Source organism: Limosilactobacillus walteri (assembly GCF_014830205.1).
Lineage (GTDB): Bacteria > Bacillota > Bacilli > Lactobacillales > Lactobacillaceae > Limosilactobacillus > Limosilactobacillus walteri.
Genome location: NZ_QORN01000018.1, coordinates 1 through 56,217 on the forward strand (window position 1 = coordinate 1; position 56,217 = coordinate 56,217).

The window sequence follows — 56,217 nt, forward strand, 5'->3', positions numbered from 1 at the left end:
TACTTCTTGACGAAGAGCCTTTATTTATTAGGATTTGACTACTTAAGGGTAACAGTAGCACCAGCGGCTTCAAGCTTTTCCTTGATGTCGTTAGCTTCGTCTTCCTTAACGTCTTCCTTAACAGCTGATGGAGCACCATCAACAAGGTCCTTAGCGTCCTTAAGACCAAGACCAGTAATGTCCTTAACAGCCTTAATAACCTTAACCTTAGCTGAACCTGGTTCAGTTAATTCAACAGTGAAGCTGTCCTTAGCAGCAGCGTCGCCACCAGCAGCACCTGCAACTGCAACTGGAGCAGCAGCAGAAACGTCGAATTCTTCTTCGATTGCCTTAACTAAGTCGTTAAGGTCAGAGATTGATGCTTCCTTTAATGAAGCAATGATAGCATCCTTATCAAAAGCCATGTTTATTTCCTCCAATATTTAGGTAATTAATTTTGATTTTATATTGTATCGATATACGGCAATTATGCGGCTTCGTCTTCCTTGTCGGCAATAGCCTTGACTGCACGGGCAATCTTCCGCATAGGATCTTGCAATGCAGATGCAAGCATTGACAACAGTTCTTCGCGACCTGGCATGTTTGCGTATTCGTTGATTTCGTCAAGAGTCTTAACACTCTTTTCGATGAAACCACCCTTGATTTCAAGAGCGTCGTGGTCATCGGCAAACTTCTTTAAGATCTTAGCTGGAGCAATTGGATCCTCGTCTGAGAAGGCAACTGCAGTAGGTCCAACAAAAGTATCACGAAGATCTTCGTAATCAGTACCTTCAACGGCACGATCAAGAATCTTGTTCTTGATAACTGACATCTTAACACCGGCGTCACGAAGTTGCTTACGTAAATCAGTAACTTCCGCAACAGTTAAACCACGGTAGTCAACAACGATAGCAGTTTGGGCTGCGTTAAGCATATCAATTGTTTGCTTAACGATCTCAGCCTTTTTAGCAATAGCTGCTTCACTCATGAATTTTCACCTCCTGCAATGTATTTTTGATCGGATTTATAAAAAAATCCCTATGACCGCAGACATAGAGAAGGAACTTTCATTTCTTCCTCGGCAGGCAAGATAATTAAGGCATTCGCCACCTGAGTCTTAGGCAGAGTCATATTTAATCAACTTTTACAGTTTAACATACCAATAAAAGTTCTGTAAAGGGATTTTTCTAATTTATTTTGATTCAGCCCATGCAGCGATTGCCTCAAGGATACGTTCACTGGCATGACCATCCCCATATGGGTTATTGGCCGCACTCATCTGTTCATATTCCGCCTTGTCAGTCAAAAGCGCTGTTAATTCAGCAATCACTTGGGCGTAATTAGTACCAATTAGTTTTAAGGTTCCAGCCGCAACTCCTTCTGGTCGTTCGGTCGTATCACGTAACACAAGTACTGGCTTATGGAGGGCTGGAGCTTCTTCTTGTACGCCACCCGAATCACTCATTACCAGCATTGCCTTACTCATAATATTATGAAAATCAACCACATCTAAGGGAGCAATCAAATGGAAGTGCTCATCATTTCCTAAAATTTTATTAGCAACCGTTTGAACTTTAGGATTTAAATGCACTGGGTAAATCACATCAATATCATCGTATTGGTCAACGACCTTCCGGATTGCTTTAAATGTCTCTTCCATTGGCCGGCCCCAGTTTTCTCGCCGATGCATGGTCAAGAGGATTATCCGGTGATGTTGATCAATCTCTGCTAACACCTGGTGATGATAGTCTTGATTAATCGTATACCGCAAAGCATCAATGGCCGTATTACCAGTAACGGTAACTCCACGATGATGGTTTCCCTTTTGAAGGTTTGCCGCACTCGTTGTGGTCGGAGCAAAATATAAGTCAGCTAAATCATCAATCATCTGCCGATTCATCTCTTCTGGATACGGTGAATACTTATCCCATGTTCGTAGACCAGCTTCAACATGACCAATTGCGATCCGATTGTAAAAGGCCGTTAATGCCGCTGCATAAGCAGAACTTGTATCCCCATGAACAAGCATAAGATCTGGCTGTTCTCGCTGAATAATTGGCTCTAAACGGCTCATCGTTTCAATTGTAATCCCTGTTAGCGTTTGCTTCGGCTTCATAATTTTCAAATCATAATTAGGAACAATCGAAAATACATCTAATACCTGTTGAAGCATTTCAGCATGCTGTCCAGTCGAAACAACCACCGAAGTAAAGCGATCATCTTTTTCTAAGGCTTTCACAACCGGCCCCATTTTTATTCCTTCTGGTCGTGTCCCAAAGACTGACATTACTTTTATCTTTTTCATTCTTTCCCTCACCCATCTAATTTGCTAGTTTTAGCGAATTATGATTCTTTCTTGCCGTGTTCTGTTTTAATCCACGAATTTTCATGCAATCCCCACCGCCAAAAAGCCATAATAATACTAAAAAAGAGGATCACGTACATATATGAAATTCCTAATGGCAACATGATCAACTGCCGATAACTCAAGCGTGGTTCATGGTAATGGTAAAGGTCATAATAATAAAATATCCCAAAAACCACGCCCCAAAAAAGTGAAAAGCCGGCTAGTCCCGCTAGGACGACTAATAAAGTTAATGGGGGCAAGTTAGCATAGAGGGAATGCCAATGGGTTGCTGCAATAGTCGTCAGCACAATAATTGCCAGATCCGCCAGAAAATTTAGCCATGGCTGGATCAAGAAATAGTAGATGCCTAATTTTTGGGTGCGGCTTAAAATCTTGCTTTTAATAATTCTTGGTAAATATTGTAAGCAATTTAAGTCTCCTTGTACCCACCGACTACGCTGCCGGATAAACTTTTTAGGCGAAGTCAGGGCCTCTTGATAAACATATGTATCAGTCATATAATCCACCGATAATTGCCTTAGCATCATCTTAATTGTCAATTCATAATCATCCAAGAGCGCATTCCCCCACGGATGCTGACCAATTTTAGCTAAAATTGGTGCTAACCGAAAAAATTGACCATTACCACTCAATCCCACTGTTCTAGTATACATTCGCATAATCTGCGCCATGTGGTTAATGCTAAAAAATTCGATATCCTGTAAAATCTGTAATTCATTCTTAAAATGAGGATACATCTTCACCCGCATCTGAGTAATATTAGTCTGCGGTGAAGAAAAATAAGCATTCAACCGTTCTAACGCGTTATCAGCAAGACGGGCATCAGCGTCAATCACACCGACAATCGTTTTATTAAATGCGATCTTCTGCCTAATAATAATCTGACAGATGTAATTAAGGGCAAAATTCAAAACATCCCCTTTGCCGGTATGGGCATTAGGCACATAGCGGCGCAAGAGGTGTAACCGTGGACTATTCAACTGGCTGATTTGTGCGACCGAATCATCACTACTGGCATCATCAACAACTATAACTTCAAATTGGTCGAAATTTAATAGGTTTGTTAGTGTTTGCTTGATAACTCCAGCTTCATTAAAGCAAGGTACGATTACAAAATATCGTAAATCCTTATCAATCTCAGCTGGTTGCTGATTTCCAGCAAAACGGCAAAAATCACGGGGATATGAAATCGCCCGAAATAAGAGACTGATCAACGAATAGAATAGGAAAATAAAAAGCGCAATCCCCCAAATAAAAGTAAAGATCACCGCTAACATTAGTAATTACCCCTTTTTGATATTCTGGTGATAGAACAGCCAAAAGAGCAAACTACCAACAAAAGAGAGCCCAAACATAACCATTAAAGTAATAATAACCGAGGCAGCCACCCCTGCACTCGTAAAATCAATCAACGACATTATCAAAAACTCCTTTTCCCTTATTTTTGATAATGCTTAGCACTAATCATAATAATTAGCATGAAACCCGAATATTTAAAACTTTCAGCAATTAATACAATTATAATCAAAAATTGTTTGAAGTACAGGGGTGATTTTAAAGGAGCAAAATAAAAACCAAGTATAGTTTTAGATAGCCATACTTAGTCTCTTAAAACACTTTATTCAAAAGTAATTACAGGTTTTATAACCTTACCAGCCGTAAAGTCTTCAAAAGCTTTATCAATTTCATTAAACGAATAGAACTTCATCAACTTATCAATTGGAAACTTTCCTTTCTTAAAATATTTAACTAACTTAGGGATAAACAATTGAGGAATAGCATCTCCTTCAATTAACCCAATAATCTGTTTAGATTCACCCATAATGTCCATACCAGTTAAATCTAATTTTCCTGCAATGCCAATTAAGTATAATTTTCCATCAGTATCAAGAGCATGCAAAAGATCAGTAATTAGCGGACTATATCCGATTGAATCTACAGCATAGTTTAATCCTTCAGGAACAATACTCCTAATTGCCCCTTCAACATCATCAACATTAGCAGTATTAATTACATCAGTTGCTCCTAGCTCTTTTGCCATTGCCAGCTTATCGTCATGACGATCAATCACAATCAAATGATCTGGGTTATATAAGTTTGCTGCCATTACTGCTGCTAAGCCAACACCACCAGCTCCCGTAATAACAATATTACTAGCAAACTCTGGCTTAACTTCATTAAGAATTGTTCCAGCACCAGTTTGAAATCCACATCCTATAGAACCAAGATATTTCAAGTCCATTTCTGGATCAACTTTAACTACATTATGTTCATCGGCAATAATATAGGTAGCTAATGATGATTGACCGAAGAAGGTACTAATGTCCTTTCCGTCAACTGTATGAAGGCGATAACTGCCATCATAATTTTTACCGCCAAAACATAATTCATTTAAGTGAATACATTTTGCCGGATGACCAGAAAGGCAATTTTTACAATGACCGCAATAACTGAATGATACTACCACATGATCTCCAGGCTTTATATATTTAACCGTGCTACCGACCTTTTCTACTATGCCAGCACCTTCATGGCCTAAAGCAACAGGATATGGAGTCATCCCTAGGTCCCGCCCTGCAATGTCTGTATGACAAATACCAGTAGCAACTGTTTTTATCAAAATTTCATTAGGCTTAGGCTCATCTAAAATAACATCCTCAACTTTAATTGGTGCACCTTTTTTTTCCGCAATTGTTGCTTTAATTTTCATTTAATATTCCTCTTTTCAACCATAGTGACATAAACACTAACTTAAAATTAGTATAACATACACCAATAAAAATGGAGCTGTGACATAAGTCTCCTATATAGTTGAAAATGCTACAGCGCAGTACACAAAGGGACTCTAGCGTTCGGAAAATCCGAACACTAGAGTCCCCTTTGTGCTTGCGGGGGTTCGAAAACGAACTAGCAAGCTAGTTCTGTCTCACTCCCACTAGGATTTTATTAATGGCTGATTTATCCTATTTATTATTAACAGCGGCGGTTAAAGCTTCACCGAGACGCTTTAATCCGGCTTCAATCTGGTCTTCTTGCATATTTGAGTAGTTTAAGCGGAATGCGCCTGGCTGTGGTTCGCCAGCAAAGAATGGATCACCAGGAACAAAGGCAACGTTATGTTTAAGACAATCCTTAAACAATTCTACCGTATCATCAACCCCCGGTACCTCAACCCATAAGAACATGCCACCTTCAGGATCGGTATACTTAACGCCCGCTGGGAAGTACTTCTTAATTCCTTCGAGCATTAAGTTCTTACGTTTACCATAGAGGTCACTAATCTCTTTAACATGGGCGTCAACGTCATTGTCCGCAAAGAATTGGGCAACCGCAAATTGGGCTAAGTTATCAGTATGCAAGTCTGCGGATTGCTTAAGGACAGTTAACTTATTAACCACATCCTTGTCGGCCACTAGCCACCCTAACCGAAATCCTGGAGCTAAAGTCTTAGAGAAAGTACTCATGTAAAAGACATGACCAGACTTATCAAATGACTTAACTGCTGGCACATGTTCACCCGCAAAACGAATCTCACCATATGGATTATCTTCTAATACATAGACATCGTATTTTTCAGCTAATTCGGCGAGCTTTTTGCGGCGCTCGGCGGTCATCGTACGGCCAGTTGGATTTTGGAAATTAGGAACAGTATATACTAATTTAGTATCTGGATTGGCCTTTAGTGCTTCTTCTAAGGCATCCATCTTCATTCCCTCTTCATCCATCTCCACACCAACAAAGTTAGCACCATAAGAACGGAATACATCTAAGGCACAAAGGTATGTTGGCTGTTCAACTAAAACAGTGTCGCCAGGATCGACAAAGGCCTTTCCGACTAAGTCTAAGGCTTGTTCCGATCCTGTAGTTACTAAGACGTTATCTAATTCTGAATCGACATCTTCTTTTTCTTTAACATGTTGTTGAATGACCTCACGCAATGCTGTCACCCCTTTTGCGGCACCGTATTGCATTGCTTCTTGTCCATGCTCATCAAAGACTTTGTCGACTGCAGCTTTCATTTCTTTAACAGGAAACAATTCGGGTGCCGGCAATCCACCAGCAAACGAAATAATTTTAGGATCCGCCGCTGCTTGTAAAATTGCACCAACCGCATCCGTACCATCTGCTGGAACACGCTTTGAATATTTAAATTGTGTCATTGTCGTCACTCCTTAGTTATTTAACTTTTAATGATAAATTCTCATTATTTTTTAACATTTTTATCATTGGTTAATAATATAGCACAACAATGGATACTTGTGAAGTGGCTAATTAAAAATTTAGCAAAATCCCGCCTACCAGCTTGCAACTACTCATTCATCAAAAGGCACCCCCTCCTGAGTCACCACCAGCTCCGCCTGACGAGCCCCAATTTCCGAATGAACTATCAGTAGAGCTTCCGGTATCAGAAGAAGTAGTTAGGTTTTCGCTATTAAGAATTATGCCATTAGCAAAATTCTGGATTAGCCAGTCATTTGCAGAAAAGCCTTGCAATTGTTGGTCAAGATTCTCTTTTACTAATTTTGCTCCAAACTGCTTATTTAAGCCGTTGATAAACTCGCTTGTCTCACCGACTGCTGTTGCATAGACATAATATTCTCCCCACAAAATTTGGGCGGGGAGTTGTTTTTTATCAAAACGACCAATATCATGGATCATTTGCTTGAATTGCAAGATATCGACTAAGTCTTGATATTCTTTTTTACTATAAGAAGTATAGCGATAATCAATTAACATGTTCAGGGCTTGCAATCCTAACCCACATAGGAATGTTCCGGCAATCAAAGGTTGGGAAATCGTTTTAAAACTAAGCCCTAATATTTTAATTTCAGGCGCCACGTATGATAGGACAAAAATAAGCAGACAAGCGATTATTCCTAACCCATAAATATATAAGCAGTGGCTTATTTTAAAATTATATTTGCCAAAAATCCGCTGTTCTATTTTCTCAAACGGCCGCCAAACACTTAATCCCAAGCCAATTAATAGTATTACACCTACTCGGGTAATCGTCCGAATTAAGAGGGCGATGCTAAAGCCATTGGTAACTAGCCGAGCACATAAAAAGGCAACTACAACTGCCGCTAACAAATAAATACAGGAAAATTTGTCAAAAGCTGTTTTGGCTGAATTTGGCCTTTCACCAAAAGTCTGCCACTTTTCCTTCGTATTGAGCCACCGATGATAAAGAATATTTCCATCATCATTTTTTAATTTTGCTAATGATACTTGATTGTTTTTATCACCGTAATCATGCGTTAGAAAGTAGATAAATGGCGAGTCATCAGCAGTTCCTTTTACCCATTTGATTATTTTATCCCTTTTTATTTGCTTAACTTCAATATTTCCTGCTAATTGAAGCGCTGCTAAATCAGTTGCCAACGGAATCATACCGGTTTCTTCTTTTATATTAGCTTGATAAATTGAAGCAACCTGCATCGGTGGTAATGATGGAAGTTCAAACCGGTGAAGATGTTCGCTAGTATGATCGCGTTTAAGCAGATTTCGACGATCACAAACTAACCAATAAAGGCCATAAATACCAAACGGGATTATTAATCCAAGCGCGATAATCAAATAGTTTATTGGGCGGCGCATAATTAAGAATTGGGCAATAAGATCTATTCTGCGTTCCTGCCGTTGAACTATTGCAACCCGATTACTAGCATGTAGCGGGGCTTTAGCAATCGCATTCTTAGGAAAGAGCAGGTGAATTTCAAGATATTGGTCAACATTCTCCGCTGTCAGTTTAACAGTAGCAGTATGTTTTTGCCATACCTTATGTTCATATTTTGCACCATGAACCCATAAAGCCTGCTGTCCCTTAGTAGCCGGCATCTCAATTGTAATATTGACTTTCTGCAATTGCCGTTGCCAGCTTCGACCGACAATCTTCCAATTAATCTCCCCTGTATCAAGGTAGCGTTTAGCAACCGCGCTCAGTCGGTAATGGTATGTGATAACCTGTTTCTTTGCATCAGTCGGCACAGAAGTGACTATCCGATAATCGCCCTTAGTGTTCTCACCATCAGCATCCGTATTGGGTTGATAAAAGTAATCGTCATATTTTAAATAACTATTCAATGGTAACGTTTGATCATCCGGTCCCAGATTAGCTGCTCGACTAAAATATTCTTTTTGATCTTGAAGCAGCTGCTGAATTGGCAGATTCTCGTTAGCTATTTGAATCCGACTAATTTTCCCTAATCCTTTTGTATCCTGGACAATAAACACCCCTTGATATTCCCCATTAAATTGATAATGAACTTGTTGCGTTACGTCAGCACTACCATCACGATTAACTTTGACATAAATATCATTCTGCTTAATTTGATAATCCCGCTTATCGCTAGCAGCTGCCCTATTTAGGAAACTAAGTCCGAATAAAGCTGTCAATACTATTACTAGAATTATTGAGGTTTTGTTTTTCGTTAGTTTCATTACTCTCTCCCGATAAAAAATTTAAAAAGAAAAAGACCTCGGGCAAGAATTCCCCCGAAGTCTTTTTTCATATCATTTTAACTAAAATTAAAATGTAGTTAAATCAAGCGTAACACTTGGCCCAAATGTTGAAGAAATGGAAGCGTGCTTGATGTATGTTCCACGTACTGAAGCTGGACGAGCCTTAGCTACAATGTCTTCTAAAGTAGCCAAGTTTTCAACTAACTTATCAGTATCAAATGAAACCTTACCGAATGGTACAGCAACGTTACCATCACGGTCAGTCCGGTAAGTTACTTGACCAGCCTTGGCATCAGAAACAGCCTTAGCAACATCCATTGTAACTGTACCAGTCTTTGGGTTTGGCATTAAGCCCTTAGGTCCAAGAACCCGACCTAAACGACCAACCTTAGGCATCATGTTTGGTGTTGCGATTGCAACATCAAAGTCAAGCCAACCGTCTTGAATCTTGTCTACTAAGTCATCAGAACCAACAAAGTCAGCACCAGCGTCTTGCGCAGCCTTGGCGTTTTCACCTTCAGCAAATACAATAACAGTTTGGTCCTTACCAGTACCGTTTGGTAAAACAACGGCACCACGTAATTGTTGGTCAGCTTGCTTAGTGTCAACATTTAAGTTAAATGCAACTTCAACAGTTGAGTCAAAGTTAGCAAAGTCAATATCTTTTACTAATTGAACCGCGTCTTTAACAGCGTATTCTTTCTTGCTGTCAACTTTCTTGAGCGCGTCTTGGTACTTCTTACCACGTTTTTTAGCCATCTTGTGTTTTCCTCCTTGCAAATGTGGTCTAGCGGAGTTAATACCTCCCACGGGGATGCAGCACTTTCATGATGCATCCGGACTGCTAGTAATTAGTCTTCAACAGTGAAGCCCATGCTACGAGCAGTACCTTCAATCATGCGCATAGCTGCTTCTACATCAGCTGCGTTTAGATCTTGCATCTTAGTTTCAGCGATTTCCTTAACTTGATCCTTGGTTACAGAAGCAACCTTGTTTGTGTTAGGTTCACCGGAACCATGTTCAACACCAGCGGCCTTCTTTAGTAAGACAGCAGCAGGTGGCGTCTTAGTAATGAAGTCGAATGAACGGTCCTCATATACGGTAATAACAACTGGAATCAACATACCTTTTTGGTCTGCTGTCCGAGCGTTAAATTCCTTAGTGAAGCCCATAATGTTAATACCTGCTTGTCCAAGTGCAGGACCTACTGGTGGAGCTGGTGTAGCCGCACCGGCAGGGATTTGCAACTTGACAACGTTAGCTACTTTCTTTGCCACGAGACAAAACCTCCTTAGTCCGTGTTGTGGTCATGATGAGGCAGTAATTTTTACCTCTCCCACAGTATGTTAATAGCATACTATAGGAACATACCACATTTTTCGATCTTTTTCAACAACTTATATAATTTAAATTAAAATGTATCAATTTGGTCAAAGCCAAGTTCAGCCGCTGTCTCGCGCCCAAACATTTCAACGGTCGCTTTGATCTTTTGCTTTTCATGGTCAACTTCTGTGACTTTTGCGGTCATGTTTGCAAAGGAACCGGCAATAACTTTAACGGTATCGCCTTCCTTAACGTCAATGTCGCTAACCGTCTTTTCCGTGTCCATCCGGTTCATAATCCGATCAACTTCTTCGGGAAGTAATGGGGTCGGCTTTGATCCACCACCGTGAGATCCTAAGAAACCAGTTACGCCGGGGGTGTTCCGGGCAATATACCAAGCTTGGTCAGTCATTACCATTTCAACTAAAACATATCCTGGGAAGGTCTTTTCGATTGTTTCTTTTGCTTGACCATCCTTTACTTGGCGAACTTCTTCTTCAGGAACAACTACGCGGAAAATGTAGTCTTGCATTCCCATTGATTGTGCCCGTGATTCCAAATTACTTTTTACCCGGTTTTCGTAACCAGAGTAGGTATGAAGCACATACCAACGTTTTTCATGTGATTCCACGATGAATCCTCCTTAAAATTAAATTGATTATGTTAGCAAAATAAAAAACCTCGTATAGCTACGAAGTTCCTTAAGATTTAGTATAGCAAACTAATTTCTATTTGACTACTAATGTTAAACAAAGAGTTTCATCATTAACTGAATTAACCAATCAAACAGAGCAAAGAATAGTACGAAAAACAGCGTCAATGATACAACAATGGTCGTGTCACGACGGTTTTCTTTGGCTGTTGGCCATACAACTAGCTTCATTTCGTGGTTAACACTCTTAATAAATCGAATCAAGTGCATAATATCCTCCACTATCTGCTCTCGCGGTGGATCGTATATTCACCACAATGTTTGCAGAACTTGCGTAATTCTAATCGTTCTTGTCGTTGAGGGTTGGCGGTAATCGTATAATTGCGCGCACCGCACTTTGTACATTCCAATGCTACTTTTTTCTGGGACATACTTGTCACCTCCACACAGTACCTAGATTAGCACGAATCACAGTTTAAAAGCAACTGGCTGCCCTGATTTATTAAAACAGCCAGCCTTATTATTGATCTCGCGCAAAAAATCAGTAATTTGTTCATGGTCGATTCTTGTTATCATTGACGACCGAACCGAGACGGGATAAAAAATACTGCCCCCGCTGGAATGGCTAGCAACTGGCGGATCATTGATAACATCCCCGCAGTCATAGTTTTTGATGACTTTCCTTGGAATTTTGGCGGTAAAACAAAAGTCCTTGCCAGAAACCAATGATACTATTTCATGAAGCATTAACTTTTCAACATCTTTTACTTTTCTAATGGATGACGAGAATTAAATCCTTGGTAAATCAACAGACTAGCTGCAACACTCGCGTTTAAGCTTTGCACATGGCCAATCATCGGAATCGTCAACATCTCATCACATGTCTTCTTTAATAGTGATGAAATTCCCTTTCCTTCATTACCAATCACTAGCGCTACTGCACCATGAGCATCCCAAGTGCGGTAGTCTTTTCCTTTCATATCAGTACCAAACAGCCATACGCCCCGTTCTTGAAGCTCTTTAGCCGTCTGCACTAAATTGGTAACCCGCGCTACAGGTACGTGTTCAATCGCACCAGTTGACGTTTTAGCCACGACTGAAGTTAACCCGACTGCCCGGCGCCGTGGAATGATAATTCCATGAACGCCAGCCGCATCAGCAGTCCGCATAATTGAACCAAGGTTATGCGGATCTTCTAATTCATCTAAAATCAAGAAAAACGGATCTTCATTGTGCTTAGCTGCATTTTCAAACAAGTCATCAATAGTCGCATACTGATATGCTGCAACTGCTAATGCAACCCCTTGGTGATTCTGGTGGTCAGTCATTAGGTCAAGCTTATTTTTAGGAACGTTTGAGACAACTAAGCGCCGTTCTTTGGCTAACTTGATAATTTGTGAAATAGCATCAGCTTTTAAACCGGACTGAATAAAAACCTTATTAATCTCTTGGTCTGACTTTAGCGCCATTACTGCTGGATGACGGCCAATAATAAAATCTGTCTTTTCATTTTTCATGTGCTGTTCGCCCCGCTTCTACTTGTTCAATACACCATTGCGCTAACTCGGCTAACCGGTCCTGTTTACCAGCTAATTGAAGATAGCCCATTACTGCTTCAAAGCCTGTTGAAATCCGATAAGTCATAACTGATGTGTTCTTTGCATGGGTGTGACTATTGGCATTCCGTCCCCGCTTAAAGTATGACCATTCTTCTTCTGTTAACAGGTCATCTGCTTTCATTAGGTCAATGAGGGCCGCTTGGGCTTTAGCTGAAACATAGTGGGTGGCAATGTGCTGTAATTTGGTCGGCTTACTAATCCCCTTTGTCAAAAGATGTTGCCGAATATATACCTCATAAGCCGCATCCCCTAAATAAGCAAGGGCAATCCCATTAAGTTGACGATAATCTGACTGTACCATAAAAATCCTTTCTATTCTTTCTTATAGCGCGTTCCTTGTGGCGTATCTTCTAGAATAATTCCCTGTTTTTTGAGGTCATCTCTAATTTGATCACTGCGGGCAAAATCCTTATTTTTACGCGCTTCATTACGCTCGGCAATCAATTGTTTAATTTGTTCATCATTGATTTGATTATCACTGGCAACCAGCTTGACCCCAAAGATACTCATCAGTTCGGTTATTTCCTGTTTAAGCGTTTGTAGGGCAGTTAAACTGACTTGGCTTTGTTGCGCATAGATATTAGCATATTTAACCAACTCATAAACAGTCGCAATCCCGTTTTGAACATTAATATCATCATCCATCGCTTGGATAAACTGATCGCGGAATGCGGCGACTCTTGCTTGAACTTCTTGATCATCTTTTTTCTCCGCATCTTGTTCCCGATAAGTTAAGTTATCAAAAGCGGTCTGGATATGGTCTAAATTATTCTGTGCATCAGTTAAGTTTGCCTGACTATATTGAATTGGACGGCGATATTGCGTGGTGGCCATAAAGAAGCGCAAAACTTGCGGATCGACTTCTTTAATAATATCGTGGACCGTGATGAAATTGTGGAGGGACTTACTCATTTTTTCGTTGTCCTTACCAATCGTCACAAAACCATTATGCATCCAGTAGCGGACAAATTTCTTCCCCGTTTCTGCTTCACTCTGGGCAATTTCATTTTCATGATGCGGAAATTCCAAGTCTTGGCCCCCAGCATGAATATCGATCGTCTCCCCCAGATACTTAGTCGCCATAACTGAACATTCAATATGCCAACCTGGTCGTCCTTGTCCCCACGGGGAATGCCAGCTGATTTCACCAGGCTTGGCCGCTTTCCAAAGGGCAAAGTCCATCGGGTCTTCTTTTTTATTTACTTCATCTGCGCTGACATGCTCACTAGCACCAACTTCAAGATCATCAATTGATTGCCCAGAAAGCTGCCCGTAATCTTGAAATTTACGAGCCCGGTAATAGACATCACCATCTTTAGCGTAAGCATAGCCTTTTTCGATCAACCCCTGCACAAATTTAATAATGTCAGTAATGTTTTCAGTGGCACGGGGATGGAGAGTCGCCGGTTCAATATTGATTGCTGTTGTATCTGCCATAAAAGCATTAATATATTTTTCAGCGAGCTGCGGAACAGTAATCCCTTGCTCGGCAGCAGCTTTAATCATCTTGTCATCGACGTCGGTAAAATTCGAAACATAATTAACCTGATACCCTTTAAATTCAAGGTATCGCCGAACAGTATCAAAGGCAATCGCACTCCGCGCATTACCAATATGAATATAATTATAAACTGTCGGTCCACAGACATACATGTTAACAACGCCTGGATGTAGTGGCTTAAATTCTTCTTTTTTTCTTGTTAACGTATTGTAAATTGTTAGCATGTCTATCCGCTCCTTAAAATTCACTTATTAATTGAACTAAAAAATAAATTAAATTGCACAGTTAATCTTACCACATTCCGTATTAGAATAGCATTTACGATGATATTTATTTACCTTCAAGAATTCTTTTACACTTTAGTCATACTTTCTTCACATTCTACTGCTAATATAGTCAGTGTAGTAAAGATGAACTTTGCTACATCAATGAAACCTATTATTTTTCAATTACTCCTCCCAATAGTAACCGAAAAAAATATTTTCTTTTTACGAAATCTCCCCCAAGATTATCGTAATACTCCCTGAGAAGCAGCTTTTTCCCGAGCTGCTTCTTTTTTATTTAAAAACAGACCGCAAGCAAATGGACTTTGAAGGAACGGCTTCAATCCAGCTGTTTGCGGTTTATTTTTTATTCTTGATAATCTTCTAGCAATTAGGCAAAGGCGAAACTACTAATATTGGTATTTGCTCGTAAATACCCAACCATTGTTTGCCGTTGAATAGCAAGGCGTTGTTGCCAATTAGCTAAGAATCGTTGTTGAGAAATAATAAAGTTAATCTTCCACTGAGCTTTATGCTGTGCTTCCATTTGCTTTTGCTTCAAAGCAAGTGCATGTTGCTGGTTAGCAAGCCGAATCTGCCGAGCAGTCATGCATTGGTAACGTTGATAAGCCAGCGGGTGGCGAGTGATTAAGTTAACCGTATCTTTGATAAAGGTAATTCCTTGCCCAATTTTAGCAGTTAGTGTTGGGGCTGTTAAGATATTAACAAAATCTGTCGCAATTTTAAGTCCCGCTTGCGCATTTGCTTCCCGTTGTGCTTGCGAATATGGTTGAACATCATAATTGGTCATTGGTACCGCAGCAACTTCTGGATTTTCAATAGCGGTTGAGGCTTGCGCTTGGCTGCTTTGACTAGCCGCCGAACTAGCAGTCTGAGCAGTTGATGCGCTATTAGCCACATCACTTGCACTAGCTGGAGTTGATGATGGCGTTACTTCCTTCAGAGTTGCATTAACGGCTGCTTCATAATTGTCAGCCGCAGTAGCAGCTTGTTGTTCTCCACTCTTAGTGCTTGTACTTTGACTAGTTGCAGCAACCGTGTCACTAGTATTGCTTACTGCCGAAGCAGCAGCAACAGCTGAATTAACAGATGATGCACTATTTTGCATCGTGCTTGTAGCGGCGGAGTTTACATCAGTAGCTGATGTAGCAGCCGCTGTTTTAAGAACTTGAGCGCTATTATTTATCGTTTGATTGGCAGCTGTTGCAGAAATGTGTTCTGCATCATCAACAGGCTGGGTTGTCGTATCAGCATGAGCAGTTGTTGCACCGGCAAAAGCAAAGCCTAATAAGATGGACGAAACGCCAACAGTAAGTTTTTTAACTGCCTTACGTTGGTCATTAGCGACAGCAGCAGTGATTTGGCCGCTTTGATTATTTGAAGATAACAATTTTACTCCTCCTAAATTAACTCAAAAATCAGTTTATTAAAGCCTTTGTACAAATCCCTTTAACACTCAAAATCATACAATTAGCATTTTCACTTTTCAATATATAAATTTAAAAGTATTTTAAAAACCGCTATATATCAATGCTTTATTAATAATATTTTATTTAAAACAAATGATTTATTTTTCATACGTTCAGTCAGTGCATAGCGATTGATTAACATAATTCAAAAAATCGTTAATAAAAAAGAAGGCGTAAAGACAAAGTCATAAATAACTTCATCTTTACGCCCCCGCAGGCTAACTATCCTACTATTTGTTATTATCATCTTTATGGTCAGTGTGCTCATCAATTCCCCGCTGTGAATGGAGTGGCCGCGCAAAGATCATGCGCCCAGCATCTGTTTGCAAGGCGCTTGTAACCTCAACTTCAACCTGCTTATCCATAAAGTAGCGACCGTCTTCTACAACAACCATTGTTCCATCATCAAGGTAAGCAACCCCTTGCTGACGTTCAGTCCCTTTTTTAACAACGACAACCGTCATTGTTTCACCCGGAATTACCCGCGGGCGAAGGGATTTTGCTAGGTTATTGATATTTAATACCTGAACATTTTGAAATTGAATAACCTTGTTCAAATTATAGTCATTTGTAACAATTACCCCATCAACCTTCTTAGCAAGCGCAATCAGCTTACTGTCAACTTCTGGAATATCTTCAAAATCACCATCATACATCTCAATTGGAACAATATTTTCGTTTCGCAGTTTATTTAAGATATCTAGTCCCCGTCGTCCGCGCACCCGCTTAATACTTTCGCCTGAATCCGCAATATACTGTAATTCATATAGCACAAAGTTAGGTACTAATAGCGTTCCTTCAAGAAAACCCGTTTTAACTAAATCATAAATCCGACCATCAATTAAGATATTCGTATCTAAAATTTTATAGTGGTGATAATTAGCGTCTTGACGTTTAATTACACTGTTTCCATCATTTTTATTATTGCTTTTAACATGTGAAAATGCCTTCCGCCAATCATCTAACCGGGTTGTTCCAATGCGAAAACCAAAATAACTAAAAATAATCATCAATAGTATTGGCAAAATATTGTTAATTACCGGAATATTAGTCCGCCATAACGGAATTGAGATAAGAACTGCTAATACTAAACCGATAATTGTTAATAACGTTCCGAAAAAGAGATAGACCGGACTACGCTTGGTCAATTCTTTTTCAACTCGCTGAATCATCTTTTCTGTTACACCAACTAATGGGAGCGAAATAAGCCAAAATATAATTGCACCAATAATAATATCTAAGAAAACCAATAATGCCGGATTAAGTTTGATATTTATAACATCCCACAATAATGGTAGGTAGTAAAATCCCACTGCCGCGCCGACAAGAATATAGATGATAATAATCATTCTACGCCGCATTTGCTTCATCCTTTCTATTTAATTTAGCCCAGTGCTAGATACAAAGCCTCCTTGAGCGTTGAAACACCCACAACCTGAATTCCCGTTGATGGCGTCCAACCCTTAAGATTATTTTTGGGAATAAAAATACGTTTAAAGCCTAATTTCTCTGCTTCCGCAACTCGTTGTTCAATCCGGTTAACCCGCCGAATTTCACCAGTCAGCCCCACTTCACCTACAAAGGCATCTGTTGGTTGCGTTCCCTTATCACGATAGCTGGAAGCAATGCTTACCGCGATGGCAAGATCAATTGCTGGTTCATCTAATTTTACTCCGCCCGCTGCTTTTAAATAGGCGTCTTGGTTTTGGAGCATCAAATTTGCCCGTTTCTCTAACACTGCCATTATTAATGATACTCGATTTCGGCTCAAACCGGTAGCAGTACGCTGTGCATTCCCATAAACAGTTGGCGTCACTAATGCTTGAATTTCAACCAAAATCGGCCGTGTTCCTTCAAGCGAGACGACCACTGAAGACCCCGTTGCGTCTTGCAATCGTTCTTCCAAAAAAATTTCTGATGGGTTTTTGACTTCTGTGAGACCATTGGTATGCATCTCAAAAATTCCTAACTCATTTGTTGAACCAAAACGATTCTTAACTGATCGCAAAATCCGATAAGTGTGGTGAAGGTCTCCTTCAAAATAAAGGACCGTATCCACCATATGTTCAAGGATCTTCGGACCAGCCAGTGCCCCGCCTTTAGTCACATGACCAACAACAAAGATTGTAATGTTATTGCTTTTAGCAATTTGCATTAGTTGGGCAGTAACTTCGCGAATTTGGGAAACACTCCCAATTGCTGAACTGACATCCGTTGCTTGCATTGTCTGAACAGAATCAATCACAACATACTCTGGCTTCAGTTCCCTAATCGTGTCACGGATACTATCCATGTTGGTTTCAGGATAAACATAGAAGTCATCCCCTGCTACCTTTAACCGTTCTGCTCGCATTTTAATTTGCGAGCCGCTTTCTTCTCCGGAAACATAAAGAACCCGATGATGTTCATCACTCAGTTGACCCGAAACTTGAAGAAGCAACGTTGACTTACCAATTCCTGGATCTCCACCAATTAATATCAGTGATCCCGGGACGATTCCGCCACCAAGAACTCGGTTTAATTCATTTAATTTAGTCTTTACCCGTGGTGTCTGTTTGCTATCAATCTCATTAATCTTTTGCGGTTTAGCAACCAGCCCCGTTAAGGTTGTTGTTGCTTTCTTTGCCGGCGCACTATTGGTTTCCACTTGTTCTTCAACTAGTGTATTCCATTCGCCACAGTTTGGGCACCGGCCTAAGTACCGTGGCGAGTTATATCCACAGTTTTGGCAAACATATTGCGTCCGTACTTTCGCCATCTTTTCAATTCCTTTCTATAAAGTTATTCTTTTGTTGAGCCAAAGCCCCCGCTCCGTTTTACTGTCGGTTGTTGTTCGTCATCAGCAATCAAGTACGGCATAAAAATTCCCTGACCGATGCGTTCACCCTTTTTAATATGGTAATCACGAAGACCATAGTTAATTAATTGGAAGAAAATCTCCCCTTCATTACTATCATTATCATAGTAGTCCGCATCGACAATGCCAATCCCATTAGGCAAAATTAGGCGGCGTTTAAACGGACCGCTTGACCGGTTAGCCAGGAGCAAAAATTCATCTGCTTGCATATATGCCTTAATCCCAGTCGGAACCAGGTAGGGTTTTAAACAGTCATCAGCTGCCTTAAATTCTTCATCAGTCAGCTTCTTTTGTTGATGAAGCTGCCATAATGCCTTTAAAAAATTACCTTTCCAAATTGATGGAAGGACAAAATCTTCCGATGCTTCAAAATCATAACCAGCCGCACTTGTTGTTTGGCGTTGCGGTAAATGTAAATTTTGATCTATTTTGCTTGAAACAATTTTAAATCCGCGCTTCATCATGTTCACCTCATAGTGTTTTATTCTTAATAATTCCAGTATACTATTATATGCTAGATAATAAGTGATTGGTATTGCTTTAACTACTTGACTTTTAAAAGTAGTTTATCGAAAATTATTTATGAATGGATGTGTTTACATGCAATATCGAGTTGATGGTCAACGCATCGTTGCGTTTGATGACCAGGAGCCATTTGTTGGTGAGATTAGTTTTCCCAAAGTTCCTGACACAGATGACCGGGTGGTAGTCGAACGGGTCTTTGTTCAGCCTGCCTACCGCGGTCAAGGAATCGCTGCTGAATTAGTCCGTCGTTTTGTCGAGTACGCGACTGAACAGCACTATACGGTAAAATTGATGTGCCCTTATGCAGTAGCACAGTTTAAGCTACATCCAGAATACCAACAGTTGCTTCTAGCCACGGATCGTTTTAATTAGGAGGAATTACAAATATGGATCAAAATGCACTAAAAGAACAAACTGGAAAAGAATCAGTAAAGTACATTAAATCAGGTATGATTGTCGGACTTGGTACTGGGTCAACTGTTAAATACATGGTTGATGAACTCGGTAAACAAGTTCAAGAAGGTAAAATTAAGGACATTATCGGTGTTACTACTTCTAGTCGAACGGCTAAGCAAGCCACTGATCTTGGAATTACCATCAAAGATATCGATGATGTTGACCACATTGATTTGACAATTGACGGGGCCGATGAAATCAGTGACGATTTCCAAGGAATCAAAGGTGGCGGTGGCGCCCTCCTCTGGGAAAAGATCGTTGCAAATGCTTCTAATAAAGTAATGTGGATCGTCGATGAAAGCAAGCTCGTTCACAAACTTGGCGCCTTTCCGCTACCAGTTGAAGTAATTCCATTTGGAGCCCAACACGTCTTTAACCGGCTCGAAAAGAAAGGTTACAAACCAACTTGGCGGATGGACGGCGATCAAAAGTACCGGACTGATGAAAATAACTATATTATTGACCTCCACCTTGGGGAAATTAATGATCCAAAGGCCTTAGCAGACGAATTGATTCACATGGTAGGGGTGGTTGAGACCGGTCTCTTCTTAAACCGGGTTAATGATGTCATCGTTGGCACGCAAAATGGTCCTAAAGTATTGCACGCTCGTTAATCGCTAATCGACTTACTAACTAAATACAAAGGAGATTTTTTAAATGAGCTTTTCGATTAATAAAGAAGATATTGCTAATTTCCACCAAGACTACCGTAACCACCCTAACAGCAGCGTTTTAGAAAACACAGTTACTAAAAACGGGGTTCGCAACGCTAGTTTTAACTGGCACTCAATTGCTGATAATTCCCCTCATTTCTCAATTGATTTAAAAACCGGAGATGTTTCGGACCAAAAGCAATCAGGTCGTTGCTGGATGTTTGCCGCCCTCAACACAATGCGTCATGACATGCAGCAAAAGTTTAATTTGCCAGATAACTTTGAACTTTCGCAAGCCTACCAATTTTTCTGGGATAAGTTTGAAAAATCTAATTACTTCTACCAAAATGTTATCAAAACTGCTAAAAAGCCAACCGACAGCCGCAAAGTTTCTTGGTTGATGAATGAACCTCAAAATGATGGCGGTCAATGGGATATGCTTTGTGCTCTTATCAGTAAGTATGGGGTAATGCCAAAGTCAGCTATGCCAGAATCATTTAATTCATCAAACTCCCGTGGAATTGATGGCGTCTTAAATAATAAGCTCCGTCATGATGCTGTTATCTTACGGAAGATGATTAATGAAGATCATGCCAATCAAGAAGCAATTGATGACCAACGCCGAAAGATGCTAAATGAAAATTATCGGATTTTAGCATATACATTTGGTGAACCTGTTGATCATTTTGACTTTGAATACCGAACTAAAAAAGATAACAAGTTCCACCGCGATACAAACCTAACGCCACAAAAGTTTTTTGAAAAGTATGTGGGTTGGAACCTCGATGATTATATTTCAATCATTCAGGCTCCCACTGCTGATAAGAAGTACCACCAAACATACACAATTGATATGTTAGGCAATGTTGTTGGCGGTCGGGAAATTAAGCACTTAAACCTCCCAATGGATGAATTCAAGCAATTAGCAATTGAACAATTGAAGAACGGTGAAAGCGTTTGGTTTGGTTCTGATGTTATCAAATATTCTGAAACTAAGCTTGGTATCATGGCACTAAATACTTATGATTACGATAAGCTTTTTGATGTTGACCTCGAAATGACTAAGGCAGAGGCCCTTGACTATGGTGAAAGCATGATGGATCACGCTATGGTGATTACCGGGGTTGACCTTGTAGACGGCAAGCCAACCAAATGGAAAGTCGAAAACTCTTGGGGGAACAAAGTCGGTCATAAAGGCTACTTTGTAATGAGCGATGCTTGGATGGATAAGTATTGTTACCAAGTCGTTATTAATAAAAAGTATCTTAGCGATGACTTAAAGCGTGATTACGCAAAGAGTCCAGTAGTTCTTAAGCCATGGGATCCAATGGGAACATTAGCATAATCTAATCTTTAACGAACAGATGCAGAGGCTGGGGAAAAACTTTTGTTTTCTCTCAGCCTCTACTATTTTAGCTTGATACTATTTGCCGCTTACTATACAGCTTTATTCTTTGCAAAATCAAAAATACTTTACTAACGCCTAAGAAATTGAAAGGAAGTTTGGGGAATGGGGATCGCTATTCTTTTACTTTTGTTACTTTATAAATTTATTCACGGGACATTTGAGTACGAAAAAGTTACTCGGTTTGAAATGGTTCTTATTCCAGCTTATTCATTAGTAATGATGGTCATCACCTTAAAGGAAGACAGCTCACTCGGCAAAATTATAGCATCAATAATGTTATTAATTCTCGGAATCCTAATTGGTCTCTTTCAACTTAGTGGCGTTCGAATCAAAACAACTGGAAAGGTCGATCAATTTCAACGACCGGTTGTGCTTGTTAAACGAAACTGGTCTTACCTCATCGGCTGGATAATCGTCTTTATCCTCATTATTATTTTTAGCGCTCACTATAACCCAACCCTTAACCACAATGATATTATCGATGAACTATTCACTGAAATAATCCGTGACTTGTTTGCAATTGCTTACCTGAATATCAAAAATGAATGGTTCGTGTGGGTGCTAAATGTAGCAACCAGCTTTACATATGATATTTTCTTGGCAATCCATCACCCGCTTATCCGTCAAGCCATTCGCCATCATCATTAACAATTAAATTACTATCGACACAAAGAGGACTCTAGCGTTTAGTTTTTCCGAACACTAGAGTCCCTTTGTTGCGCTATAGAATTTTCAGCTATAGGGGATATGTCACAATCCCTTTCAATTTACGCTTTGGTTCAATCAAGCGAGCAAGACGTTAGTGACATCTTTTATTTATTTGGTAATATCAGCTCCAAAGTACTTTTCAGATAATTTTTTGACAGTTCCATCTTGTTGTAATTCTTGCATGGCCTTGTTATATGAAGATTGGATAGCGGTATCTTTCTTATTAAAAAGGGCCGAAATTTTTGCAGGCTTTTGTTCACTTGAAACATCAATCATTTTAAGCCCTTTCGTACTATTTTGCTTACTGTAAGCGTACCAAGCTTCTCGCGAGTTAACTGTTCCAGCAGCCCGACCTTGTTTAATCATGTCAAGAGAACTAGCAAAGTCACCATTAGGGGTCAAATTCCCCTTGTATTTTTTAACAACGTTCGCATTATTAGTCCCAGTTCCCGCCACAATTTTTTTACCTTTAATATCATTTAAGCTCTTAATCTTACTATTAGTAGGAACAATTAGCGCAAACCGCGATTTAATATATGGTGTTGAGAAATTATATTGCTTAGCCCGTTCTGGCGTCTGGGTGATATTATTCATCACGACATCATATTTACCCGAACCTAGTCCGGCAATTAAGGAATCCCATTTTGTTGGCACAAACTTAGCCTTTAAGCCCATCTTCTCGGCAACTGCTTTTCCTAAGTCAACTTCAAATCCAGTTAGCTTGTTATTTTTCCGATATGAATATGGGGAGTAGGTTCCCTCAAGCCCAATTGTTAATTCACCCTTATTTTTTAATTCACTATTTACGGCCGACGACGCAGCGTGGATACTGCTAATCCCTGCCGAAGTCCCAACAATTAGTGTAGCTATCATTAATAATGTCTTTTTCAAAAATTTCATCGTTTCTATCTCCCTTATTTTAAGTTTTCCATTGTCATTGATGCAATAAAGTTTTTAATTCGCTGATTGGGGTTATTTGGTGCAAAAAAACTAGTTGGCGAGCCATCATATAAAATTTCACCATCTTCAACAAAGATTATCTTATCGGCAACACGCTTAGCAAACACCATATTATGAGTGACAATCACCATTGACTGCCGCTCATCGGCTAGTTGTAAAAGAACCTTTAGAACACTTAACTCTAACTCTGGATCAAGCGCTGACGTTGGTTCATCAAGTAAAATGTACTTTGGACGCATCGCCAATGCCCGGGCAATTGCTACCCGTTGCGCTTGCCCACCAGATAATTCATGAGGATAAGCCTCCCCATACTCTGTCAGACCTACTTTAGCAAGCAGTTCTCGAGCAACTTTAATTGCTTCTTGCTTTGGCTGTTTTAAAACCTGGGTTGGCCCTTCAATGATATTTCCCAAAACTGTCTTGTTTGGAAAAAGATTGTAATCCTGAAAGACCATCCCTGTTTCTTGCCGAATTGCTAACTTATCCTTGCTACTCACTTTATGACTAAAATCAAGGTGGTGATTACCAAAATCATATTGTCCGCTTTCTGGCATCACTAATAAATTTAGCGAACGGAGAATTGTTGACTTTCCTGATCCAGACGGGCCTACCATTACCGTTGTTTTTCCTGCGGGGAAATCTAATGTGGTATTTTTTAAGACATGCTTATTGCCAAAACTTTTATTAATATTTGTTAATTTCATTTTTCTCACCTGCTACTTTGTGCTTACACGTTGGTTTACTATCCGTTCCAAATAGGTTTGCAGATAGGAGAGGACAGTTGTAAAGACAGCGTAGACCATTGCCACTAAGGTATACATCAATAATGGCTGGTAATTCTCGGCGGCAATCTGTTGGCTTACCGCAAACATTTCCATAATCGTAATCGATGCCGCCAATGATGTATCCTTTACTAAGCTAATAAAACTATTTGATAATGGCGGCAATGCAACCCGCAATGCTTGAGGCAGGATAATCCGCCATAAGATTTGCAAGCGCGTCATCCCGATTGCTGCTCCTGCTTCCCACTGCCCAGCTGGAACCGAGCTTATTGCTGCCCGAATCGTCTCCGAAGCATAGGCGCCAGTATTTAGCGAAAAAGTAATGATACCGGCCGTAAATGGTTCTAGCTTGATCCCATGTGGCAAAATTCCCTTGATCCGTAAATACGGTAAGCCAAAGAAAACAATGAATAATTGTACCAATAATGGTGTGGACCGAAAAAGCCAGATATAAAAGCTAGCAATCCATTTAAGAATCATAAAGGCGCCACGCTGCCGAGATAGCCGAATTAAAGCAGTTACTAAAGCAATGATAAGGCCAAAGAAAAATGAAATTATGGCTAACGGAATCGTATACTTAAATCCCGCTGCTAATAGTTGTGGTAATGATGTCTTGATTATTTCCCACATAATTTAAGCTTTCCCTTCTTTTATAATTAATCTAGTTTATTAAGTGCTTGTTGGAGATCAGCAATAATGTCTTCAGGATCTTCAATTCCCACCGAAAGACGAATTAATTCATCCTTAATGCCGTTTGCTAATCTTATTTCCCGGGGAATAGAACCATGCGTCATCACTGCCGGAACCTCAATTAAGCTTTCAATGCCACCAAGACTCTCCGCTAAATCAATCAACTGGAGGCTTTCAACAAATTTTTTAGCATCAAGACCTGCTTGCAATTCAAAACTAATCATTGCACCAAAGTTACGCATCTGTTTAGTAGCTACTTCATGGCCTGAAAAGTCCTTTAGCCCTGGATAATAAATTTTACCGATATGTGGATCCTTTTGTAAAAACTCAATTACCGCATCGGCATTTTCCTGATGAACCCGCATCCGTGCTCCTAAAGTCTTCATTCCTCGTTGTAATAACCAGCTATCATCAGGTCCAAGCGTGCTACCGATTGAATTTTGAAGAAAGGCTAGTTGCTCGGCAACCTGCTCATCATTCGTCACCGCTAATCCGGCAACGACATCGCTGTGACCGCCAAGGTATTTAGTGGCAGAATGGACAACAATGTCAGCACCAAGCGTTAGTGGCTGCTGATTGTAAGGAGTAGCAAATGTATTATCGACAATTGTCTTTATACCATGATTTTTAGCAATGGTAGCCACCGCTTGAATATCAGCAATCTGAAGTAATGGATTGGTCGGAGTTTCAAAGTAAACCGCAACTGTATTATCTTGAATAGCATCCGCGACTGCCGCTAAATCGCGCATGTCAACAACTGTAAATTCAAGGCCAAATCGCTTTAAGACCTTATTAATTAACCGAAAAGTTCCACCGTACACATCGCTACCAACTACAAAGTGGTCACCCTGCGAGAAAAGTGAGAAAACAGCATGAATTGCTGCGGACCCCGATGCAAATGCAAAGCCGGCAGTCCCTTGTTCCAATTCGGCAATTAACTTTTCTAACGAGGCCCGTGTTGGATTACCAGTTCGTGAATATTCCCACTTTGGTTCTCCGCCAAGAACGTGTTGATGAAATGTCGATGAGCGATAGATAGGGGTCGATACTGCCCCGGTTACTGGATCTTCACTATTACCGCCATGAATTAATTGAGTGTTGAACTTCATAATAATTATCTCCTTTAATAATTCCAAAATTGAATACAAAAAAGGCGCAAACCCAAGAATTAATTACTTGAATCTGCGCCTTATGCATTATTCCCGATATGTTAGCAGTTACTTAACTAAAAGCAAACACGCCAAAACGTGGGTCGCATAAGACGCGATCCACAACAACAAACAGCTGCGTTAACAAATTGAATGTTGAACATGACATGTTCCTCCTAACTTAGTATGTCAAAATAATAACTTATCAAAAATAAGTTGTCAATATATTTATGGAATTTTATTTAAATTGATCATCCAAAAACTTCTGAACGGTATTATAAATCGTGGGGCTCCAGAAATCACGCTCATGATTAGCACCTTTTACTCGATAGGCTTCTACTTTATTGCCATTATCTTTTAAGCGCATATACATTCTTTCCATTTGCTCATAAGGAACTACCTTATCCGCATCTCCATGGAATAACAAAAACGGCGGATAATTCTGCCCGTCTTTTACCTGATATAGCGGACTCATTTGCCTTTCAATTTCTGTCCACTTAGAAGCGTCTGATCCAAGCAGGCAATATTGTAATAATTTATTTCCCGGGACATTAGCGTCATATTCAAAAGTATTAGCAACATCCATCGGGGCAAAACAGCTCACAACTGCATCCACCGCATCTGATTGATCTTGGTAAAGGTCAACTTTATACCGCGGATCGTTGCCGGTTAGGCCGACCAGCATGGCGGCATTAGCTCCTGATGAAGTACCCCAGATTGCTACTTGATGCGGATTAATCGCATACTTCTTAGCATTCGCCCGGAGAAAACGAATTGCAGTTTTAACATCCTGTAAGAATGCAGGGAACGGATGCCCATCAATTGAACTTCGGTGTTGAACTGTCGCCACAATATAACCCGCATGAACAAATTGAACTAATTGAGGAATTTCTTCCCCCAATGTCGGCGTTCGCCAAGAACTTCCTTGAACAAAAACAATTAGGGGGCGGGGTGTGGTTTGATATTGCTGGGGAAAACGCTGGGTCCAAGGAGCAAGAATTGACATATGTAACGCTTCGCCATCCATCGCAGCGTATGTGACATTTTCAATTAACCGTACCTGTTCGTCAAGTGTTGGATTATTTGCTAGTTCGTGTATTGTCATCAGTTTCACCATCCATTGTTATAAAAGTCTTCTTGATGACATTAAGGTGGTCATCAAAACGGTATAAAATCGGTTTTCCATTTGGAACTTCTACTTTGTCAATCTGGTCATCCGGAATCCCATCTAAGTATTTGATCAATGCCCGCAAGGAACTACCATGTGCTACGATCAATTGATTATGACCATCAAGTAAGCGAGGCGCAATGTGATCTTCCCAGTACGGAAGAAGACGGTGCAGGGTCATCTCAAGGCTTTCACTAAGCGGAATTTTTACCCCTAACCGGTCATAACGCCGCTCGTGCTGACGAGTTTTCAATTGTGGTGGCAGGTCTTTAAATCCACGGCGCCATTTATGGAGCTGTTCTGCACCAATTTCTTGTTTTACCTCGTCTTTATTTCGACCACTCAACGCACCGTAATGGCGTTCATTTAACCGCCAAGTCTTATGAACCGGAATGTATAGCTGGTTAATTGCGGCTAAAATAATATCAGTAGTCACGATAGCCCGTTGCATATATGAAGTATAGGCATCACTAAACTGAATTCCTAGCTTTTGCAGTTCTTTACCGACCATCTCGCCTTGTTCAATTCCCTTAGGGGTCAATGGAACATCCGTCCAACCGGTAAAAATGTTATCGCGGTTTGCTTGGCTCTGTCCATGACGAACAATTACTAATTCTGCCATTTTTTCACTCCCCTTTGCCACTATTTATAATAGCGCATTTTAGTCGTTCTTAACAATCAAACTAGTTAAAACTCATAATCATTTTAATAGGATTTTCGTAAAACCTATTTCTGCCGTATAATTATTACGATAAGTATTCGAGGAAAGGAATTAGCAGGCTAAACTAGGCTTAGCTATTAATTTTATGAAATCTAAAATCACAAATTTGATTAACTGGGGACTTCCTTATTGTGCCATCATCGCAATGGCATACCTAATTATGTTTCCCCAAATCGTCTCGCACGGTGTTATCTTAGGGACTGACTCAATTTTTCATTTCAATCGGTTTTACGATGCCGCAAAACAAATTCAGCAATTTAATTTTAGTTATTTTCAGAGTAATTACTCCTTTCAACAAAGCGGCCGAATTATCAATGCTGTCTATGGGCCATTATTCGCCTATTTAAACGGTATTATCTTAGGAGTCGTTGGCACCTGGTATAAATACCAAATTGTTACTACTTTTATTGTCTATTTTCTTGGCGGAGTTGGAATGTATCGTCTGGGAATCAGTGTTCATAGTAAGCGAATCTATGCGCTTATGTGTGCACTGATTTATATGAATATTGGTTGGCTACCACGATGGGAATTAGCACAAAATATGAATGCTTGGGGGGCTGCACTGGCGCCATTCATGGTTATTTGCGGTGTCCGCATGATTCAAAATCGGCAGCGGCCCATTAACTGGTTGCAATTGATGGTATTGATGACCGTTGTTATTCAAATTCATATGTTAAGCTCGTTATTTTTTGTAGTTACGTTGATCCCCTTTTTTATCATTGGGATCGTCCGTACTCCAAACCGGCGTCAAATGTGTTTTGAAACGATAAAGGCCATTAGCGGCACAATTATTTTAACCGCTAACGTCTGGGGAGCCTTACTCATGCTTAAGTTAGCCAATAACATTGCTAATCCTGCTAATTTTAACCTGCTAGACAATGCCCTCCAGCCGGCGATGTTTAACAGTACCCGCGATTACTTAATTTATGCCATGTGGATTTTATTTATTTTGCAATTAATATATGTCCTATGCACATTGAAAAAATCGCTGACTAATACTGTTTTGACTATTCTGGGGACGATTGTACTGTTCCTTAGTTCTATCTTCACTCCCTGGGAAGCAATTCAAAGGCTTTTTCCTATGCTTGGTCATACCTTACAATTTCCTAACAGGCTTACAATCATTGCCTATCCGTTATTGTTAGCAGGAGTTGCAATCAGTATGACCGTCATTACCCAACAGACAGACCCGCTTGGACTCCGAAGTCAACTAGGAAAGGGAATTTTAATACTACTACTCTTTCTAGTCTTTTCCCCCACGACAATCGATGTTTACGCCCGGGCTGCTCGCTATGATTCTGAAGTCGTGCTTAATAGTTTTAGTGCAATTACCCGTGTTAGTAGCGATAAAGCTGCTATCCGCCATTCTGTCCATGACCTATATCCTGGGCAGTTATTAACAATGGTTGAAAAACGTAGTCCTGACTATTTACCAATACCCAAAAAATACATAAACCAAAACTATGTCCGCTCATATGCTTATGAACGACAAGTTATCAACGAGTCTCGCAAATATAAGCATACTGTCTTAAGGCATGGCGGACTCCAGTTAACATGGATGGCCAAAACATCAAAAAAAGTGCGCTTACCGATTATTACTTATAAAGAATCGATCTTAACAGTTAATGGTCAACGCCTAAAACATTACCAACGGTCATCAGTTGGTGCGCCTTATATTCATCAACAAAAAGGTAAAAATACCGTTACCCTTTACTTTAAGCAAGCTGCTTGGTTTACTTGTTTATTAGCATTGTCATTAATTGGTTTAATCATTCTATTCTTATATGGTAGTTTTTATTTCCTTACACATATATTTAACTACCTACATCGAATTGTTACAGACAACGTTAATGAATTAAATGAGGTTTAACTTTTAACATGGTTAAATTACATTTTATTATTAGTTGATGATTATTTTTATATAATTCTTTAAATCTTGAGAAGAATAAAAAAGTTCTACAATCATTAATACTTTCATTGATTGTAGAACATATAGCTAAAGTTTATATCTTTTCTATTTTGTAATTGGCACCTGTATAACCTCGATTCCTCGTGCTCGTAGTTGCTTAACAATATTTTCATCAGCAAACTCATCTGTCACTAAAGTATCAATATCGTCAATAGTTCCAACTGTAAAATTAGCAGTCTTATTAAGCTTAGTATAGTTAGCTAGTACAACTAGCTGATTACAATTCTTTATAATCGTTCTATTGATTTCACCTTCACGAATATTAGTAGTTGTTAATCCATTTTTTATGTCAAATCCTGAACAACCAATCACACTGATTGAAGCTCTAACCCTTCGAAAGGCATCTAAAGCATTATCACCGGTTAATGAATGTAATCCACTCTTAACTTCGCCACCACTCAGCATTACAAATTGTTGACTATCAATTTTAGTCTGTGTTACAAGCAAATTATTAGTTATTACATTCACACGTTTATGATTGAGATGATTTAGCAACTTAATTGCTGTCTGACTTGAATTTATAAATATAGTCTGCCCATCTTGAACGTAGTCAGCTGCTGCTGTAGCAATTTTTTCATTAATTAATGAAATCTGCTTTTGTAGCACTTCAGTATCATTTTCATTAATATAACTAACCTTGCCAAAAGATAAACGTAACTTTCCCATATTACTAAGCGTCTCACAATCACGCCTAATTGTCATTTCCGAAACTGTTAATTTTTCAGCTAAATCATGAACAGTTGTCTCCTGCATTTCCTGTATGATTTCAATTAACTTTTTGTGACGATCTTTGATATTTTTCATCGAGTTTTTCATATTCAGGAATCTCCCATCCCCTTAGAATATATGTTTAAATTAACATAATTCTATATAATTTAACATAATTTATGACTTAATCATTTGTTTTTTTATCTCTGAAGCCATATTACTATTGGATGTAGGAGCAATATTTCGATCTGACATTTTCTTTAAATACATCCAGATTTGTTGGCGTCGTGTCCGTAAGAACACCTGGAATGCTGCATAAACAATGATTGTCAAACCAATCCATAATGGATTACCAGAAATCCAAGCTAAGAAAATCAATCCATTAAGCGGTCGACACATAACATTAAAACTAGCAATTAAAACAGCCCCTGCCGGTAAAGCAACTCCGTATTGTGCAACAGCATGAGTATATATTGGCGCAATATAACTACACATATAAAGCCCAAGACTAAACCAAACAATCGCATTCGCAATTGTTTTTAGAATATTACCATGAGTAACAGCGATAATAGACTCAACCATAAAAGGGATAGATACTAAATCAACAACTGGTAATGTTTTATTTCCTGGAAGAATGAAAGCTAATAGAATTACAATTGGAATTAAAATTGTTCCCGAAATAATTGTAGCTGGTTCACCGTATCCTAGCCCATCATCAACAGCTAAGAACCAACGCTTCTTACTTTTAATATTTTCTTCTTCAGAAAGTCCTTTAGTATCACCTTTACTATAACGTTCGGTAATTTCATCAGTTAAAGGCTTGAAGGCTTGCCCAAAAAGATGTGCCACTAACGGGAAGATAGTCATTACAGCTGCTAATTTAACTCCAAATCCTAAAATTTGTCCCCAAGCATCTAAAGTTCCTAATCTTCTTATATTACCAAGAATACCAATAATAATTCCTAAAACCCCACCAATAAATGTTGGCTCACCTAAAATTCCTAACTTTTCCTTAAGTGCATCAGGAGTAAGATGAACTCTGTCAAAGTGAAGTAAATTCCAGAGCGGATCTAAGATAATTGCAGGAACGACATTTTCCATATTATGAGCTGCACCAACTGTCCCATTATTTATTTTATAATATGAAGAATAACGATCAGCTTGTACTTCTGCTGTTAAAAGAACATAGAGCATCATAAAAATACTAAGCCCTAAAGATAACCAAAAATTTTTAGTTACAAAATAAGCTAATGTTCCCCAAATCATGAATCCCCAGTTCATCCATAGGTTTGTCGCAAAGAATACTTTAGTGTAACCTATCAAAAAAAGAACAATTTCAAGAATTAGGCCAACGATAAAGAACGTAATTCCAACCGTAGAATGAAATGAAACTAAGGCAGAAGTTTGCCAACCAGTATCAACTACCGGAAGATTAATCCCTGTCGTTGATACCATTTGTCGAACGATTTTAGTTACAACTGGAGTAAAGGCATTAATAATCCAGCCAAATCCAGTTAAACCAACTCCTACTAACAATCCACTCATTAAAGCTGTTCGTGCTTTAACTCTTAAACATAGCGCAACAATAAAAATAACAATTGGTACAACAACTGTATCTCCTAATGTCGTAAAAACATTCATAAATGACTGTAACATCTTATTACTCCTCCTAGTCGAAATTCAAAATATCTAGCGGTTCTTTTGCTAAATAAGTTGGATTCTCATTAACTAAACTTTTAACATCAAAGGCTCCCCATTCAGCACCGATTGTTTTTACATTCGCATTCTTACCCATCTGTAAATCGTAACGAGCATCACCAATCATTACACTATCCTGTTTATTGAGGTTATACTTCTCAACCAATAAATTAATACCATCCGGAGCTGGCTTATAGTGCTCGACCATGTCACATCCTATGATTTCCTCGAAATAATTAAGTATTCCAAGTGCTTCTAAATTTCGATTAAGTGGTGCTACTGCTTTACTCGAAACCACGAATAATCTTTTTTTGCTTTTGTATAGAGAAGTTAGCAAATCACCAATACCGGGATATAAACTAGTATTATTAAACTCAATAACTTTATAAATAGTCCTAAATTCAGTACAAATCTTTTCTATTTCTTCTTCTGCTAATTTCTTATTAGTCATCTGTGGCACTGATATTTCGGCTGGAATTCCCATAAGGTCTAAAATTCTTTCTCTAGCTGGAGGGACAAGTCCAAAAGCAAGGAATGCTTTTTGGGTTGCTATTACCGATACATTCCCCGTATCCGCAAGGGTTTTGTCAAAATCAAAAAAGTAATTTTTTAGCATACTTAGCACCTTTTTGCTCATAATTTTAAAATAAAAGGAGTTGTTCAAAAACAGCTCCTTTTATAAATTTCAATTTACTATTTCCAAATACGATTTATCTCATTCTTAAATTCAAGAGCTGCTGCATTAGGATCATCCGCACCGTGAATTGCCCGACCAGCAATAAATGTATATACGTCAACACCCTTAAATAACTTAAGGATTTCGGGTTTAACTCCACCAGTAACTGATACTTTAAATCCCATATCAATTAATTTTTTAACTTCATTAAGATCTTTTTCTCCCCAAGTTTGACCTGCAAATTTAGCATCACGGCTTTGGTGATAAACTACCTGATCAATTCCAGCATCAAGCCATTGTTTAGCAAGTTCTTCCGTCCAATTCCCATATAATTCAACTTGAACTTCAATCTGTTCTTGAGCTGATTTCATCGTTGGAATCGTTGCGGCATTAATACAAGTCATCCAGTCTGCTCCTGCTTTTCTGCACTCTGCCCCAACTGAACCACCAGCATCTGCAGTTTTTGTATCTGCAAGAACAATTTTATCAGGAGCAATTGCTCTTAATGAACGTACTGCCTTTAGCCCTTCTTCATAGATTAAGATAGTTCCCGCCTCAACTACATCAACCACATCACTTACCTGACTAGCAACCTTTAATGCAGATGGTAAATCTTTTGTATCAAGCGCTACCTGTAACATTGGCTTTGTCATAACTTTAACTCCTCCTCTTAGAGTTTTATTATCAGACTACAATAATTCTGGGAATGGTAAATCAGGCTTTTGAGTAAATGCATCATGGAATCCACGGTCATACATATACTCAAAATCGTCTTTATTTTGTGGGAAACTAAAGCCACCACCTACTTGAAGAATATATGGTTTAAAGTCATAGTGAAGACGGTTTTTCTTAAGTTCCCAAAGCTTAATAAGATCTTTTGGATCGGCAAAAAAGTTAGACCAGATATCCCAATGCATTGGAATAACAACTTTTGTTCTTAAATCTTCTGACATTCGAAGCACTTGAGAATCATCAAGCTTATCAGTAATGCCGCGAGGATTTTCACCATAAGCACAAAGAGCAACATCAATCTTGTTTTCATTACCATGCTTAGTAAATGTATTAGACATATGAGAATCACCAGCATCGTAGAGATTCCCACCTGAAGTTTCAAATAAGTAATTAACAGCAACTTCACTCATCTTGCGTGGCATTTTACCTTCTAATTTAACAGTAGGATCATCTTCAGTAACTAATTCAGTCCGATCGAATGATTCAAGAGCCTTAATAGTTACAGCACCAACTTTAACTTTATCGCCTGGCTTTACAACGACTGTCTTTTCCTTTGGAATTCCCCATTCAATCCATTCATCAACCACACCTTGTGGTCCAACAAATTTAGCGTTAGGGCAATTCTTATTAACACATGCTGCAGTATAAATGTCTAAGTGATCATGGTGCGTATGAGTAACACATAACGCATCAACATCTTTAAATGCAAATGGATCAATTACATATGGACGATTTCGAAGATTTGGTTGTTGAGCTTCAACACCTGCCATCCGCATCATTTGGTGACCTTTACGCATTTTACCATCACCATGCGTATGCTTACCTGTTCCATTCCATACATCAACAAGGATGTTAGTACCTTCATGAGTTTTTAACCAAAATCCCATGCAACCTGTCCACCATAAGCGAAAACTATTAGCTGGAACTTTGTAATCAGCAATTTCTTCATTAAGATAAGTACCCCATTCTGGGAAATTATTTAGCGCATAATTTTCTAGTGTTACATCATTAATATTTTTTGGTGCTGTCATAATTAGATTCCTCCTAAATGAATTCTTTACATTTTTATTATCTGCAACTTTTTAACATAAAACAATCACATTTTATGTTAATTTAACATATTTTTATGTTAAAAAGTAGTTGTTTTTTTCGTTTCCTTAAAAAATCCTGCCTTAGTACCTTTTAAAACATCATACAATTGTGCCTTACGATTATTAAATTCTCTTTGATAACTTATATTATTTGCGTTAGGAGTATAGACCTGAGATTCGCCATGAACAAGATTATCTCGAGCCTCTTGAAATGTTGAATAAACTCCTTGGTTTACTAAAACAGAAATTAATGCCCCAATCGACGTCGATTCTGTAACCGGTGATTTATGTAAGGTAAGGTTGTAAGCATCAGCTTGCATTTGGTTCATAACTTTACTATTGGTTAATCCTCCTCCAATAATTACAGAGGATACTGGGCCATATGCTCGTAAAATATTAATTCCATCGTTAATTTCAACAAATAAGCTTGTCATCAATGAATAGAGCATATCTGGTTTGGTAGTAGACAATCCAATATTAGTAAAAGCTGTTCGAATCCTTGTATCATTAGTTCCAACTGATTTTCCTTTGGGATAAGGAATTGCAGTTACATTAATATTCTTACCATAACAACTCTTAATATCCTTATTAATTTGGTCATAATTTCCATTAATATCACCATAGAAATTATCAATAAACCAGTTTAGAACCGATGAGCAAGCTAACAGATCAATCTCAAGAATATACTTACCAGGTACAGAAGATACATTATAAATTAAATGATCACTCAATATTTCAGGTAATTCATCAATATTTTTAATAATATATCCACCTGTACCAGTATTAATTGAAACGGAATCATTATTCAGTAATCCTTCACCCATTGCAGCACACTGTTGATCACCACCTGCTGAAATTAATGGTGTTCCTTCTACCAATCCAGTCTGTTCTGCAAATTCTTTAGTAATCGTCCCTGCTATTTCACCAGGAGCTACTAATTTGGGTAATTTTTCACGATCAATTTCTAAAATCTTAAGTAAATCATCATCCCAATCTAATGTCTTAATATTCATAATGTTGGTACGACTACCATATGTCGTATCCATCGAATATTGTCCTGTCATCGCATAAATTAAATATGACGAAATATTTAACATTTTTTCGGAATTCTCATAAATTTGTGGCCGTTCATGTTTTAACCAACTAATCTTTGAGCCGAGATAAACCGCATTTAGCGGACTGCCTGATTTTTTGATAAAGAAATCATTATAGGCTTCATACTCACTAACTAACCGATTGACTCGTGTATCTTGCCACATAATAGTACTATGAGTTGGCTTACCATTCTTAACAGGAATCAACGATGAACGTTGCGCTGTCATTGAAAGAGCACATATTTCAATATCGTTTTCTCTGGCAAAGTTTGATGCATTTTTGCAGATTTTTTCACAATATTCGTAGAAAGTGTTAGCATCCTGCTCAACACCACCATCCTTATGATAAGTAGGGTGATACTTAAGTTGTAATTTATTTAAGCGGTTTCCTTCCTGGTCAAATAGTATTCCTCGCATACTAGAAGTTCCAATATCAATAATAAGGTACGACTTCATATTGTAGTTACCTCCTTTTGTTTACAATTTAACTATATAACCTGGGTAAGCGCTTTCCAACATCGTTTTATGTTAATTTATGGTTTTATATGTTATTTAGGACTTTTATTCACACTTATATGTTAATATCAAATGTGAAGGTTGCTAAACAAACATATAGTTAAGGTGAATTAACTATTATTTAAACGAGGAGGTATATCAAAATGACAATTAATCCTGTTGGTATATATGAAAAAGCACTTCCAAGTAGTTTAACCTGGGAAGATAAATTCAACCTTGTACACCAACTTGGTTTTAACTTTCTTGAATTTTCTATTGATGAAAGTGATGAACGGCTTGCCCGCCTTGACTGGTCAGAGGAAAAGAGAGCCAACTTTCGGAAAATAATGTGGAACACTCATAGTCGAATAAATACATTAATGCTTTCAGGACACCGTCGTTTCCCACTTGGTGCTTATGACAAAGATACACGTATTAAATCACTTGAAATAATGAAAAAAGCAATTGACTTAGCTGCAGATTTAGGAATTCGTAATATTCAATTAGCTGGCTATGACGTTTACTATGATCATAAATCAGTTGAGTCTCGCGAATTATTTGTTGAAAACCTTAAAAAATGTGTTCAAATGGCCGCGGATAAATTAGTTATGCTATCCATTGAAACAATGGACGATCCATTTATTAACTCCTTAAGTAAAATTGCACATTATAAAAAAATAATTCGAAGTCCTTGGCTTCAAGGCTATCCTGACCTTGGCAATATTAGTGCTTGGCCAGAGAATAATGTAGCTGAAGACCTCGAAAATAATATAGAAGATGTTGTTGCTGTTCACTTAAAAGACACCAAAGCTGTAACTCCATCATTTAAGGGACAATTTAAGAATGTTCCATTTGGAAAAGGATGTGTTGACTTCGAGGGATGCCTTAGAACACTAGTTAGACTTGGTTATTCTGGTAGTTACACTATTGAAATGTGGTCCGGTAACAATAAAAATTCTATTTCTGAAATAAAGTCCGCAAAGGCCTTCTTTGATAATTTATTTAACAAGGTTGGTATCCAACAAGCAGATGTTAATGAATGGTAAAGAAAGGATTTTTTAATATGTTAGAGCAATTAAAACAAGAAGTTTATGATGCAAATATGAAGCTCCCTAAGTTAAACTTAGTCACATTTACATGGGGAAATGTTTCTGGTATTGACAGACAAAAGGGGCTTTTCGTGATTAAGCCATCTGGAGTTCCCTACGAAAATTTAAAGCCAGAAGACATGGTAGTAGTTAATCTAAACGGTGAAGTAGTAGAAGGAGAATTAAATCCATCTAGCGATACACCTACACATACTTACCTTTATAACCATTTCCCTAAAATTGGTGGGATTGTTCATACTCACTCACCATGGGCCGTTTCATTTGCCGCAGCACGGTTAGATATTCCAGCAATGAATACAACTCATGCAGATACCTTTTACACGGATGTTCCAGCAGCCGATGCATTAACTAAAGAAGAAATTGAAGAAGACTACGAAGGTAATACAGGAAAGGTAATTGTTCGTTCCTTTAACGAGCGTAACCTAGACTATGAAGCAACTCCTGCTGCCTTGGTAATGCAACACGGCCCATTTACCTGGGGACCTACTCCAGATAAAGCAGTATATAATGCTAAAGTTCTTGAAGTCGTTGCAGAAGAGGACTATCACGCACTACAACTAACACACCAAGATTTACATTTACCACAATATTTACTTGATAAACACTATTACAGAAAGCATGGTGCAAATGCATATTACGGCCAAAATAATGCTCATTCTAAAGATCATGCTAGTCATGCTTAATACTTAATACTTAAAACCCCCATAGTTGGAATTCTTTGTCCAACTATGGGGGTTTACTTCATATGAAAGGTATATTTATTTATATTAAAAATTTTTCAACTATCGTTATGGATTAATTATAAACGAAAATTCGACATCCCGGTCAGCTGGAATATGGTACTGCGGTTCAACATCTGCACCCCAGCTATCAATTCCTCCAACGCCACGGACAGCACCAGCGATAACTAAAACAGTTCGCCGTGCTAATGGTAATTCTTCAATATGGGTAGCATTTTCCAATTCCTCAGCGGTATATGGTAAGCAGCTAAAGGCAAATGGCTGCTCAGCTTGGCTGATTTTTAAGCTAAACGGTTCTGTATCATGGTCAGCATTGTTAAGAGTCGTCTTCCGCGTAATCCGCAATGCCCGGGTATTCATATGCATCCCGTTTTCTTGCGGAACTAAGTACTTCGTAACCGGTAGCCCATCAACATGGAAAGTTCCTTCACTCGCACCAGCCATGCGATCCGGGTAAGTTTCTCCCGCCAGCCCATCATAGTCAAAACCTTCAGCAGTGGTCGGCATAATAAACCGCATTCCCACAACAGGAAGTTCAGGCAGGCCTTGATGACCGTAATAATGCATTGTTATTTTAACCTGTCCATCTGGTGTTACAGTATACTCAACAGTAACATTAGTTGCAGGCACGGTTAACGTTTCATAAGTAAACTTAATTGTAACGTTTTGGGCCGTCATTGAATCACTAAATTCATTAGTTATTGGTGCAATCGGCAATTCCGTAAATTTTTGCCCATCAACTGTTAGCTGAATTTGGCTACATTTGTGGAAAACATCCGCACCTAGCCATTGAGCCGCACGAATGTTGAAGCCGTTCCCGCGGTCATTGTCAGTAGTGGCCCGCCAAAAAGTTGGCATTGGTTCGCGATAGAGCCATTCTTTGCCATTTATTTTCATTGACTCAAGGCCACCACGTTCATAGCTAAAAATATAGTGAAAATCATCGCCGCTTAAGCCCAGTGTTCCATCGCCATAAATAACATTTAATTTATTTGTGTAAGCCATAATAGTACCTTACCTCCTGCATTGCCGGCTTGGGTGTCCGGTCCGCAAACATTAAGCCATCGCCTGAAAACTCATAATCTGAATGGCGGTCATCAAAGTCGCCACCATACCGCATTACTTCTTGACCACTAACTGGATCTTTAACAAGTAATGCCTGATCGATAAAGTCCCAAATAAATCCACCGAAATATTGGGGGTATTTATCAAGAAGGGCGATATATGATCCCATTCCTCCATCAGAGTTCCCCATATCATGCATATATTCACATTCCATAAATGGTTTGTCTGGATTATTCTTTAAGTATTCTTCAACTTCCTTTGGCGGCAGATACATCCAGCTTTCCACATCCGAAATTTGGTCACGATACTCCGGCGTATGGCAAACACCTTCATAGTGAACAAGCCGACTATCATCATGTTCCTTGTAAAACTCATTCATTTTTACAAGATTATCGCCGGCATATGATTCATTACCGAGGGACCAGAATAAAATCGATGGGTGATTTTTAAACGTCTCATAGTTTGTTCGTGCCCGATCAACTACCACTTCACGCCATTGCGGAACTGAACCGGGAACATTGTACGATGGCTCAATCGCTCCCATCTTTTGCCAGGTAGCATGGGACTCAAGGTTATTCTCGGCCATCATATAGATGCCATTATCATCACACATATAATACCAAGGAATCTGGTCGGGATAGTGACACGTCCGAACAGCATTAATGTTATTTTCCTTGAAGGTAGCGATGTCGCTGGTCATGTCTTCCATGGTAATTGCGCGGCCACGCTTAGCATCCCATTCATGACGGTTGACACCATTGATAATTAACCGCTCACCATTTAAGAGAACGACATGGTCTTTGTTAATCTCAATTCGCCGAAAACCAAACCGATAAGGAACTAATTCGCTTAAGTCACCATTCTTATCACGAACTTCAACTAATAATTGGTAAAGGTAAGGATGATGGTTATCCCACAAATTAACATTTTCCAAGTACTGGTCACGAACCTCAACCGTGGCGCTAACAGGATGGGTTTCATTAACAAGGGTATTACCATCGACATCAATTACCCGCACATTAACTGTCCCTTCTTTTTCCCCTTGAAGTTGCAGGTCAACATTAAAAATGCCATCTTGATAATTATCGGTAACAGTCGGCTTAATATTCATATCTTCAACATGAATACTAGGTTGGGCGAGTAAATTAACGCTCCGAAAAATACCAGAAAAACGGAACATATCCTGATCTTCAATCCACGAAGCAGTACTATGCTTAAAGACTTCAACTGCCATCACATTATCCTCATCTTGAATGTATGGGGTGAGGTCAAATTCAGACGGGGTAAAACTATCTTCCGCATAACCAATAAAGTGCCCGTTTAGCCACAAGTACATTGCCCGTTCAACCCCTTCAAATCGAACCCGAATTTGCTTCCCCCGCAAAGACGGCGCAAGATCAAAGTGCTTAATATAGGAGCCAACCGTATTATCCGCTCCATTGCTGAACGATCCTTCTTGACCATCATCAGGGCTAAGCGCATAGGCTGGCCGCCGATAAATCTTCCCTTCCCATGGAATTAGGGTGTTAATATAGTTATTTTGCGCGTAATCATTTAACTCAATTTCACTTGGCACTTCAATTGTGTCAAAACTACTGCTATCATAATCGGTCGCATAAAAGCCAGCTACCCGTTCTTGCGGATTTTTTGCAAAATGAAACTGCCACTTACCATCAAGGCTTTGGACAAACCGGCTATTACGGTGCTGCCACTCATCGTAATCACCATAGTAATAGTGGTCGCTGTGCGCTGGCAGTTGATTAACACGGAAAGTTTCCGGGTCATCAAGCCATTTGATATCTGCATCCATTAGTAAATCCCTCCTCGTTACTACTTACAACAACTAAAGTATAGCGCTTTCATAAATGTAATAGCAAGAGTGATAGATAAAGTTTTACTAAATTTTAGTAACGAATTTTAAAACAAAAAAAGCTTGAGTCGTTAAACTCAAGCTTTTTAATAGTGCGGCCGAGAGGACTTGAACCTCCACGGTCATAATCGACCATAAGATCCTTAATCTTACGCGTCTGCCAGTTCCGCCACGGCCGCATATCAACCAACGAATATTATTATAGCAAGATACCTATTCGTTGGCAACTACTTTTTTTAATTTTTTAAAATAAAATGATGACCGCAACGACGGCAAACATATCGGTTAGTATTAAAACGCCGTTGTCGTGCTATTTCGACACCACAGCCAGTACACTGATAACGCCACTTTCTTTTTGCATTAACACGCCTTTTACTTGTTGCTGGCGCATATCTTGAACCGCCAACCTGCGCCAGTAACTGTTTGAAATCCTTGCTCCGATGATGATAATCCCTCCCTAGTAAGTGGAGATGGTAATGGCATAACTCATGAAGGACCACGCTCCGTAAGTTTACTAAGTCAAATTCGGTATACATCAACGGGTTAATATCAATATGATGGTCATTTAGATGGTAACGGCCACCCGTTGTTGTTAAGCGCCGATTAAAAAATACCCTGTGCGTAAAAGGACGCCCAAAGTATTCTTGTGACCACTGCTCGGTTAATTGTTGCAACCTTTCGTTATTCATTTGCCACCGCTGCCGGCTCAATCATCGTTAACTGAATTCGTTGACGTTGCAAATCAACATCGTCAATCCACACATCAACAATATCACCAACCGCAACAATCGCACGGGGATCACGAATAAATTGCTTACTCATTTTTGAAACATGAACCAAGCCATCATGTTTAACACCGATATCAACAAATGCGCCAAAATCAACAACATTTCGAACCGTTCCTTGTAATTTCATCCCCGGCTTAAGATCTTCAATTGTCATCACATCATGGCGAAGCAATGGTGCGGGCATTGAATCTCGCAGATCGCGTCCTGGCTTTTGCAGGGAAGCAATAATATCCTTAACTGTTTCCGCCCCAACCTGGTCGTTAGTAAACTGGCTAATGTCAATTGCTTTTAACTTCTTTTCAGCTGCTGGTGTTCCCAAATCAGCAAGGTTAATTCCCGCAGATTCGATAATTTGACGGGCAACTTCATAACTCTCGGGATGGACATCGGTATTATCAAGCGGATTTTCGCCACCAATAATCCGTAGAAAACCAACCGATTGCTGGTATGCCTTAGGTCCTAAGCGCGGAACCTTTTTCAGCTGGGTCCGATTAGTGTAGCGGCCATTTTCATCCCGGTAAGTCACAATGTTCTTAGCAATCGTCTTATTAAGCCCTGAAATTCGGGTCAATAACTGGTAGCTTGCCGTATTTAAGTTAACACCGACCCGGTTAACCGCGCGTTCGACAATTGTCTCTAGTTCACCGCTAAGCTCCTTCTTCGGCAAATCATGTTGGTATTGTCCGACACCAACAGCTTGCGGGTCAATCTTCACTAATTCTGCTAGCGGGTCCTGCAAACGGCGACCAATACTAATCGCACTCCGTTGTTCAACATGCAAGTCTGGAAACTCATCACGGGCTTCCTTGCTGGCAGAATAAACCGAGGCCCCTGCTTCATTCACGATTACATAATAGATTGGCCGTTTAACCTTTTTTAGCGCCTCCGCAACGAATTGTTCCGATTCACGACTAGCTGTTCCGTTGCCGATTGCAATCATCTCAACATTGTACTTCTCAAGCAGTTCAATAAATTCGCTTTCTGCCGTTGCCCGTTGTTTTTCCGGCGCGGGTTTATGGGGATAAATAACAGCTTTGGTTAAGAATTTACCATTTTCATCAAGCACCGCTAGCTTACACCCTGTCCGATAGGCCGGGTCAAAGCCCAAAACGACTTTTCCTTTAATCGGAGCCTGCATCAAAAGGTGGTAAAGGTTTTCACCAAATACTTTAATTGCTTGCTCGTCAGCACTTTCCGTTAATTGCCGACGAAGTTCCCGTTCGATTGCTGGACCTAAGAAACGTTTATATGCATCCTTATATGCCTCTTCAATAAAGGCTGTCGCTTCATTTTGCTTGCTTGTCTTAATCAATCGAAAATGAAGGTAATTCATTACCGGCATATCATCGACTGTTATCTTTACGTTAATTACGCTTTCCTTTTCACCCCGGTTAAAGGCTAAGATCTGGTACGAATTTAGTTTCTGAAGCGAGCTGGTAAACTCATAATATTGCTTATAAGTACCTAATTCATCTTTTTCTTCACCATCTCGTTTAAGTGCCGTTGCCAACTGACCATGTTGGGCAGTATAGTTACGAAGCCAGCTACGGACAGTTGCCATTTCGCTAATTGCCTCGGCAAGAATCTCGTGGGCCCCCGTCAATGCACTATCGACATCTGGAACATCATCATTGATAAATTCCTGAGCCTTTTCAGTTAAATTATCATCTGGATATGATAACAACCAGTTTGCCAAGGGGGCAAGGCCATGTTCTCTTGCCTGTTGTGCCTTTGTCTGCCGTTTTTGTTTGTATGGGAGGTAAAGGTCCTCGACCGCTTGTAGCTCTGTTGCCGCGTTAATCTGTTTTTCCAGAGCTGGTGTCAGTTTACCCAGCTCTTTTATTTTATTAATAACTGTTGCTTGTCGTTCACGAAGCGTGGTCACCCGATGATATTCATCACGAATTGACTGTAATTGAACTTCATCAAGCGTTCCTGTCATTTCTTTCCGATAACGGGCAATAAACGGAATCGTATTCCCCTCATCCATCAAACCGAGGGCCGCTTTAATTTGCTGCGGGCGAATATCAGGTAATTGTTTGCTAACAAGTTGAAGTGTTTCCTCTTCCATTGTTTCCTCCAAAATAATTGATTTTAAAAATAAGGTGGAGGCTAAGAAATTATCATCCTCAGCCTCACAATCATTACTAACTACTACTTCCACCATGTATCGAGGGGCGCAATCGGCAAGTGGCGCTTATGCTGTGTTCGGGTATACCATCCCTCAATCTTATCCGCTGCTGTTGACGAAACATCACGCCCTTCAAGATAATCGTCAATCTCTTCATAGCGCACTCCCAATGCTTCCTCATCCGGTCGCATTGGCTTATCTTCTTCGAGGTCAGCAGTAGGAGTCTTATCGTAAAGCTTAGCCGGTGCCCCAAGGAGTTTTAATAATTGTTTTCCCTGTCTCTTATCTAAACCGGCTAGTGGTGTAATATCGGCACCACCATCACCAAATTTGGTATAAAAACCGGTAACTGCTTCCGCCGCATGGTCGGTACCAACCACTGCTCCGCCAAATTGCCCCGCAATCGCATACTGGACAATCATCCGTTCACGTGCCTTAATATTTCCCTTATTAAAATCACTAATCTGTGATCCTGCAACTGTTAGGGAATCAACCATTGCATCAGTAGCAGGCTTAATATTAACCCGCATTACCCGATCAGGTTTAATGAAGTCGTTAATTGCCGCCATTGCATCTGATTCGTCTGCCTGTTCGCCATAGGGAAGGCGGACCGCAATAAATTTATAAGCATCATCATTAGTTTCTTTACGCAGCTGTTCAATTGTCAACTGGGCCAGCCGCCCAGCTAAGGTTGAATCTTGACCACCAGAAATCCCCAACACCAGAACCTTCATCCCTGTTTTTTGTAAAAAGTCATGCATAAACTTAACCCGTCTTTGCACTTCTTCTTGGGGATCAATGCGGGGCTTAACTTGCAATGTCTTAATTATTTCTTCTTGATACTTTCGCACTGGTAACTACCTCTATTTGTTTAATGACTTAACATATTCATGAACTTTGTGAATTAACGCAAGCTTGTTGTCATAGCACTTTTGTGATAAGTCAACTGGATATACTTCAGGATTGAGATCCCGCTTATATTCGTCCCACAAAGCGTTTAGACTATCAAACCGATGCTGCCGGCTTTCTTCAAGGGTGGGTTCATCGTAAACAAACTCACCATCGCGCCAAATTGGCTTGAGCATTGGGCGGGCAGTAAAGTCATCAACGTCTTTTTGCTGAAGCGGGAAGTTCGGATTGAACATATTAAGTGATTTTTCTTGACGTGGATCCTCATCAACTAAGGTAATATAATCACCTTCACTCTTAAGGTCAGCGCGGTCGTTAATCCGCCAAACCTGTTTCTTGCCAGGGGTTGACATTTTAGCAACATTGTTTGAAATCTTGATCGTATCAACCATATCTCCGTGAGCATCCTCCATCGCTACCAGCTTATAAACTGCTCCTAACGTTGGTTGATCGTAAGCCGTGATTAACTTTGTACCGATGCCCCACGTATCAATTTTGGCCCCCTGCATTTGCAGATTTTGAATCGTCTTTTCGTCTAGACCGTTGGAGGCAATGATTTGCGCATCTGGGAAACCTGCATCATCAAGCATCTTGCGAACTTTCTTTGAAAGGTACGCCATATCACCACTATCAATCCGAACACCCACAAAATTAATTTTATCGCCAAATTCTTTAGCAACCTTAATTGCGTTCGGAACCCCGCTCTTTAAGGTATCAAATGTATCAACAAGGAAAACGCAATTGTGGTGAGTTTCAGCATAGGCCTTAAACGCATCATAATCATTCATGTAAACCTGAACGAGCGCGTGGGCATGGGTTCCAGAAATCGGAATGCCAAACAATTTACCCGCACGAACATTGCTTGTTGCATCAAAGCCACCGATATATGCTGCTCGAGTTCCCCACAAGGCAGCATCAAACTCTTGCGCCCGTCGTGAGCCAAACTCCATTACTGTCTGGTTACCGACAATTGACTTAATTCTGGAGGCTTTTGTTGCTACCATAATTTGGTAATTAAGAATATTTAAGATAGCTGTTTCAATCAATTGTCCTTCAATAATCGGTGCATCGACCTGGAAGATCGGTTCATGGTTAAAGACCAAGTCTCCTTCTTCAAAACTATTGATGGAGCCCGTAAACTTAAAATCACGTAAGTATTCCAAAAAGTCTGCATCAAATTGACCCGTAGACTTAAGGTATTCAATATCACTATCAGTAAAATGCAACTGCTTTACATACCGAATGATGTGATCTAACCCGGCAAATACAGCATACCCATTTTGAAATGGCATTTTGCGAAAGAAAGCTTCAAATACCGCACGACGGTTTCCTAATCCCTTTTTCCAATATGTCTGCATCATACTCAATTCATACGCATCAGTATGAAGGGTAAAGCTATCATCCGGATAATCAAATTTCATTAGTATAATTCCTCTCAATTAAGTAATATAGTTAGTCGTATTGTAACACGGATTTATCTTAATATTTTAAAGTTTACTTTTCAAAAACGAATTCAAACCGTGAACCAACATATTGGGTGTGGACATATTCAAATGGCCGACCATCTTGTAGGTAAGATAACTGGGTCATCCGTAATAGAGCGTCTCCCCGCTTAATCTGTAAGTAATTGGCAATCTTTTCCGTAGCCTTAGTAGCAGAAATATGTTGTGTTGCATGACCGGGGTATAGGTTAGCCTTTTCTTCCAGCGTCCGATAAAAAGAAGTAGTTACTTCTTCTTTACTAAATTTTTGAACAAGGATCGCGGGAACCGTAGCAATTTCATAGCAAATCGGCACCTCATTTCCATAGCGAACCCGCTCCATCCGTAAAACTTGTTCACCAGGAGCTAATTTTAATTTTTCTACTTCCGTTTGTGATGGAATAGTTAGATGGTAAGAAATAGTTTTACTGGCAGCTTTTTTACCCGTTGCCTGCATTAGCTCCGTGAAGCTCGTTACTCCTGACATTTTTTCCTGAACCTTACGATTAGCGACAAAGGTTCCCGAGCCAACCCGGCGTTCGAGAATTCCCTCATCGACTAGGGCTTGAATTGCTTGACGCAGAGTCATTCGACTAACACTAAATTCATTAGCTAGTTCACGTTCAGCAGGAATCTTCTCACCAACTTTCCACTTGCCATCTTCAATATTTTTTCGCAATTGATTATGAATTTGAATATAGACAGGTGAACTCATTTATTCTCTCCTCCTTACGCCACTGTTTATTAAACGTTGCGCACCATTATATTTTACACCATTCTACTCATCTAGACCAATTTTTGAAAACTAATAAAAAACGTGATCCACCACAAGGATTTGCAGTGCATCACGTTTTTATTAATTTTGCCGCAATTTTAATGCCCGTTCAAGCGAGCGGTCAACAATAATTGATTGAGAATCAGCAACAGGATACTTAGTCTCTGGATCCATTTCTTCAGCAAATGATAATTCAGTACAACCAAGAATTACAACATCACACCCTTGTTCTTCAACCATCTTGCGGACAAGTTCATGATATTTTTTACCATCAGAATGTCCGGCTTCTTTAATATCATGGTAGATCAAGTCCTCGGTCATTTCCTCAATCTCTGGCGTCGGTTTAACCTCTTCATAACCAGCACCAGTAATGTAGGGGTCATATAAATTGGCAGCCAGGGTTCCCTTTGTTGCCAAAAGGCCAACTCGTTTAGCTTCCGGCTTAATATTTTTAATCTCGTTAACTGTCTCTTGCAACATATTTAAGATTGGAATCTCTGTTGCTGCTTGAAGCTTATCAAAAGAATAGTGTGCCGTATTACAAATTAGCACAAAAAATGCAGGATTTAATAAGCTTTGTTGTTTAATATCTTCGATTAGCGCTTCATTAGGATCAGGCTGACGATGGTCTAAAATCCACGCTGTCCGATCTGGAACAGTCGCGTGATTAACAACTAAATAGTTCAAATAATCCTGATCACGGTGAATCGGTGTCCTCTTATCTAATAGACGTACATAACTCTCCGTTGCCAACGTACCCATTCCACCTAAAATTGTAAAAAACTGTTGCATTTTTAATTTTGCACGCCCTTTCTTAGCGATTATTCTTATGATAACAGTGCCACAAAAATTGGTCCTAAAAGTGTAATTCCAATATTCCCCACTACAAAGGCCGGCGTGAAAGCCGCAGCATAATAAGCTCCCCCTTCTGGGCCCGCCTTTTGAGAAATCTCGCTCATTGCCGCCGCAATCGTCCCTGAACCAGTCAGTGCCCCGATTAATGCTAGGGGTTCCATTTTTAGGACATAACGGCCAAATAATAAGGTTAATAAATGGGGCATGATTGAAATAAGCACCCCGATGACCAGCACCCCAATCCCTAATGATTTGATAGCACTAGTAAAAGCTTGTGCTGACTGTAGACCAACCGTCCCAACAAAGATTGTTAAACCAAAACTTTGTAGGAACCCCGTTACAGTCTCTGGAATTGACTTGCGGTCACGATGCCGTTCAATCCATGAACTTAAAATCAACCCCATAATCAATGCGGCCGTTCCGTTACCAAGCTGTAATGGAATACTGTTTAATTTTATCCCGATAATCCCTAAAAGGGAAGCACAACCAATTCCCAATGAAAACAAGGAATAATTCATTGCAGAATCTGCTGCTTTCCACCGGCCGATTTTTTTTAAGACTGCCTTTGTCCGTGATGTATTCCCCGTTAATGAAATTACGTCTCCTGGGCGTAGTTGGTTTATCAGTTGTTGATTTCCGCTGATCGGGTCCTGAATATTAATAAAGACCCCGTGTTGCCGCAAAATTGCTAATTCACTTGGCTTAAATTGTTTGCCTAATACAAATTCCCGTTCACGAGGGGCATTGGTCGGCGTCAAGACTTCTGTTAGCCCTGGAATACGCATCAAACGATCAAAATGAACTGCATAACCAATCACAGTTAATAGATCGCCAGTTTGCAAACGATACTCTAGGTGGTCGGTCATCTTCCCATCATGAAACGCTGCTAGTGCAATAATGCGGTAATTCGATCGCCGATTAAATTCTTCTAAATTTTTGCCAACAAGCGATGAATCACTAGCAAGACGATATGTCCGGCGCCAAGTCGGGTTAGGATTTTTGGCATGAAAATGATAATGTTCAGCCATTTGCGGTCCCCGTTCTGCAATCGAGATGCCTAAAATCTTAGGAGCAATATCTCTCAAAAAGATAATTACCCCTAGCGTACCGAATACATATGTCAGGGCATATGCAACTGGCAACTGTGCTTCGTAAGTTGCTTTAACACTCTGACTCACCGGCAAAGAGCCAATCGTTTGTAAGGAACTAGCAACTGTGGCAGACTGCGTTAGCGCCCCAGAGATAACCCCCGCAGCAATTCCCGGGCCAATTTTGAAAGCCGCAAACAGACTCCAACCAACAAAAAAGGCAATCAACATCCAGAAAATGCTGGCAATTAAAATCCGCACGCCAAAGAGCTTTAGACTAACCAGCAACTGGGGGCCAATCCGGTAGCCAACTGAGAACATAAATGCTCCGAAAAAGATTGTCCCAAGCATTTCATTCCGTGGGAACGCCCCGACTTGTCCCACAATAAGGGTAACGATTAACGTCCCAACGGTTGCTCCAATATTAAATTTTCCCGCAATCTTATAATTACCAATTAAAAAGCCGAGTGCCAGGCAAATAAAGAGCGTGAAAACTTGATTGTTCACCATAAAGTGAACGATAGAATGTATCATCTTTTTTAGTCGCTTTCTTTAAAATCATGAAAATAGCATTAATCATGCCACATTATTACATTCTTGCTTCCCTAATTCAACCACCTATTTTGAAATAATTGCGTGCGTCTTTTGGAGACGGTAGTTAGTAATCATTGCAAGTAAAGTAACGATTGCCAGGATACCCAGCAAAATAAAGTCAAAGCGGCCACCAGCATAAGTCCGTTCAGCTAATGAACCCGTGTTACCAGCTTGGAATAACGCAATTGCAGAAGCCAACAAACTAGTCCCTAATGACCCGGCAAACTGCTGAACCATGTTAAAAATTGAATTGACGTCTGGGGCATTTTGCGGTTGAACCAGCATCGAAGCATTGGAAATCGTGTTAGAAAAAGCAAAATTAAAACCAATCCGTAACACAATAAAGAAAATCATAATAAGTATAGGCGTAAGATGCTGCTGAAAAACACTAAAACTAACCGTCCCAATTACAAGCAAGCATCCCCCAGTAACTACTGGTACCACAAATCCCAAGCGATCAGCTAAATTCCCCGCAATTGGCGAAATAAATGCCCCAATCAGCGAGCCAGGCAATAAAACTAACCCGGCAACAATAGCTGAAGAATGTAACACATATTGAAGGTAGATTGGGATAACTAACGAAATTCCAATATTTATAAATTGTAAATTAAAATAAGTTACCGTTGATAACCGGAGCGGCACAACTTTAAAAACAAGCAAGTCAAATAACGAGGATTTACCATGATTATTAACATAAATAAAAATGCCAAAGAAAATAATTGCAATTAATAGTAATAGCCAAAATTGGCAGCTAAATCCATGTTTTCCAACTGTTGATACCGCGCTAATCGTGCTAATCAAGGCAAGGGCAAGGGTAACTAAACTGGCATAGCTAAATGCCTTACTATTTCCCAAAGGCTGATTACGAATAAATAATTGCCCACAAACAAGACTAATTAAGACCACTGGTAGAAGAATCCAGAAAATCATCCGCCAAGACATCATTTCCGAAACAATTCCACCATATGTTGGTCCTAACGCCGGAGCAAATGAAATCACCATTGCTGCAAGCCCAGTCATCATCCCAATTCGTTCACGCGGAATCTCAGTAAAAATTAAATGAAACATAATCGGCGTTGCTAACCCAGTTGCTATTGCTTGAATTAACCGTCCTGTTAATAGGAGAGGGAAATTTCCCGTCAAAGCACACATTAAGTCACCAATGATAAAAAAAGTTACTGCAAATAAGTGTAACCATCGGGCAGCATATTGGCGCAAGAGGTAGGCGGTTGTCCCCATCGTAATCGTAACCATTAATAAGTAACCAGTCGTAATCCACTGAATGACGTCTAACGATACGCCAAATTGTGCTGATAACTCAGGATAAGTTACGTTCATTGATGTTTCGTTAAGCACGCCAATAAATGTTAATAAAGCTACTGAGCCGATTGCAAAATAAATTTTTGAAAAGCTTTTCTCTTTCATTGCAATAATAGGTCCTCCTTCTTAGACAAAATAAAAGAGCTATAGTGACCAACTCCACCACAGCTCCATAAAATGATTTTATTCAAATATCGGTTTAATTTTACCAAGCAGAATAAACAAAAGTCAATGTCATTATTGAAGACTCAAATTTTTTAGCCATTGCTGCGTCCCTTCATCTAAGGACTGGTCGATTTCAAACGGGAATGGCTGCAGTAAGGCACGCACCTTTTCCCAGTCAATCACTTGGTGGGGAAAGATAGATGCAACCATCATCGAAAGCATTTGCGATTTCTGTTGTTGACCTATTTGCGGCTGGTTAATCAGGGTTATCGCCACGGCCTTCTTTGCTAATAATTGAATAACTAGTTCTGCTAGTGCAAGTTGCGAAATAGTAGCGGTAATTCGTAATTGCTGCCGAAGCGGTACCGCTGGTAATTCTTTCTGCAAGAAATGTTGCAAGGCATCCCAATTCGCTAATACTTGTGAATAGAATTGCCAAGGAACGCGGGCATTTAACCGTGTTAACAATGGTGGGATAATTTGTTGTAAATTACCACCAGCTACTGGCAATTGCTCACAAATCTCAATTAGCATCCGTTGAATTGTTTCTCGATGACGTGGGTCAAGCCGCTTTTTTAATGTTAGGGCATAACGAACAACCAGAAAATCCGTTAATTGATCCCTGTCAATTGTTCTTACTTCCCCATGTTTTTTCACCTTAAAATTATTTAATTGTTTTATTCGCGATGATTTAGCAAAGTGTCCCTGTTTTGGCATTAAACCTCAGTCCTTAAAAATAAAATGTAACAAAAAAACTGTGACACATACATGTCACAGTTTTAAGACAGTTGGGCTAGCTGGATTCGAACCAGCGCATGACGGTACCAAAAACCGTTGCCTTACCGCTTGGCTATAGCCCAATAATAAAAGTGGAGGAGGGTGGATTCGAACCGCCGAACCCGAAGGAACGGTTTTACAGACCGTCGCGTTTAACCAGACTTCGCTACTCCTCCAAGAAGTTGCTTGATTAAATATTTCGTATCAATCAACGTTTATTATAATACCTAATTTCCATCTTCATTGCAAGTCTTTTTTTCTATTTTTTTGAAAAAAGTTATACTGATTTAATACACAAACGGTTAATCCATTGATCTAATAGGGTTTCGCCGTGCCACATCTGCCGTCCTTTTCGCTGCACGCCTACTGCACTATTAAGATAATCCACCCCATTAATGGTAATTAACGCTGGTGCATAATGTAAATGACCATAAAACACCTGCCGGACCATTGGAAATTCGGCTAACAAATCACCTAAGTTTTGGCTCCCCATCATTGCCATTGTCATTTCCCACATTCGTTGCCGTCGCCCTTCAACTGCGACTCCCTGAGGAAGGGTCGTCGCTGCCGGGGCAAAATGAGTCATAAATATAACCCTTTTACCACTTATCTGCGCATCAAGCAACTGTTGGCGTACTTGTTTTAAAACTAGTGCCATCCGCTCTTGGTCACTCATTGGCTGAGGAATATTACGGTCAATCCAGTATGCTTTTTTCCACCTTGCAACTTCATCCGGTGATGCTTCGTATTGCGAAAAAGAATAATCATACCAACCATTATTACCAATAATGCGCCAATTTGTTTCCGGAAGGTCAATAAACTGATTATGCAAGTAACAGGAATCACGCATTCCTTCAAGCTGGTCATAAGTAATATTTTTCAACATGTCATGGTTGCCAGCTAAATAATACACTTGCGTAACAGAGAGCTGCTGTTGAAGCTGCTTGAAATATTCCTGAGTTTTAGCAAAGTCGTTAAACATATCACCTAAGAAAAAATAGTAGTTAATTTTCTCAGTAGTTAAATAATGTGCTTGCTGGGTAATAACATCTACTACATTTGCATGATTTAAATCTAAGTGTAAATCGCTACTTATCGCAATCTTCATTTAATGCCTCATTTCATCAAAAAAAGAGACTGAGTCAATCCCAGCCTCTCTTTTTAAATTTACTCTACCCCATCCATTAAAGCATGAATCTTCTTAACAAACAAGCAAAGAATCAATCCGAAGACGATACTTACAGCCCCGATAATTAAGAAGTAAGGAACTTCGGTAGCAGAAGAGTAGTATTTAACAACTTGTGCGTTAACCGCTTGTCCAGCAGCATCAGCCAAGAACCACATACTCATCATTTGTGATTTAAAGGCTCTTGGTGCTAATTTTGTTGTGACAGATAACCCAATTGGTGAAATCAACATTTCAGCAATTTCAACGATAAACCATGAACCAACTAGCCAGAATGGGCTAACCCGTCCAGCAGTAGTACCATGAATCATTGCTGGTAATGCCATCCATACGTACGATAGTCCAGCAATTACTAACCCAGCAGCAAATTTACCAGGTGCACTTGGCTGCTTCTTCCAGTGATCCCAAAGCGTTACGAAGAATGGCGTTAAGATCATAATAAATAATGGATTAAGTGTCTGGAAGTTAGCGGCTGCAAAATGCCAGCCACCAATGTGCAATACTGTTCGTTGTTCAGCGAACAAGGCTAACACAACAGAACCAGACTCTTCAATTGCCCAGAAAATTGCCGCCGCGATGAATAGCGGAATATATGCAACAACGCGGGACTTTTCTTCTTTTGTAACCTTCTTGGAATTTAGCATCATTACAAAGTAGTAAATTGGTAGTGCAATCGCAACGATTGTAATTAATGTAATGATGTTGGTAATGTTTAATTGCCCCATTGCAGCTAATAAGCCGAGGATGACAACTAATGCAACTACCCCCACTGTTGTCCAAATAATAACTGGACGAAGACTTTCTTTGTCGATTGGGTCATCCGCATATAAACTATCTTTGGAAAGGTACTTCCGTCCATCAACAACATATTGAACTAAACCGAAGAACATTCCGATAGCGGCTAGTGAGAACCCTGCGTGGAAGTTCATCTCACCATGGAAGAGGTTCAACCCAAAGCCGTTAGCAGCCCACGGAACAGCCCATGGCGCAACCGCGGCCCCTAAGTTAATACCAAAGACAAACATACTAAAACCGGAGTCTCGCCGACGATCTTCTGGACTATATAATCCCCCGACCATTTCAGAAACGTTTGGCTTCAATAAACCAGTACCAATAACAATTAAAGCAATTGATACATAAAGGGCGGACACACCGAATGGTAATGATAATGCAATATGTCCAAACATAATTAGGACACCACCGATAAAGACCGTTCGCCGCGATCCCCAAACACGGTCTGATAACCATCCACCGACAACACTAGCCAAATAAACTAATGAACCATAGATAGACATAATTGATGCTGCGGTAGCTTGGTCCATTCCCAAACCACCCTTGGTAACAGCATAATACATATAGAATAAAAGGATAGCCCGCATTCCGTAGTAACTAAACCGTTCCCACATTTCAGTGAAGAACAGGGTGGACAGTCCACGGGGTTGCCCAAAGAAGGAGGTATCCAAATCTTTCTGTTTACTCATACAATTCCTCCAAATAATTTCACTTTTCAATTAACAATCCGTTAATTGGATACTCATTCCAAACATTAAAAAACTTTAACAATAAAATTCAGAATAGTACCATTATAAACGTGTTTCAAAAAACCGTCAATTGAAAAATAAGTTTTTGATGAGAAGTAAAGCGGATGTACGAGCTATTATCCTTTATTTAATTAACTTTGACCTATTAGAAATTAATTTGAAGAAGTATCATTATCAATTACAGGACGAGGGTATACCTTCCCATTTCGAACGATTGCATATTCAGTTCCATTATCATCGACAAAAGCCCATCCCTCATCAGGCTCAGATAAGTCGGTCGTAGCCTTTAATGAGTCGATCTTCTTACTATCCTTATGATGATCCTTTGCCCACTTCTTAAGGGCTGCTCGTGCATGTGACGATGATTCTTTTGATTCTGCATTTTTTGATGAATTACTGTTCTTAGAATGCTGTTCATTTAAGAATTCATCAATATTAAAATCTCCATGGACACGGCGGAATGACTGGTTAGGCCATTCATCATTGCCAACTAAACTTAAATTATCCTCATTTAATCGGGCATCGATTGGCGTATCATAATTACTATCATTTAAGTTAATGATGTAATTATTTTTCTCCTTTTTCCATGTCAATTGATCGTGAATATCTGCTTTGGTTGGATTTGCCATCACATAAGTTCCCGTTCCATCTGAATTTAACGTTATAGCTGCGCCATCAGCATCATCACGGTAGGAACCTACAATTTGTGCCTCCTCTTTCTTTACTGACGATGCTTGCGAACTACTACTTTTACTACTACTTGTATTAGAATTATTGCTACATCCACTGGAACATATACCTATAGCGAGAATGCTCGTTGCTAATAAAATTGCCTTACTAAATTGCATCGCTAAGCCTCCATTCTCCTAAGCCATATACTAACTAACTACAGTTTCAGTATATTATTATTTTATAATTTCTACAATTTTTTTGATAAAATTATCGTTTATTTTAGGCTAATAACAGAGTAATTACACTATAGACTAATCAAATATAACTTAGGATCTTAAAACTCTTATAGTAATAATTAAGCGGATCACTTATTGACTTAAGCAAACAAAAAAAGACTGGCGAAATACCAGTCTTTTTTCCTAGAACTCCGGCAGTCAGACTCGAACTGACGACAACCTGATTAACAGTCAGGTGCTCTACCAACTGAGCTATGCCGGAATAACTTATCAACATATGATATTATAGCATGCCAACATGTTATTGCAAATACCTATTTTATATTTTTTGCATTTATTATTCGTATTATCCACTCAACCGATATAATTCATGTACTTATAAGAGCATTGGAATTAATTAAATAAAAACAAGTCTCGGTATATCTTTATAAAAAGCCGATACGCCAAGACTTGCTAAATTCTATAAGACTTAATAATGCCAACTAGAGGAATCGAACCTCCGACCTTCTCTTTACGAGGGAGATGCTCTACCGACTGAGCTAAGTTGGCATAAAATAAAAGATGTTAACTAACCGAAAGGAAGGTAGTCAACATCTTTAGCAACTCCGGCAGTCAGACTCGAACTGACGACAACCTGATTAACAGTCAGGTGCTCTACCAACTGAGCTATGCCGGAATAACGCGTGGCAACGTCCTATCCCTGCCTATTATACACATCT

The 56,217-nt window shown here is 39.6% G+C and carries 54 protein-coding genes, 6 tRNA genes and 1 other annotated feature; of the genes, 7 read left to right on the top strand and 53 right to left on the bottom strand.

Annotated features, from left to right (window positions below):
• Positions 1-38: 38 nt before the first annotated feature.
• The 21 genes from rplL to DTK66_RS04975 all read right to left on the bottom strand — a co-directional run bounded on the left by rplL (position 39) and on the right by DTK66_RS04975 (position 18,975).
• A complete protein-coding gene (gene rplL, locus DTK66_RS04880; RefSeq protein ID WP_152697254.1) occupies positions 39-404 on the bottom strand; it encodes a 50S ribosomal protein L7/L12 in 366 nt (121 codons plus the stop codon).
• A 62-nt stretch (positions 405-466) separates the two neighbouring features.
• The gene (gene rplJ / locus DTK66_RS04885; protein ID WP_153930027.1) at positions 467-967 is read right to left on the bottom strand and encodes a 50S ribosomal protein L10; all 501 of its coding nucleotides are present in this window, start codon (positions 965-967) and stop codon (positions 467-469) included.
• A 32-nt stretch (positions 968-999) separates the two neighbouring features.
• Positions 1,000-1,119 (bottom strand) — a sequence feature (ribosomal protein L10 leader region).
• A 52-nt stretch (positions 1,120-1,171) separates the two neighbouring features.
• Positions 1,172-2,284, bottom strand: a complete 1,113-nt coding sequence (gene wecB / locus DTK66_RS04890) for a non-hydrolyzing UDP-N-acetylglucosamine 2-epimerase (RefSeq protein WP_191667943.1) — start codon at positions 2,282-2,284, stop codon at positions 1,172-1,174.
• A gap of 38 nt (positions 2,285-2,322) precedes the next feature.
• Positions 2,323-3,624: a glycosyltransferase gene (locus DTK66_RS04895; protein ID WP_191667944.1), complete on the bottom strand. Its 1,302-nt coding sequence runs from the start codon at positions 3,622-3,624 to the stop codon at positions 2,323-2,325.
• Positions 3,625-3,630: 6 nt separating this feature from the next.
• On the bottom strand, positions 3,631-3,765 hold the full coding sequence (locus tag DTK66_RS11075; RefSeq protein ID WP_255505066.1) for a hypothetical protein: 135 nt from the start codon (positions 3,763-3,765) through the stop codon (positions 3,631-3,633).
• A 200-nt stretch (positions 3,766-3,965) separates the two neighbouring features.
• Positions 3,966-5,057, bottom strand: a complete 1,092-nt coding sequence (locus DTK66_RS04900; protein ID WP_191667945.1) for an NAD(P)-dependent alcohol dehydrogenase — start codon at positions 5,055-5,057, stop codon at positions 3,966-3,968.
• A 253-nt stretch (positions 5,058-5,310) separates the two neighbouring features.
• Positions 5,311-6,507 carry an aminotransferase-like domain-containing protein gene (locus DTK66_RS04905; RefSeq protein WP_153930031.1) on the bottom strand — a complete coding sequence of 399 codons (1,197 nt, stop codon included), beginning with the start codon at positions 6,505-6,507 and terminating at the stop codon, positions 5,311-5,313.
• A gap of 160 nt (positions 6,508-6,667) precedes the next feature.
• The gene (locus DTK66_RS04910; RefSeq protein WP_191667946.1) at positions 6,668-8,788 is read right to left on the bottom strand and encodes a DUF2207 domain-containing protein; all 2,121 of its coding nucleotides are present in this window, start codon (positions 8,786-8,788) and stop codon (positions 6,668-6,670) included.
• A gap of 87 nt (positions 8,789-8,875) precedes the next feature.
• Positions 8,876-9,568: a 50S ribosomal protein L1 gene (rplA, locus tag DTK66_RS04915; protein WP_153930033.1), complete on the bottom strand. Its 693-nt coding sequence runs from the start codon at positions 9,566-9,568 to the stop codon at positions 8,876-8,878.
• A 92-nt stretch (positions 9,569-9,660) separates the two neighbouring features.
• Complete coding sequence (gene rplK / locus DTK66_RS04920; protein WP_104688469.1) at positions 9,661-10,086, bottom strand: 50S ribosomal protein L11; 426 nt, start codon at positions 10,084-10,086, stop codon at positions 9,661-9,663.
• Between the two features lie 134 nt (positions 10,087-10,220).
• Entirely contained in the window at positions 10,221-10,763 is a 543-nt protein-coding gene (nusG, locus tag DTK66_RS04925; RefSeq protein WP_191667947.1) for a transcription termination/antitermination protein NusG, read from the bottom strand.
• Positions 10,764-10,877: 114 nt separating this feature from the next.
• Complete coding sequence (secE, locus tag DTK66_RS04930) at positions 10,878-11,054, bottom strand: preprotein translocase subunit SecE (protein ID WP_003666294.1); 177 nt, start codon at positions 11,052-11,054, stop codon at positions 10,878-10,880.
• Between the two features lie 11 nt (positions 11,055-11,065).
• On the bottom strand, positions 11,066-11,215 hold the full coding sequence (gene rpmG, locus DTK66_RS04935; RefSeq protein ID WP_003666293.1) for a 50S ribosomal protein L33: 150 nt from the start codon (positions 11,213-11,215) through the stop codon (positions 11,066-11,068).
• A 37-nt stretch (positions 11,216-11,252) separates the two neighbouring features.
• Complete coding sequence (locus DTK66_RS04940) at positions 11,253-11,531, bottom strand: hypothetical protein (protein WP_191667948.1); 279 nt, start codon at positions 11,529-11,531, stop codon at positions 11,253-11,255.
• 17 nt (positions 11,532-11,548) lie between these two features.
• Complete coding sequence (gene rlmB / locus DTK66_RS04945; RefSeq protein ID WP_153930035.1) at positions 11,549-12,301, bottom strand: 23S rRNA (guanosine(2251)-2'-O)-methyltransferase RlmB; 753 nt, start codon at positions 12,299-12,301, stop codon at positions 11,549-11,551.
• Complete coding sequence (locus tag DTK66_RS04950; RefSeq protein ID WP_191667949.1) at positions 12,291-12,704, bottom strand: Mini-ribonuclease 3; 414 nt, start codon at positions 12,702-12,704, stop codon at positions 12,291-12,293. Before DTK66_RS04950 ends, rlmB begins: the two co-directional genes overlap by 11 nt.
• A gap of 11 nt (positions 12,705-12,715) precedes the next feature.
• Positions 12,716-14,128 (bottom strand): cysteine--tRNA ligase, encoded by a 1,413-nt coding sequence (cysS, locus tag DTK66_RS04955; protein ID WP_153930037.1) that lies wholly within the window; start codon positions 14,126-14,128, stop codon positions 12,716-12,718.
• 430 nt (positions 14,129-14,558) lie between these two features.
• Positions 14,559-15,578, bottom strand: coding sequence for a hypothetical protein (locus DTK66_RS04960; RefSeq protein WP_191667950.1), 1,020 nt, complete (start codon positions 15,576-15,578; stop codon positions 14,559-14,561).
• 309 nt (positions 15,579-15,887) lie between these two features.
• Positions 15,888-17,027 carry a PIN/TRAM domain-containing protein gene (locus DTK66_RS04965; protein WP_153930039.1) on the bottom strand — a complete coding sequence of 380 codons (1,140 nt, stop codon included), beginning with the start codon at positions 17,025-17,027 and terminating at the stop codon, positions 15,888-15,890.
• 14 nt (positions 17,028-17,041) lie between these two features.
• Positions 17,042-18,415 carry a DNA repair protein RadA gene (gene radA / locus DTK66_RS04970; RefSeq protein ID WP_153930040.1) on the bottom strand — a complete coding sequence of 458 codons (1,374 nt, stop codon included), beginning with the start codon at positions 18,413-18,415 and terminating at the stop codon, positions 17,042-17,044.
• 23 nt (positions 18,416-18,438) lie between these two features.
• A complete protein-coding gene (locus DTK66_RS04975; RefSeq protein WP_153930063.1) occupies positions 18,439-18,975 on the bottom strand; it encodes a dCTP deaminase/dUTPase family protein in 537 nt (178 codons plus the stop codon).
• 139 nt (positions 18,976-19,114) lie between these two features.
• Between DTK66_RS04975 and DTK66_RS04980 the strand changes: the two genes are divergently transcribed.
• The 4 genes from DTK66_RS04980 to DTK66_RS04995 all read left to right on the top strand — a co-directional run bounded on the left by DTK66_RS04980 (position 19,115) and on the right by DTK66_RS04995 (position 22,204).
• Entirely contained in the window at positions 19,115-19,411 is a 297-nt protein-coding gene (locus DTK66_RS04980) for a GNAT family N-acetyltransferase (protein WP_153930041.1), read from the top strand.
• Between the two features lie 14 nt (positions 19,412-19,425).
• On the top strand, positions 19,426-20,109 hold the full coding sequence (gene rpiA / locus DTK66_RS04985; RefSeq protein ID WP_191667951.1) for a ribose-5-phosphate isomerase RpiA: 684 nt from the start codon (positions 19,426-19,428) through the stop codon (positions 20,107-20,109).
• A 43-nt stretch (positions 20,110-20,152) separates the two neighbouring features.
• Positions 20,153-21,493, top strand: a complete 1,341-nt coding sequence (locus DTK66_RS04990; RefSeq protein WP_191667952.1) for a C1 family peptidase — start codon at positions 20,153-20,155, stop codon at positions 21,491-21,493.
• A 165-nt stretch (positions 21,494-21,658) separates the two neighbouring features.
• Positions 21,659-22,204: a hydrophobic protein gene (locus DTK66_RS04995; protein ID WP_225209000.1), complete on the top strand. Its 546-nt coding sequence runs from the start codon at positions 21,659-21,661 to the stop codon at positions 22,202-22,204.
• A gap of 168 nt (positions 22,205-22,372) precedes the next feature.
• Here the strand turns inward: DTK66_RS04995 and DTK66_RS05000 are convergent, their stop codons facing one another.
• From DTK66_RS05000 to DTK66_RS05025, 6 genes are all read right to left on the bottom strand, one after another.
• Positions 22,373-23,164: a transporter substrate-binding domain-containing protein gene (locus tag DTK66_RS05000; protein ID WP_153930045.1), complete on the bottom strand. Its 792-nt coding sequence runs from the start codon at positions 23,162-23,164 to the stop codon at positions 22,373-22,375.
• A gap of 14 nt (positions 23,165-23,178) precedes the next feature.
• On the bottom strand, positions 23,179-23,928 hold the full coding sequence (locus DTK66_RS05005) for an amino acid ABC transporter ATP-binding protein (protein WP_153930046.1): 750 nt from the start codon (positions 23,926-23,928) through the stop codon (positions 23,179-23,181).
• Between the two features lie 12 nt (positions 23,929-23,940).
• Positions 23,941-24,636, bottom strand: coding sequence for an amino acid ABC transporter permease (locus DTK66_RS05010; RefSeq protein WP_153930047.1), 696 nt, complete (start codon positions 24,634-24,636; stop codon positions 23,941-23,943).
• Positions 24,637-24,662: 26 nt separating this feature from the next.
• Entirely contained in the window at positions 24,663-25,805 is a 1,143-nt protein-coding gene (locus DTK66_RS05015; RefSeq protein WP_153930048.1) for a trans-sulfuration enzyme family protein, read from the bottom strand.
• 277 nt (positions 25,806-26,082) lie between these two features.
• Positions 26,083-26,949, bottom strand: coding sequence for an alpha/beta hydrolase (locus tag DTK66_RS05020; RefSeq protein WP_153930049.1), 867 nt, complete (start codon positions 26,947-26,949; stop codon positions 26,083-26,085).
• On the bottom strand, positions 26,924-27,634 hold the full coding sequence (locus tag DTK66_RS05025; RefSeq protein ID WP_153930050.1) for a 2,3-bisphosphoglycerate-dependent phosphoglycerate mutase: 711 nt from the start codon (positions 27,632-27,634) through the stop codon (positions 26,924-26,926). The genes DTK66_RS05020 and DTK66_RS05025 overlap by 26 nt, the downstream gene beginning before the upstream one ends.
• A 184-nt stretch (positions 27,635-27,818) precedes the next feature.
• On the opposite strand from DTK66_RS05025, the gene DTK66_RS05030 reads away from it, so the two are divergent.
• Complete coding sequence (locus tag DTK66_RS05030; protein ID WP_191667953.1) at positions 27,819-29,603, top strand: putative glycosyltransferase family protein; 1,785 nt, start codon at positions 27,819-27,821, stop codon at positions 29,601-29,603.
• A gap of 144 nt (positions 29,604-29,747) precedes the next feature.
• Here DTK66_RS05030 and DTK66_RS05035 read toward each other — a convergent pair whose 3' ends face one another.
• The 6 genes from DTK66_RS05035 to DTK66_RS05060 form a co-directional block, all read right to left on the bottom strand.
• Positions 29,748-30,518: a DeoR/GlpR family DNA-binding transcription regulator gene (locus tag DTK66_RS05035; protein WP_191667954.1), complete on the bottom strand. Its 771-nt coding sequence runs from the start codon at positions 30,516-30,518 to the stop codon at positions 29,748-29,750.
• A 69-nt stretch (positions 30,519-30,587) separates the two neighbouring features.
• The gene (locus tag DTK66_RS05040; RefSeq protein ID WP_191667955.1) at positions 30,588-32,066 is read right to left on the bottom strand and encodes a PTS transporter subunit IIC; all 1,479 of its coding nucleotides are present in this window, start codon (positions 32,064-32,066) and stop codon (positions 30,588-30,590) included.
• 13 nt (positions 32,067-32,079) lie between these two features.
• Positions 32,080-32,745, bottom strand: a complete 666-nt coding sequence (locus DTK66_RS05045; RefSeq protein WP_225209001.1) for an HAD family hydrolase — start codon at positions 32,743-32,745, stop codon at positions 32,080-32,082.
• Between the two features lie 56 nt (positions 32,746-32,801).
• On the bottom strand, positions 32,802-33,437 hold the full coding sequence (locus DTK66_RS05050; RefSeq protein ID WP_191667956.1) for a 3-keto-L-gulonate-6-phosphate decarboxylase UlaD: 636 nt from the start codon (positions 33,435-33,437) through the stop codon (positions 32,802-32,804).
• 36 nt (positions 33,438-33,473) lie between these two features.
• Positions 33,474-34,547, bottom strand: coding sequence for an L-ascorbate 6-phosphate lactonase (gene ulaG / locus DTK66_RS05055; RefSeq protein ID WP_191667957.1), 1,074 nt, complete (start codon positions 34,545-34,547; stop codon positions 33,474-33,476).
• 98 nt (positions 34,548-34,645) lie between these two features.
• On the bottom strand, positions 34,646-36,157 hold the full coding sequence (locus DTK66_RS05060; protein ID WP_191667958.1) for an FGGY-family carbohydrate kinase: 1,512 nt from the start codon (positions 36,155-36,157) through the stop codon (positions 34,646-34,648).
• A 203-nt stretch (positions 36,158-36,360) separates the two neighbouring features.
• On the opposite strand from DTK66_RS05060, the gene DTK66_RS05065 reads away from it, so the two are divergent.
• Entirely contained in the window at positions 36,361-37,242 is an 882-nt protein-coding gene (locus DTK66_RS05065) for an L-ribulose-5-phosphate 3-epimerase (protein ID WP_191667959.1), read from the top strand.
• Positions 37,243-37,259: 17 nt separating this feature from the next.
• On the top strand, positions 37,260-37,988 hold the full coding sequence (locus DTK66_RS05070; protein ID WP_191667960.1) for an L-ribulose-5-phosphate 4-epimerase: 729 nt from the start codon (positions 37,260-37,262) through the stop codon (positions 37,986-37,988).
• A gap of 105 nt (positions 37,989-38,093) precedes the next feature.
• Here the strand turns inward: DTK66_RS05070 and DTK66_RS05075 are convergent, their stop codons facing one another.
• The 20 genes from DTK66_RS05075 to DTK66_RS05170 form a co-directional block, all read right to left on the bottom strand.
• On the bottom strand, positions 38,094-39,050 hold the full coding sequence (locus tag DTK66_RS05075; protein WP_191667961.1) for a beta-galactosidase small subunit: 957 nt from the start codon (positions 39,048-39,050) through the stop codon (positions 38,094-38,096).
• Entirely contained in the window at positions 39,034-40,920 is a 1,887-nt protein-coding gene (locus tag DTK66_RS05080; protein ID WP_191667962.1) for a glycoside hydrolase family 2 TIM barrel-domain containing protein, read from the bottom strand. Before DTK66_RS05080 ends, DTK66_RS05075 begins: the two co-directional genes overlap by 17 nt.
• A gap of 153 nt (positions 40,921-41,073) precedes the next feature.
• Positions 41,074-41,159, bottom strand: a tRNA-Leu gene (locus DTK66_RS05085).
• A gap of 57 nt (positions 41,160-41,216) precedes the next feature.
• Entirely contained in the window at positions 41,217-41,669 is a 453-nt protein-coding gene (locus DTK66_RS05090; protein WP_191667963.1) for a SprT family protein, read from the bottom strand.
• A complete protein-coding gene (locus tag DTK66_RS05095; protein WP_191667964.1) occupies positions 41,662-43,839 on the bottom strand; it encodes a Tex family protein in 2,178 nt (725 codons plus the stop codon). The genes DTK66_RS05090 and DTK66_RS05095 overlap by 8 nt, the downstream gene beginning before the upstream one ends.
• Positions 43,840-43,922: 83 nt before the next feature.
• Positions 43,923-44,750 carry an NAD(+) synthase gene (gene nadE / locus DTK66_RS05100; protein ID WP_191667965.1) on the bottom strand — a complete coding sequence of 276 codons (828 nt, stop codon included), beginning with the start codon at positions 44,748-44,750 and terminating at the stop codon, positions 43,923-43,925.
• 12 nt (positions 44,751-44,762) lie between these two features.
• Positions 44,763-46,229, bottom strand: coding sequence for a nicotinate phosphoribosyltransferase (locus DTK66_RS05105; protein ID WP_153930056.1), 1,467 nt, complete (start codon positions 46,227-46,229; stop codon positions 44,763-44,765).
• Between the two features lie 73 nt (positions 46,230-46,302).
• Positions 46,303-47,004 (bottom strand): GntR family transcriptional regulator, encoded by a 702-nt coding sequence (locus DTK66_RS05110; RefSeq protein WP_191667966.1) that lies wholly within the window; start codon positions 47,002-47,004, stop codon positions 46,303-46,305.
• A 141-nt stretch (positions 47,005-47,145) separates the two neighbouring features.
• Positions 47,146-47,856: an aspartate/glutamate racemase family protein gene (locus DTK66_RS05115; RefSeq protein WP_153930058.1), complete on the bottom strand. Its 711-nt coding sequence runs from the start codon at positions 47,854-47,856 to the stop codon at positions 47,146-47,148.
• A gap of 35 nt (positions 47,857-47,891) precedes the next feature.
• Complete coding sequence (locus DTK66_RS05120) at positions 47,892-49,541, bottom strand: aspartate-alanine antiporter-like transporter (protein WP_191667967.1); 1,650 nt, start codon at positions 49,539-49,541, stop codon at positions 47,892-47,894.
• Between the two features lie 84 nt (positions 49,542-49,625).
• Positions 49,626-51,026, bottom strand: a complete 1,401-nt coding sequence (locus tag DTK66_RS05125; protein ID WP_191667968.1) for an MFS transporter — start codon at positions 51,024-51,026, stop codon at positions 49,626-49,628.
• A 132-nt stretch (positions 51,027-51,158) separates the two neighbouring features.
• Positions 51,159-51,803, bottom strand: coding sequence for a hypothetical protein (locus DTK66_RS05130; RefSeq protein WP_191667969.1), 645 nt, complete (start codon positions 51,801-51,803; stop codon positions 51,159-51,161).
• Between the two features lie 71 nt (positions 51,804-51,874).
• Positions 51,875-51,946: transfer RNA gene (locus DTK66_RS05135), tRNA-Gln, on the bottom strand.
• Positions 51,947-51,956: 10 nt separating this feature from the next.
• Positions 51,957-52,039, bottom strand: a tRNA-Tyr gene (locus DTK66_RS05140).
• Between the two features lie 101 nt (positions 52,040-52,140).
• Positions 52,141-52,971 (bottom strand): metallophosphoesterase, encoded by an 831-nt coding sequence (locus tag DTK66_RS05145; protein WP_191667970.1) that lies wholly within the window; start codon positions 52,969-52,971, stop codon positions 52,141-52,143.
• Positions 52,972-53,030: 59 nt separating this feature from the next.
• Positions 53,031-54,530, bottom strand: a complete 1,500-nt coding sequence (locus tag DTK66_RS05150; protein ID WP_191667971.1) for a peptide MFS transporter — start codon at positions 54,528-54,530, stop codon at positions 53,031-53,033.
• 212 nt (positions 54,531-54,742) lie between these two features.
• Entirely contained in the window at positions 54,743-55,438 is a 696-nt protein-coding gene (locus tag DTK66_RS05155) for a lipocalin/fatty acid-binding family protein (RefSeq protein WP_191667972.1), read from the bottom strand.
• Positions 55,439-55,687: 249 nt separating this feature from the next.
• A tRNA-Asn gene (locus DTK66_RS05160) sits at positions 55,688-55,760 on the bottom strand.
• 214 nt (positions 55,761-55,974) lie between these two features.
• Positions 55,975-56,047: transfer RNA gene (locus tag DTK66_RS05165), tRNA-Thr, on the bottom strand.
• A gap of 54 nt (positions 56,048-56,101) precedes the next feature.
• Positions 56,102-56,174, bottom strand: a tRNA-Asn gene (locus tag DTK66_RS05170).
• Positions 56,175-56,217: the final 43 nt, after the last annotated feature.

Bases quoted from the DNA above. Each gene is read 5' to 3' on its own strand.
- DTK66_RS04900 (WP_191667945.1), bottom strand. From the start codon at position 5,057: ATGAAAATTAAAGCAACAATTGCGGAAAAAAAAGGTGCACCAATTAAA.
- secE (WP_003666294.1), bottom strand. From the start codon at position 11,054: ATGCACTTGATTCGATTTATTAAGAGTGTTAACCACGAAATGAAGCTA.
- DTK66_RS05130 (WP_191667969.1), bottom strand. From the start codon at position 51,803: ATGCCAAAACAGGGACACTTTGCTAAATCATCGCGAATAAAACAATTA.
- DTK66_RS04950 (WP_191667949.1), bottom strand. From the start codon at position 12,704: ATGGTACAGTCAGATTATCGTCAACTTAATGGGATTGCCCTTGCTTAT.
- DTK66_RS05080 (WP_191667962.1), bottom strand. From the start codon at position 40,920: ATGGATGCAGATATCAAATGGCTTGATGACCCGGAAACTTTCCGTGTT.
- DTK66_RS05105 (WP_153930056.1), bottom strand. From the start codon at position 46,229: ATGAAATTTGATTATCCGGATGATAGCTTTACCCTTCATACTGATGCG.
- DTK66_RS05070 (WP_191667960.1), top strand. From the start codon at position 37,260: ATGTTAGAGCAATTAAAACAAGAAGTTTATGATGCAAATATGAAGCTC.
- DTK66_RS05050 (WP_191667956.1), bottom strand. From the start codon at position 33,437: ATGACAAAGCCAATGTTACAGGTAGCGCTTGATACAAAAGATTTACCA.
- DTK66_RS05075 (WP_191667961.1), bottom strand. From the start codon at position 39,050: ATGGCTTACACAAATAAATTAAATGTTATTTATGGCGATGGAACACTG.
- DTK66_RS11075 (WP_255505066.1), bottom strand. From the start codon at position 3,765: ATGTCGTTGATTGATTTTACGAGTGCAGGGGTGGCTGCCTCGGTTATT.
- DTK66_RS04910 (WP_191667946.1), bottom strand. From the start codon at position 8,788: ATGAAACTAACGAAAAACAAAACCTCAATAATTCTAGTAATAGTATTG.
- DTK66_RS05110 (WP_191667966.1), bottom strand. From the start codon at position 47,004: ATGAGTTCACCTGTCTATATTCAAATTCATAATCAATTGCGAAAAAAT.
- DTK66_RS05145 (WP_191667970.1), bottom strand. From the start codon at position 52,971: ATGAAGATTGCGATAAGTAGCGATTTACACTTAGATTTAAATCATGCA.
- DTK66_RS05125 (WP_191667968.1), bottom strand. From the start codon at position 51,026: ATGAAAGAGAAAAGCTTTTCAAAAATTTATTTTGCAATCGGCTCAGTA.
- DTK66_RS05060 (WP_191667958.1), bottom strand. From the start codon at position 36,157: ATGAAGTCGTACCTTATTATTGATATTGGAACTTCTAGTATGCGAGGA.
- DTK66_RS04895 (WP_191667944.1), bottom strand. From the start codon at position 3,624: ATGTTAGCGGTGATCTTTACTTTTATTTGGGGGATTGCGCTTTTTATT.
- rpiA (WP_191667951.1), top strand. From the start codon at position 19,426: ATGGATCAAAATGCACTAAAAGAACAAACTGGAAAAGAATCAGTAAAG.
- DTK66_RS05015 (WP_153930048.1), bottom strand. From the start codon at position 25,805: ATGAAGTTCAACACTCAATTAATTCATGGCGGTAATAGTGAAGATCCA.
- rpmG (WP_003666293.1), bottom strand. From the start codon at position 11,215: ATGTCCCAGAAAAAAGTAGCATTGGAATGTACAAAGTGCGGTGCGCGC.
- DTK66_RS05090 (WP_191667963.1), bottom strand. From the start codon at position 41,669: ATGAATAACGAAAGGTTGCAACAATTAACCGAGCAGTGGTCACAAGAA.
- DTK66_RS04905 (WP_153930031.1), bottom strand. From the start codon at position 6,507: ATGACACAATTTAAATATTCAAAGCGTGTTCCAGCAGATGGTACGGAT.
- DTK66_RS05030 (WP_191667953.1), top strand. From the start codon at position 27,819: ATGAAATCTAAAATCACAAATTTGATTAACTGGGGACTTCCTTATTGT.
- DTK66_RS05065 (WP_191667959.1), top strand. From the start codon at position 36,361: ATGACAATTAATCCTGTTGGTATATATGAAAAAGCACTTCCAAGTAGT.
- DTK66_RS05115 (WP_153930058.1), bottom strand. From the start codon at position 47,856: ATGCAACAGTTTTTTACAATTTTAGGTGGAATGGGTACGTTGGCAACG.
- DTK66_RS05035 (WP_191667954.1), bottom strand. From the start codon at position 30,518: ATGAAAAACTCGATGAAAAATATCAAAGATCGTCACAAAAAGTTAATT.
- cysS (WP_153930037.1), bottom strand. From the start codon at position 14,128: ATGCTAACAATTTACAATACGTTAACAAGAAAAAAAGAAGAATTTAAG.
- DTK66_RS05010 (WP_153930047.1), bottom strand. From the start codon at position 24,636: ATGTGGGAAATAATCAAGACATCATTACCACAACTATTAGCAGCGGGA.
- DTK66_RS04940 (WP_191667948.1), bottom strand. From the start codon at position 11,531: ATGCTTCATGAAATAGTATCATTGGTTTCTGGCAAGGACTTTTGTTTT.
- DTK66_RS05095 (WP_191667964.1), bottom strand. From the start codon at position 43,839: ATGGAAGAGGAAACACTTCAACTTGTTAGCAAACAATTACCTGATATT.
- rlmB (WP_153930035.1), bottom strand. From the start codon at position 12,301: ATGAAAAATGAAAAGACAGATTTTATTATTGGCCGTCATCCAGCAGTA.
- DTK66_RS05045 (WP_225209001.1), bottom strand. From the start codon at position 32,745: ATGAGCAAAAAGGTGCTAAGTATGCTAAAAAATTACTTTTTTGATTTT.
- rplL (WP_152697254.1), bottom strand. From the start codon at position 404: ATGGCTTTTGATAAGGATGCTATCATTGCTTCATTAAAGGAAGCATCA.
- DTK66_RS05150 (WP_191667971.1), bottom strand. From the start codon at position 54,530: ATGAGTAAACAGAAAGATTTGGATACCTCCTTCTTTGGGCAACCCCGT.
- DTK66_RS05020 (WP_153930049.1), bottom strand. From the start codon at position 26,949: ATGACAATACACGAACTAGCAAATAATCCAACACTTGACGAACAGGTA.
- DTK66_RS04965 (WP_153930039.1), bottom strand. From the start codon at position 17,027: ATGAAGCAAATGCGGCGTAGAATGATTATTATCATCTATATTCTTGTC.
- DTK66_RS04975 (WP_153930063.1), bottom strand. From the start codon at position 18,975: ATGAAGCGCGGATTTAAAATTGTTTCAAGCAAAATAGATCAAAATTTA.
- DTK66_RS04990 (WP_191667952.1), top strand. From the start codon at position 20,153: ATGAGCTTTTCGATTAATAAAGAAGATATTGCTAATTTCCACCAAGAC.
- wecB (WP_191667943.1), bottom strand. From the start codon at position 2,284: ATGAAAAAGATAAAAGTAATGTCAGTCTTTGGGACACGACCAGAAGGA.
- DTK66_RS05155 (WP_191667972.1), bottom strand. From the start codon at position 55,438: ATGCAATTTAGTAAGGCAATTTTATTAGCAACGAGCATTCTCGCTATA.
- radA (WP_153930040.1), bottom strand. From the start codon at position 18,415: ATGGCGAAAGTACGGACGCAATATGTTTGCCAAAACTGTGGATATAAC.
- rplJ (WP_153930027.1), bottom strand. From the start codon at position 967: ATGAGTGAAGCAGCTATTGCTAAAAAGGCTGAGATCGTTAAGCAAACA.
- DTK66_RS05005 (WP_153930046.1), bottom strand. From the start codon at position 23,928: ATGAAATTAACAAATATTAATAAAAGTTTTGGCAATAAGCATGTCTTA.
- DTK66_RS04980 (WP_153930041.1), top strand. From the start codon at position 19,115: ATGCAATATCGAGTTGATGGTCAACGCATCGTTGCGTTTGATGACCAG.
- DTK66_RS05040 (WP_191667955.1), bottom strand. From the start codon at position 32,066: ATGTTACAGTCATTTATGAATGTTTTTACGACATTAGGAGATACAGTT.
- DTK66_RS05000 (WP_153930045.1), bottom strand. From the start codon at position 23,164: ATGAAATTTTTGAAAAAGACATTATTAATGATAGCTACACTAATTGTT.
- DTK66_RS05120 (WP_191667967.1), bottom strand. From the start codon at position 49,541: ATGATACATTCTATCGTTCACTTTATGGTGAACAATCAAGTTTTCACG.
- DTK66_RS05025 (WP_153930050.1), bottom strand. From the start codon at position 27,634: ATGGCAGAATTAGTAATTGTTCGTCATGGACAGAGCCAAGCAAACCGC.
- ulaG (WP_191667957.1), bottom strand. From the start codon at position 34,547: ATGACAGCACCAAAAAATATTAATGATGTAACACTAGAAAATTATGCG.
- rplA (WP_153930033.1), bottom strand. From the start codon at position 9,568: ATGGCTAAAAAACGTGGTAAGAAGTACCAAGACGCGCTCAAGAAAGTT.
- DTK66_RS04995 (WP_225209000.1), top strand. From the start codon at position 21,659: ATGGGGATCGCTATTCTTTTACTTTTGTTACTTTATAAATTTATTCAC.